At 61.8% G+C, this 57671-nt stretch carries 51 protein-coding genes and 4 pseudogenes (1 of these 55 only partly in view); 10 read left to right on the top strand and 45 right to left on the bottom strand.

Annotated features, from left to right (window positions below; all coding sequences use genetic code 11):
• Positions 1–387, top strand: partial view of a Bug family tripartite tricarboxylate transporter substrate binding protein gene (locus EPAKOI_RS26385; RefSeq protein ID WP_423194634.1) — the 3' portion only. The gene continues 615 nt to the left of window position 1, outside the view; 387 of the gene's 1002 nt are visible here — the last part of the coding sequence; its start codon lies off the left edge, out of view; the stop codon is at positions 385–387.
• 499 nt (positions 388–886) lie between these two features.
• On the opposite strand, the pseudogene EPAKOI_RS26390 reads toward EPAKOI_RS26385, so the two are convergent.
• Together EPAKOI_RS26390 and EPAKOI_RS26395 are read right to left on the bottom strand one after the other, a co-directional pair.
• Positions 887–1261: pseudogene (locus EPAKOI_RS26390) on the bottom strand (helix-turn-helix domain-containing protein); the annotation flags it as partial.
• A gap of 113 nt (positions 1262–1374) precedes the next feature.
• Positions 1375–2361 (bottom strand): GlxA family transcriptional regulator, encoded by a 987-nt coding sequence (locus tag EPAKOI_RS26395; RefSeq protein ID WP_423194635.1) that lies wholly within the window; start codon positions 2359–2361, stop codon positions 1375–1377.
• Between the two features lie 106 nt (positions 2362–2467).
• On the opposite strand from EPAKOI_RS26395, the gene EPAKOI_RS26400 reads away from it, so the two are divergent.
• Positions 2468–3109 carry an HD domain-containing protein gene (locus EPAKOI_RS26400; protein ID WP_124686946.1) on the top strand — a complete coding sequence of 214 codons (642 nt, stop codon included), beginning with the start codon at positions 2468–2470 and terminating at the stop codon, positions 3107–3109.
• A gap of 38 nt (positions 3110–3147) precedes the next feature.
• Here EPAKOI_RS26400 and EPAKOI_RS26405 read toward each other — a convergent pair whose 3' ends face one another.
• From EPAKOI_RS26405 to EPAKOI_RS26465, 13 genes and pseudogenes are all read right to left on the bottom strand, one after another.
• The gene (locus tag EPAKOI_RS26405; protein WP_423194636.1) at positions 3148–3375 is read right to left on the bottom strand and encodes a response regulator; all 228 of its coding nucleotides are present in this window, start codon (positions 3373–3375) and stop codon (positions 3148–3150) included.
• A 445-nt stretch (positions 3376–3820) separates the two neighbouring features.
• Positions 3821–4006 carry a hypothetical protein gene (locus EPAKOI_RS26410; RefSeq protein ID WP_423194637.1) on the bottom strand — a complete coding sequence of 62 codons (186 nt, stop codon included), beginning with the start codon at positions 4004–4006 and terminating at the stop codon, positions 3821–3823.
• 318 nt (positions 4007–4324) lie between these two features.
• On the bottom strand, positions 4325–4720 hold the full coding sequence (locus EPAKOI_RS26415) for a VOC family protein (RefSeq protein ID WP_124686947.1): 396 nt from the start codon (positions 4718–4720) through the stop codon (positions 4325–4327).
• Entirely contained in the window at positions 4717–5679 is a 963-nt protein-coding gene (locus EPAKOI_RS26420) for an isopenicillin N synthase family dioxygenase (RefSeq protein ID WP_423194638.1), read from the bottom strand. Before EPAKOI_RS26420 ends, EPAKOI_RS26415 begins: the two co-directional genes overlap by 4 nt.
• Before the next feature lie 14 nt (positions 5680–5693).
• On the bottom strand, positions 5694–6962 hold the full coding sequence (locus EPAKOI_RS26425) for an ABC transporter substrate-binding protein (RefSeq protein WP_423194639.1): 1269 nt from the start codon (positions 6960–6962) through the stop codon (positions 5694–5696).
• A complete protein-coding gene (locus EPAKOI_RS26430) occupies positions 6920–7348 on the bottom strand; it encodes a hypothetical protein (protein WP_423194640.1) in 429 nt (142 codons plus the stop codon). Before EPAKOI_RS26430 ends, EPAKOI_RS26425 begins: the two co-directional genes overlap by 43 nt.
• Before the next feature lie 750 nt (positions 7349–8098).
• The gene (locus tag EPAKOI_RS26435) at positions 8099–8464 is read right to left on the bottom strand and encodes an NUDIX hydrolase (protein ID WP_423194641.1); all 366 of its coding nucleotides are present in this window, start codon (positions 8462–8464) and stop codon (positions 8099–8101) included.
• Between the two features lie 457 nt (positions 8465–8921).
• Entirely contained in the window at positions 8922–9131 is a 210-nt protein-coding gene (locus EPAKOI_RS26440) for a hypothetical protein (protein WP_423194642.1), read from the bottom strand.
• A gap of 581 nt (positions 9132–9712) precedes the next feature.
• Entirely contained in the window at positions 9713–10024 is a 312-nt protein-coding gene (locus EPAKOI_RS26445) for an SIR2 family protein (protein WP_423194643.1), read from the bottom strand.
• 391 nt (positions 10025–10415) lie between these two features.
• Positions 10416–10790, bottom strand: coding sequence for a type II toxin-antitoxin system VapC family toxin (locus EPAKOI_RS26450; RefSeq protein WP_423194644.1), 375 nt, complete (start codon positions 10788–10790; stop codon positions 10416–10418).
• The gene (locus tag EPAKOI_RS26455) at positions 10787–10984 is read right to left on the bottom strand and encodes a type II toxin-antitoxin system VapB family antitoxin (RefSeq protein WP_124686989.1); all 198 of its coding nucleotides are present in this window, start codon (positions 10982–10984) and stop codon (positions 10787–10789) included. The genes EPAKOI_RS26450 and EPAKOI_RS26455 overlap by 4 nt, the downstream gene beginning before the upstream one ends.
• Positions 10985–11381: 397 nt before the next feature.
• A pseudogene (locus EPAKOI_RS26460) lies at positions 11382–11741 on the bottom strand (DesA/ISL3 alpha bundle tail domain-containing protein); the annotation flags it as partial.
• Between the two features lie 367 nt (positions 11742–12108).
• On the bottom strand, positions 12109–13434 hold the full coding sequence (locus EPAKOI_RS26465) for a tail fiber protein (protein ID WP_423194645.1): 1326 nt from the start codon (positions 13432–13434) through the stop codon (positions 12109–12111).
• A gap of 243 nt (positions 13435–13677) precedes the next feature.
• Here EPAKOI_RS26465 and EPAKOI_RS26470 point away from each other — a divergent pair, with 243 nt between their 5' ends.
• On the top strand, positions 13678–14739 hold the full coding sequence (locus tag EPAKOI_RS26470) for a tetratricopeptide repeat-containing glycosyltransferase (protein WP_253700435.1): 1062 nt from the start codon (positions 13678–13680) through the stop codon (positions 14737–14739).
• A 200-nt stretch (positions 14740–14939) separates the two neighbouring features.
• Here the strand turns inward: EPAKOI_RS26470 and EPAKOI_RS26475 are convergent, their stop codons facing one another.
• Together EPAKOI_RS26475 and EPAKOI_RS26480 are read right to left on the bottom strand one after the other, a co-directional pair.
• The gene (locus EPAKOI_RS26475; protein WP_423194646.1) at positions 14940–15791 is read right to left on the bottom strand and encodes a 3-keto-5-aminohexanoate cleavage protein; all 852 of its coding nucleotides are present in this window, start codon (positions 15789–15791) and stop codon (positions 14940–14942) included.
• 29 nt (positions 15792–15820) lie between these two features.
• Positions 15821–17146, bottom strand: coding sequence for an aspartate aminotransferase family protein (locus EPAKOI_RS26480; RefSeq protein ID WP_423194647.1), 1326 nt, complete (start codon positions 17144–17146; stop codon positions 15821–15823).
• Positions 17147–17394: 248 nt separating this feature from the next.
• Between EPAKOI_RS26480 and EPAKOI_RS26485 the strand changes: the two genes are divergently transcribed.
• Positions 17395–18291, top strand: coding sequence for a MurR/RpiR family transcriptional regulator (locus EPAKOI_RS26485; RefSeq protein WP_124686993.1), 897 nt, complete (start codon positions 17395–17397; stop codon positions 18289–18291).
• Between the two features lie 98 nt (positions 18292–18389).
• Here EPAKOI_RS26485 and EPAKOI_RS26490 read toward each other — a convergent pair whose 3' ends face one another.
• The 3 genes from EPAKOI_RS26490 to EPAKOI_RS26500 all read right to left on the bottom strand — a co-directional run bounded on the left by EPAKOI_RS26490 (position 18390) and on the right by EPAKOI_RS26500 (position 21417).
• Positions 18390–19295, bottom strand: a complete 906-nt coding sequence (locus EPAKOI_RS26490; protein WP_423194648.1) for a glutamate/aspartate ABC transporter substrate-binding protein — start codon at positions 19293–19295, stop codon at positions 18390–18392.
• 491 nt (positions 19296–19786) lie between these two features.
• A complete protein-coding gene (locus tag EPAKOI_RS26495; protein WP_423194649.1) occupies positions 19787–21076 on the bottom strand; it encodes a type II toxin-antitoxin system HipA family toxin in 1290 nt (429 codons plus the stop codon).
• Positions 21073–21417 carry a helix-turn-helix domain-containing protein gene (locus tag EPAKOI_RS26500; RefSeq protein ID WP_423194650.1) on the bottom strand — a complete coding sequence of 115 codons (345 nt, stop codon included), beginning with the start codon at positions 21415–21417 and terminating at the stop codon, positions 21073–21075. The genes EPAKOI_RS26495 and EPAKOI_RS26500 overlap by 4 nt, the downstream gene beginning before the upstream one ends.
• 310 nt (positions 21418–21727) lie before the next feature.
• On the opposite strand from EPAKOI_RS26500, the gene EPAKOI_RS26505 reads away from it, so the two are divergent.
• Entirely contained in the window at positions 21728–22042 is a 315-nt protein-coding gene (locus EPAKOI_RS26505; RefSeq protein ID WP_423194651.1) for a hypothetical protein, read from the top strand.
• Between the two features lie 174 nt (positions 22043–22216).
• On the opposite strand, the gene EPAKOI_RS26510 is transcribed toward EPAKOI_RS26505, so the two are convergent.
• Positions 22217–22654 (bottom strand): GFA family protein, encoded by a 438-nt coding sequence (locus EPAKOI_RS26510; RefSeq protein ID WP_423194652.1) that lies wholly within the window; start codon positions 22652–22654, stop codon positions 22217–22219.
• Between the two features lie 281 nt (positions 22655–22935).
• Positions 22936–23193, bottom strand: coding sequence for a hypothetical protein (locus EPAKOI_RS26515; protein WP_423194653.1), 258 nt, complete (start codon positions 23191–23193; stop codon positions 22936–22938).
• A gap of 1387 nt (positions 23194–24580) precedes the next feature.
• On the opposite strand from EPAKOI_RS26515, the gene EPAKOI_RS26520 reads away from it, so the two are divergent.
• Entirely contained in the window at positions 24581–24901 is a 321-nt protein-coding gene (locus tag EPAKOI_RS26520; RefSeq protein WP_423194654.1) for an H-NS histone family protein, read from the top strand.
• 197 nt (positions 24902–25098) lie between these two features.
• Positions 25099–25602, top strand: coding sequence for a fumarate hydratase (locus EPAKOI_RS26525; RefSeq protein ID WP_423194655.1), 504 nt, complete (start codon positions 25099–25101; stop codon positions 25600–25602).
• Between the two features lie 727 nt (positions 25603–26329).
• Here EPAKOI_RS26525 and EPAKOI_RS26530 read toward each other — a convergent pair.
• The 13 genes and pseudogenes from EPAKOI_RS26530 to EPAKOI_RS26590 all read right to left on the bottom strand — a co-directional run bounded on the left by EPAKOI_RS26530 (position 26330) and on the right by EPAKOI_RS26590 (position 36684).
• Positions 26330–27208 carry an NAD(P)-dependent oxidoreductase gene (locus tag EPAKOI_RS26530; protein ID WP_124687002.1) on the bottom strand — a complete coding sequence of 293 codons (879 nt, stop codon included), beginning with the start codon at positions 27206–27208 and terminating at the stop codon, positions 26330–26332.
• 53 nt (positions 27209–27261) lie between these two features.
• Positions 27262–27882, bottom strand: coding sequence for a TetR/AcrR family transcriptional regulator (locus tag EPAKOI_RS26535; protein ID WP_124687003.1), 621 nt, complete (start codon positions 27880–27882; stop codon positions 27262–27264).
• Positions 27883–28013: 131 nt separating this feature from the next.
• Positions 28014–28189: pseudogene (locus EPAKOI_RS26540) on the bottom strand (DUF3363 domain-containing protein); the annotation flags it as partial.
• Positions 28190–28674: 485 nt separating this feature from the next.
• A pseudogene (locus tag EPAKOI_RS26545) lies at positions 28675–29196 on the bottom strand (MFS transporter); the annotation flags it as partial.
• Positions 29197–29212: 16 nt separating this feature from the next.
• Entirely contained in the window at positions 29213–30172 is a 960-nt protein-coding gene (locus EPAKOI_RS26550) for an amidohydrolase family protein (protein ID WP_423194656.1), read from the bottom strand.
• Positions 30173–30175: 3 nt separating this feature from the next.
• Complete coding sequence (locus EPAKOI_RS26555; protein ID WP_423194787.1) at positions 30176–31135, bottom strand: Bug family tripartite tricarboxylate transporter substrate binding protein; 960 nt, start codon at positions 31133–31135, stop codon at positions 30176–30178.
• Positions 31136–31210: 75 nt separating this feature from the next.
• Positions 31211–32068, bottom strand: coding sequence for an amidohydrolase family protein (locus tag EPAKOI_RS26560; protein WP_423194657.1), 858 nt, complete (start codon positions 32066–32068; stop codon positions 31211–31213).
• A complete protein-coding gene (locus EPAKOI_RS26565) occupies positions 32065–32988 on the bottom strand; it encodes an SMP-30/gluconolactonase/LRE family protein (protein ID WP_423194658.1) in 924 nt (307 codons plus the stop codon). Before EPAKOI_RS26565 ends, EPAKOI_RS26560 begins: the two co-directional genes overlap by 4 nt.
• Before the next feature lie 13 nt (positions 32989–33001).
• Positions 33002–33982, bottom strand: a complete 981-nt coding sequence (locus EPAKOI_RS26570; RefSeq protein ID WP_423194659.1) for a Bug family tripartite tricarboxylate transporter substrate binding protein — start codon at positions 33980–33982, stop codon at positions 33002–33004.
• An 88-nt stretch (positions 33983–34070) separates the two neighbouring features.
• Complete coding sequence (locus tag EPAKOI_RS26575; protein WP_423194660.1) at positions 34071–35015, bottom strand: hydroxyacid dehydrogenase; 945 nt, start codon at positions 35013–35015, stop codon at positions 34071–34073.
• A complete protein-coding gene (locus EPAKOI_RS26580) occupies positions 35012–35710 on the bottom strand; it encodes an RraA family protein (RefSeq protein ID WP_423194661.1) in 699 nt (232 codons plus the stop codon). Before EPAKOI_RS26580 ends, EPAKOI_RS26575 begins: the two co-directional genes overlap by 4 nt.
• A 49-nt stretch (positions 35711–35759) precedes the next feature.
• Positions 35760–36146: a tripartite tricarboxylate transporter substrate-binding protein gene (locus EPAKOI_RS26585; protein ID WP_423194788.1), complete on the bottom strand. Its 387-nt coding sequence runs from the start codon at positions 36144–36146 to the stop codon at positions 35760–35762.
• Positions 36046–36684: a tripartite tricarboxylate transporter substrate binding protein gene (locus EPAKOI_RS26590; protein ID WP_423194662.1), complete on the bottom strand. Its 639-nt coding sequence runs from the start codon at positions 36682–36684 to the stop codon at positions 36046–36048. The genes EPAKOI_RS26585 and EPAKOI_RS26590 overlap by 101 nt, the downstream gene beginning before the upstream one ends.
• Positions 36685–36889: 205 nt before the next feature.
• On the opposite strand from EPAKOI_RS26590, the gene EPAKOI_RS26595 reads away from it, so the two are divergent.
• Together EPAKOI_RS26595 and EPAKOI_RS26600 are read left to right on the top strand one after the other, a co-directional pair.
• On the top strand, positions 36890–37618 hold the full coding sequence (locus EPAKOI_RS26595) for an IclR family transcriptional regulator (RefSeq protein ID WP_423194663.1): 729 nt from the start codon (positions 36890–36892) through the stop codon (positions 37616–37618).
• Positions 37619–38446: 828 nt separating this feature from the next.
• Positions 38447–38830: a VOC family protein gene (locus EPAKOI_RS26600; RefSeq protein ID WP_423194664.1), complete on the top strand. Its 384-nt coding sequence runs from the start codon at positions 38447–38449 to the stop codon at positions 38828–38830.
• 471 nt (positions 38831–39301) lie between these two features.
• Here the strand turns inward: EPAKOI_RS26600 and EPAKOI_RS26605 are convergent, their stop codons facing one another.
• Together EPAKOI_RS26605 and EPAKOI_RS26610 are read right to left on the bottom strand one after the other, a co-directional pair.
• Complete coding sequence (locus EPAKOI_RS26605; RefSeq protein ID WP_423194665.1) at positions 39302–39505, bottom strand: hypothetical protein; 204 nt, start codon at positions 39503–39505, stop codon at positions 39302–39304.
• A gap of 493 nt (positions 39506–39998) precedes the next feature.
• Positions 39999–40949, bottom strand: a complete 951-nt coding sequence (locus EPAKOI_RS26610) for a LysR family transcriptional regulator (protein WP_423194666.1) — start codon at positions 40947–40949, stop codon at positions 39999–40001.
• Between the two features lie 130 nt (positions 40950–41079).
• Here EPAKOI_RS26610 and EPAKOI_RS26615 point away from each other — a divergent pair, with 130 nt between their 5' ends.
• On the top strand, positions 41080–41832 hold the full coding sequence (locus EPAKOI_RS26615) for an SDR family NAD(P)-dependent oxidoreductase (protein WP_423194363.1): 753 nt from the start codon (positions 41080–41082) through the stop codon (positions 41830–41832).
• Between the two features lie 198 nt (positions 41833–42030).
• Here EPAKOI_RS26615 and EPAKOI_RS26620 read toward each other — a convergent pair whose 3' ends face one another.
• From EPAKOI_RS26620 to EPAKOI_RS26655, 8 genes are all read right to left on the bottom strand, one after another.
• Entirely contained in the window at positions 42031–42489 is a 459-nt protein-coding gene (locus EPAKOI_RS26620) for a hypothetical protein (RefSeq protein WP_423194667.1), read from the bottom strand.
• A complete protein-coding gene (locus EPAKOI_RS26625) occupies positions 42489–49934 on the bottom strand; it encodes a filamentous hemagglutinin N-terminal domain-containing protein (RefSeq protein ID WP_423194668.1) in 7446 nt (2481 codons plus the stop codon). The genes EPAKOI_RS26620 and EPAKOI_RS26625 overlap by 1 nt, the downstream gene beginning before the upstream one ends.
• An 87-nt stretch (positions 49935–50021) precedes the next feature.
• Positions 50022–50828 carry a peptidylprolyl isomerase gene (locus EPAKOI_RS26630; protein ID WP_423194669.1) on the bottom strand — a complete coding sequence of 269 codons (807 nt, stop codon included), beginning with the start codon at positions 50826–50828 and terminating at the stop codon, positions 50022–50024.
• 18 nt (positions 50829–50846) lie between these two features.
• Positions 50847–52607: a ShlB/FhaC/HecB family hemolysin secretion/activation protein gene (locus tag EPAKOI_RS26635; RefSeq protein ID WP_423194670.1), complete on the bottom strand. Its 1761-nt coding sequence runs from the start codon at positions 52605–52607 to the stop codon at positions 50847–50849.
• On the bottom strand, positions 52604–55072 hold the full coding sequence (locus EPAKOI_RS26640) for a filamentous hemagglutinin N-terminal domain-containing protein (protein WP_423194671.1): 2469 nt from the start codon (positions 55070–55072) through the stop codon (positions 52604–52606). The genes EPAKOI_RS26635 and EPAKOI_RS26640 overlap by 4 nt, the downstream gene beginning before the upstream one ends.
• Before the next feature lie 794 nt (positions 55073–55866).
• Positions 55867–56400 (bottom strand): hypothetical protein, encoded by a 534-nt coding sequence (locus tag EPAKOI_RS26645; protein ID WP_423194672.1) that lies wholly within the window; start codon positions 56398–56400, stop codon positions 55867–55869.
• A gap of 368 nt (positions 56401–56768) precedes the next feature.
• Entirely contained in the window at positions 56769–56972 is a 204-nt protein-coding gene (locus EPAKOI_RS26650; protein WP_423194673.1) for a 50S ribosome-binding protein YggL, read from the bottom strand.
• Between the two features lie 25 nt (positions 56973–56997).
• Complete coding sequence (locus EPAKOI_RS26655) at positions 56998–57579, bottom strand: DUF1294 domain-containing protein (protein WP_124687019.1); 582 nt, start codon at positions 57577–57579, stop codon at positions 56998–57000.
• Positions 57580–57671: the final 92 nt, after the last annotated feature.

The raw sequence follows: 57671 nt of genomic DNA on the forward strand, positions 1-57671 counted from the left end.
GGCGGCCAGGTGCCGATGACCTACGTCACCTACGGCGCCGTGGCCCAGTACGTGGGCAACGGCACCCTGGTGCCGCTGGCCGTGGCCGACCAGAAGCGCTCGCCGTTCGCGCCGAACGTGCCGACGCTGGCCGAACTGGGCTACAAGGATGTCGAGATCGGCGCCTGGCAGGCCCTGCTGGGCCCGAAGAACCTGCCGCCGGAAATCGTCCGCCTGCTGAATGGCCACGTGAACGAGATCCTGAAGCAACCCGACGTGGTGGCACGCATGGCCACGATTGCCGTGACCCCGGTGGGTGGTGAACCGGCCGTACTGCAGAAGCTGATAGCCGCCGACTACGCGCGCTATACCCGGCTGGTGAAGGAGTTCGCGATCCAGGCCGACTGAGCCCGCGAACGGCTTTGGCACATCCTGATGGAAGTAGCACTGATGGCCCCGCTTGATGCGGGGCTATTTTTCTCGTTTGACCAGCGTCAGAGAGATTGCGCCAAGCGTACTTCATCATGCTCGGGTTCCTCGCGGGCCGAACGACACCCCTCCGCTACGGTGGATTGATGCTCGAAGCCGCCGGATCGCCCGAACCATTCCGACGCCAGCAATCTATGCCATTCTCCAAGCTGCCTGCAGTTGCCGCCCTACCGCTGATTGGTGCTGCGGTTCTCTACTCGACATCCTATGACCAGCGCCCATCTGAGTGGGGCCAGCAGGTATAGCGATCCAACGCTCTTTTCGGCGATCTGCAGCCGAATCCGGTGTGCAAGAGTGGTCATTTTGGGTTTCCGTTCAGATTGCTTGAGTTACTGAGCCTTCAATCTAGTGCCGCGCAATTCGGATTTCGAGACGGCATTGGCTCAACAAGATGCGCGAAAAGATCAAAGGGCGCGCGTCACTGCCCATCGCGTGCCAGGCGGCGCCATTGCCCCGGCGTCATTCGCATTTTTTCGGTGAACACGCGCCGGAATGCCGCCACGGACCGGTAGCCGACCGAGTCCGCCACGGCTTCGGTGCTCGCGCCGGGCTTCCTCAGTTCGTTGGCCGCCAGGCTCAAGCGCATATCGGTCAGCAGGTCGCTTGCGGAGCGCCCGAGACTGGCTTGGAAATGACGCATGAAGGTGGCACGCGACATGCTGCACAAGTCCGCCAGTTCTGTCAGGTTCCAGGGCCGCGCCGGCTCGGCAAACATGGCAGAAATCGCCGGGGCCAGTCGTGGATGGCCGGCAAGCGCCAGCGATGGAAGTCCCGCTGGTGCTCCGACGGATTCGAGTTCCGGTGCGACGACGGCACGCCGCCGCGCGTAGCGTTGGGTGGGATTCTCAAATCAACGCTTCATCCAGTCGTCGCGCTGACGTCCGCTGGAGGTATTTCAGCAGCCTGCTAGTCCAGCGACGAGACAAAGCGCTTGCGGTACTCCGCCGGGGTGACCCCCACCACGCGCAGGAAGGCCCGGCGCAGCGTGTCGACGCTGGAGAACCCGCACGCGGCCGCCACCTGCTTGGGCACGATATTGCCTTCCTCCAGCAACTGGCGCGCCGCCGTGACCCGCGCGGCCTCCACCCAGCTTGCCGGCGTCACGCCCACTTCTTCCTGGAACAGCCGCGACAGGTGCCGGGCGCTGACGCCGATCCGCGCGGCCAGGCTTGGCACGTCGTGCGCGGCCGCCGGATGCGCGGCAATCCAGCGCTGCAGCTCCTGCAACGCGGCCCGGTTGGCGGCCGCGGGCGCCTCGCGGCGGCTGAACTGGCCCTGTCCGCCCGGCCGCTTGAAGAACATCACGAGCTGGCTGGCCACCTTCAGCGCGATGTCCCGCCCAAGGTCTTCCTCGATCAGCGCCAGCGCCAGATCCATGCCCGCCGTGACGCCGGCCGCCGTGCGCACCTTGCCGTCGCGCACGTGGATGGCATCGGCATCCACGGCCACGCGCGGAAAACGGGCCGCCAGCGCGTCGGCGGCGGCCCAGTGCGTGGTCACGCGGCGGCCATCGAGCAGCCCAGCCTCGGCCAGCAGGAACGCACCGCTGCACACCGAGCCGTAGCGCCGCGCCGTGGGCGCCACCCGGCGAAGCCAGTCCAGCGCCAGCGGGTCGGCCGGGGCGTCGGCCGCGTGCGGCGCGCCGGCCACCAGCAGCGTGTGGATGCGCGACGGGTGCCGGCCGTCCCGATCATCCGCGATCACGATGTCGGGCAGCAGCCGCGCGCCTGACGACGCCGTGAGGGGCCCCGCGCGCAGCGCCACCACGCGCATCTGGTAGACCGGCGTCCCGGCCTGGACGTTGGCTTCGGCAAAGACATCGAGCGGCCCCGATACGTCCAGCAACTGGACGCCTTCGATGGCCAGCAGGGCGATGGTGCGGGTAGCGGGCATGTCCGGATCTTCCAGCTATGTCTCATTACGTCGTATCACGACGATTGAAGACATGCTACGCCGACTCCTAGACTCAGGGCAACCCCCAACCGCACAGGAGTCCACCATGCGTTTCACCATCGGCGACATTGCCATCCCCGACAGCCAGCTTGCGCGCGAGATTACCGAACTGGTCCGCGATACCGAGTCGCCGCTGCTATTCCATCATTCGAGCCGCGTCTACTACTGGGCCGCGCTGGCCGGCCACCATCGCGGGCTGGGCTTCGACCCCGAACTGCTCTACGCGGGCGCGATGTTCCACGACATGGGCCTGACGCCCGCGCACGGCAGCCCGGACAAGCGGTTCGAGGTGGACGGCGCCAATGCCGCGGCCGATTTCCTGCGCAGCCGGGGCATCGGCGAGCGCGAGGTGGAGAAGGTCTGGACGGCCATCGCCCTGCACACGACCCCAGGCATCCCGGAGTTCATGGCGCCCGAGATCGCCCTGGTCACCGCCGGCGTGGAGATGGACGTGCTGGGCATCCGCTACGACACGTTCGCCGATGCCGACCGCGAGGCGGTGGTGCACGCCCACCCGCGCACGGCTCACTTCAAGGAAGACATCATTCAGGCGTTCTACGACGGCATCCGCCACAAGCCCGACACGACGTTCGGCAACGTCAAGGCCGACGTGCTGGCCGACAAGGACCCGCACTTCCATCGCGGCAACTTCTGCAGCGTGATCCGCAGCTCGGCCTGGCGCGGCTGACTAGCCCGGCCCGGCCGCGATGCGCTGCACCAGCGCGGTCATCGCGCGCAGGCCCACGGGCTTTTCGAGCAAGAGGTCCGCACCAGCGCCAGGCCATCCATGCCAGGCAGCCCGACGTCGGTCAGCAGCAGCGCCGCCCCGCCCTGCCGCCACGCGGCCCAGGCGTCGTCGCCGCGCGCGCAGGCCACCACCTCGCAGCCGCCGATACGCAGCAGTTGCTTCTGCATCATCAGCAGGTAGGCGGGATGGTCCTCGGCAATCACCACGCGCGGCAGCGGCGCCGTGAGGCTTTCCCCCGCAAGCCCGGAGGTTCGCCGTTTTGCACAATCTGGAAGCTGGGCGTCACTGCATCGACGTTTTCCGCGTTTTGTCGCCCATTTCCGGCCGCATTGCCGGGATTACTGCAACTGCGGACGGATTTGTCCCAGCGAGCGCATGCGCACGAGGTTGAAGGCGGCCATGCTCAGCACAAACATCTGATCGACTTTCTTCAGGCCGCGCACCATCCCATTGAAACGAACGAGACAACCAGCGATACGACGGATACAAGATGGCCTGCCGTCACCGACATTTCTCGAAGTCCTCGATTCCTAGGCGGATCGATATGACCGCATTTTCTTTGAGGTTAACGGGATCGAATGTCTGCATAGCTACTTCCTAGCCCCCAAAAGAAAGCCTCCCGAGGGAGGCTTCTGGCCAATTATTTTGAGTCTAGCTCGCGACGCGAAGACGTCGGCCTGCCAGCACAGAACCTCGCACCGTTGGCTCTTCAATTTTGCCGCGCCTGGTCGCCGTAGTACGCGTCGCCAGGGCGAACGCCGCCAATCGCGCACGAATGGCTTCCGGCGATTCAAATTCCACGTGCTTACGCACGCGACGCGTGGTATTGGCTTTCATGGTTCCGCTCCTTCAGCGGCTGCGGACAATTCGTCCCGCAGGTCCCGCTCAAGTCTCTCGATTTTACCTTTTTCCTTGACTTCGCGGTGACTCACAATCCACTTGTCGGAGAGGGGTGCCGTGAGTACGGAACGCAAGGAGATGGCAGCGCTGGCCGTGCTGACCGCGCGCCTTGGCGCCCGGCAGGCGCTACTGACCGTGGCGCGGGGAGCGATCCCTACAACGACGCCGGACAGATTTATGCAAGCCAACCACTTCGTCAGAGCTCAAGGTTGCAAAAAGGGGGGTGATCATAGATTTTTCTTGTTGCGCAGCGATTCACGCCATAACCGCCGCTACCCGAAACACATTCCTTTCCGGATCTGCGAGCACGGTCTGCCATTGCCCGTAGTACGTCTCGAACGGTGCCTTGACGATGGTGCCGCCGAGGCTCCCTATCAGGTCCGCTACCGCATCGACGCGTGACGGCGTTTCCACCATGAACGTGGCGTAGGCGATGGTCGGTGCGGTTACACCTTCGATCGGTTGCCGCGATGTGAGCCCCAGCAACTCATACGCGGGCTTTGCATTGAAACCGAACTGGAAGTCCGCGGTTTCGAGCGCGCAATAGATCGCAGAGCGACTCGACGCGGCTTCGGGCAAATCGAGTACGTGTTGATAGAACGCGAGTTGTGCGTCGATGTCCCGGCATAGCAGGTTGAACCAGAGCTTCATAAGACGGCCTCCGGCACGTAGGTCTTGCGGTACATCTCCGTCAGATGCTCACCCGCTGTGCACGGCGCAAAGCGCGGTGTCTCGCCATCGGCCACAGTGCCTGGCACCGGTTCGATCCGCGCGAGGTAGTCGGGCTCGTAGAAGAACGGAATCGAGTAGCGTGGCAAGCCGTTCGAATGCACATTGCGCACGCGATGCGGATTCGAGTGATAGTGGCCGTTGGTCCAGCGCGGCACCATGTCGCCGAGGTTCACTACGAAGCAATCCGTCATCGGCGTAGCGGCCACCCATTCGCCGTCCGGCATCCGTACTTCGAGTCCACCGTGCTGGTCTTGCGCGAGGATGGTCACGGCGCCCCAGTCGGTATGCGCACCAGCGCCGAACGTTCTCTCATCGGCATCGGCGGGATGCGCCGGATAGCGGATCATGCGCAGCGTCACCATCGGACTGTTGCTCGTGTGATCGAAGTAGTTTTCAGGCAGGTCCAGCGACAGAGCCATCAACTGCATGAGCCGGCGCGCGAGCGTCAGCATCGCGTCGATATACGTCTGACATTGCGCGGGCGCCTGCGGCAGTTCGGACGGCCACTGGTTGTGACCATAGGTCTGGTAGCCCGCCATCACATAGGGATGGTCATCGGGGTACGCCATGCCGCAATAGAAACTCTCCTTGAGATCGGGTCGCGCTGCGGCATCGAGTCGTTGATCACCGAGGTTCTCGAAACCGCGCATTGTGGGCGAGTTTCCCATGGCGAGCGCTTGGCGTGTGGCCTCCGGCAGATCCATCAGCGCCTTGGCCAGCGCGAACTGCTTCGCGATCAGTTCGCGTGGCACGCCGTGATGGCGAATGTAGAAGAAGCCCGATGACATCGCCGCTGCACGAAACGCCTGAGCCACTTCGGCGCTGCGCGGCGCACCAGGCGTCAAGGCATCGGCGAGATCGATCATGGGAATCGACATGATGCTGGCCCTCGTTACGCCTTGAGCTTCCGATCCGCTGCCGCAGGCAGGAACTGATCCGTCCAGATATCCGCAGCGGTCATCGGCTGCTTGATGCCAAACGCGCCTACGGTTTCATCGACGGTCGCCTGCAGACGCGCCTGCGTGGCCGCTCCCCAGCCATCGCGCTGCGTATCGGGCGTGCGCATCGATCCATCGACGATCAGTTTCAGTCGCTCGTATTCCAGCGCCTGGTCGGCCAATGGCTCGCGCGCTTTCACTGCCGCAGCGCCTGCCTTTGGGTCCGCCATCGCCTCGATCCATCCGCGCGTGGATGCCTTGACGAACGCCTTCATCGCGTCCGGCTGCTCGGCCATGCTCTTGCGATTGGCGACGAGTCCGTTGCCATACGATTTCATGCCGTAGTCCGAGAAACGGAACACGGTCAGCTTCTCCGGACCCAGTCCGCGCGCTTTCAGGTTCAGCAGTCCCGTAAAGTAGAAGTACGCAGCCGCATCGAAATCGCCTTTCACAAAGCGCGTATCGCCGATATCGGGCGTGGCGTTCTCCCACTTGACCGATGCCGGGTCGAACCCCTGCGCCTTGGCGAATACGGGAAACAGCTTGCGCGACGCGTTGAACGGCTGGCCGAGAATGGTCTTGCCCGCGAGGTCGCCGGGCTTGACGATGCCGCCGCCCTTGCGAACGATCACCGCATTGGGATTCAGGTCGTACTGGATCGCCACGGCCTTGAGTGCGGCAGTGGGATTGGCGGCGTTGAATTCGATCATCGCTGCCAGGTCTGCGGACGCGCAGTCATAGGCGCCACCCGCCACCAGACTGATGGCCGATGCCGAGCCGTTACCCGTATCGATCACCACATCGAGGCCGGCGTCCTTGTAGTAGCCGCGCTGCAGCGCCAGCAGAAAGCCGGCGCCAGACGCTTCCACCTTCCAGCCGAGGTTGAACTTGAATTTCTGCAGCGAGCCCGAGGCACGGACGAAAGCCGGTGCGGCCAGCAGGGAAGAAAACGCGGTGGCGGCAGTGGCGCGCAGGAAGGTACGGCGTCGCATGGAAAGCACTCCGGAAACAGGCGTGGATATACGTGGCGAGCAATTTCCGGGCGGCATGAACTGCCGCTGAACGCTTCTACTCTCCGCACTGTATCCACGCAGGTTCTGTGCCAACGATTCGCTGGCGCCGCGCACCAGCCCTGCACCGCAATGCGGCACGATGCGCCACGACGGCGCAATCCGAGCGATCAGGCGATGGCCGTGGCTGGCAACGCTGCCGAAGCCGTCCACTGCGGCAGTGCCATACCGTCCATCAATACATCGACATGCCGATGTGCCAGCGCAGGCCCGACGCTCATGCAGATACCACTATGCATCAGCGCCACCGTTGTACGGTCGTCTATATGGGTGATGGAGAACGCGCCGCTGCCCGGCGTGTGACGCTTGGCGCCATACACACCCTGCCAGCGCCCCACCACACGCAGCTTGCTGCGCAGCGTATCGCGCGCCAGATCCAGCATGATGCCGTCGACGGATTCCGCATTGAACGGACGCGCATCCTGGCTGTAGTCGTGCGAATCGCCAATGATCCAGTGGCCATAAGACGTCGGGCTGACCAGCAGGTGGATGCCATGACGTTGTAGGTCGGAACGCTGTTGGTCGATCTGCGTGGCCAAGGCCTGTGCCGGCAATCGAAATATCAATGTCTCGATCGGGCCGTCGCGAGATAGACGGGAATGGCGGAGCTTGACGACGTAACTTGCTGCGTCTGCCGCCATGCGTGGCTTACGGCCTATGCCCCCATCCGGCCACTTGCGGCCTCTCAGTGTGACAATTCGATCGGCAGTTATGCGATTCGTTGTCGCCGCTCCAAAGCGCATTTCAGGCGTCTCGTGACAAGCACTCTCCTCTCTCATGCGGACACAGACCCATTCTTGAGTGGGGGAGACACGCCGGCGGCGATGCAGGAAAGTATGAGGGTCGTGCTTGACCCCATGACACCGTCCCAGCCCGCGAGCAACTTGCCGCGGGCTTTTTTTAGTCCGCTCGCGGCCCGCCAATGGAACTCAATGCAATCGCTTCGCCGCGGCTTTGCGCGGAACGCACGCTGCCGCGTTCTCACCCTTAAGTCTCGCTGAGCAGCAAGCCTAGCCGTTTCATTCTTGTGACAGGTCGCCGCACCCCCGTTGCCGCGAACACGCCTACCCATGCTGCAGGCCCGATGGGGCCCCGATGAGAGGCAAATATGAGAACGTCATTCCAGTCCAGCCGCACGTACATGAATCTGGAGCAGCCATCGGGATTCTTTACCAGCGCCTACTCGGCTCGCCCGGAAGTGGTGGTGAATTCGTTGTCTCGGGCAAAATGCCATCTTGATCAAGCCGCGTCAAAGGCAGCTTCAGATACTACAGTGGCAAAGAGCACCGCTATACCGCGAGCGCTTCCGACACGATGCGTTTCGTCGTGAGACTAATATTCAGTTGATCAAGCTCGTCCAATGCAAACCAACGACACGCTTTAATTTCATTGCATGGGCGCGGCTCGATCGACTTGCTTACAGCTGCGAGAAACACATGATGCACGGTCGTCGCGCCTAAAAACTGGGACATGAACACCAGTTTCTTGACCTTTAGTGCAGTCTCTTCCAGCATTTCCCGAGCGGCAGTGTCAGCCAGGACCTCCTTGGGATTGGGACGTCCTCCCGGGAGTGCCCAGCGCGTGCCGTCCTTCGACACTAGCAGGACACGACCGCCCCGAACACAAACAATGGTCGCTCTGATCTTTGGGCGCATGAGAATCCGTCTCGGACATTGTGCGCAGGAAGCGGCGGATTTTACCCCCTCCAAACGTCCGCCAATATTTCGAACGCTCGTCCGAACACACTAGGCAGAAAACAGTTCCCACGCTACGTAAGCAAGAGCCGGTATGAGCAGCAGTGCGGCCATCAGCCAGTAGTAGTTCGCGCCATGATGCGGTTGCCCGGGCCGCCCCCTACTGTGAAAGAGGTAATGGTCCATTACCAGTCTTCTCCTGATGTATTCGTTTTACCCCTAAGGCAGCGAGAAGCAAGCTTTTCGCTCCAAACGAACCGTCAATTCAACACTGAGCCTAATACGCCGTTCCTCGAGCATACTGCTGCGACACGAAGTCACCAAGTGAAAGCGGGCAGAATTGTCTCGCCGAAGTATGTGCTTGTGCGAGGACCGGCTGCCACGACGCCCCCTCCCTGTTAGGGGTCGGGCTCGCTTGCTACTGTACGGTACTCAGCCGGATGTTCGGAAACAACGCCGCCGTCTGGGCGAGATCGGCCATCAAATCAGCGTCCACGTCGATTAGCCAGGCGCCGTCGGCCAAGCACTGACGCGACTGTAGAAATCCAAGCCGCTGCAGGCTGCGCATGACCAGATCCTGCTCCATAGCATCCTCGGCAGATGACATCGATTCGAGCACAATTTGCATGAAAGTTGCATTGTCATTGTGTAGTGCGCTGTCTAAGCTCTCTGCCATTTAGGAGGTGTGAAGCCTTGGATGATAACCGGCTATCGCGCGCCCGACCGTGGCGCGATCAACTCGTCAGTGAGCGGACGACCACCTCTTTGACTCGCGGAATTCAGGAGTAGTCTAGGACCATATACCTCCTTCTACAGACATCGTTGTACGGTTTCCCTTCAGATGTAGGCACGGCGTGCGGTTTGTGGCGGAGCCATGTTTTTGAAGGGTCTCCGGTAAGGCGTTGGTGACTTGGCGGGGGAGGCCGAGTGGGCGCAAAGCGGCCGTTGAATTGTCTCCGTACTCGTCGGCTTCGTAGCCGACGTACGACATTTGAGTAAAAGCGTGGACATTAGATCACGTATTCTGGTTCGCTCTGTTTAAGGCGTAGGACGGTGCCGGTTACCGCGCAACGAGGTCTCTGATGCCAAAATGCGCCTCCCTTCGGCCCCGGGGAACCTGTTGGACTTGCTGACGCAGAAACGTCTTCTCGTCATCTGTGAAGGCGGGATATGCGTCTACTCGCCTTTGAAGCGAGGACGCCATCCTTCTCAATGCGCCTTCACCGAGGTGTCCTTGCTGCACTCACCCGACCAGCCGCATACGATGAACCCGTATTCATCCATGACACGATCGGGCAGCCGATCGTACTCGGGAGGGTAGGCTGCCAGTTCGGCATCGGTATTGAGAATGCGAGCGTCTTTGTAGTCGCCGCGCAGCTTGACGAGGTAGCAGCTAGCATGCGGAAGCGGCACCGCTCCGGCCAGCGCATCCACCGAGGCAACGACAACCGGCTCGACGCCTTCCTCGCGCAGCGCATTCTCCATGAGCCGGTCGAAGTTCGTGGTCAGGATAACCTTCATGTAGCCGTCGCGAATGTAGCGGGTCGCCGCTACCAGGCGAGCTGGCTCTGCTCGCGTCGCTACCAGCCAGTCAGAAGAAAAAAACCGCGTCAGTGACGCGGTTTAAGGGATCAGATCGAAGCGGTCTTCCAGCAACGAATGCTGACGAAGTGGCGGCGTATGCGCAACCCCTCCATGGTGCGGAGTAGCAAAAAAACCGCACACGTTAGGGACGCGTGCGGCGGCGAAGGTAGGGTGCCCCAACAGGAGCACGGCTTCCAGCATAGGTGATCGGCACATGTTGTCAAACCACCGCCGGGGCGATTTCTCTTTAGCCCGCACCCATTGTGATAAGAAGGCTTATCGCAATAGAGACACTTTCGGAAGGCCGAAAGCCGCCCTGTGAGGCGGCCTACTTTGACCGGTATTCCACGCCAAACCGCTCGCACAGTCCGGCCAACCGCTTGTCGAGCGTCCAAAGCCGCGCCTGCGGCGTCAGCAGGGCCGAAGCGAGCAGCATCACGTCCACCAGACCGCATCCGGCGCCATATAGCCGTTCTTGCTCCACAAACGCCATCGCCTCCGGAAGCGTGGCCTGGTTCGCCTGCTGGAGCAGGCCGACGCTAGCCAGCGTGCGGCTTCTCGGCTCCGGAGGCGTGCCGCAAGCGAGTTCGAGCAGCACCATCGGGTGCGACAGGACACGATCCGACTCCAGCAAGGCGACGAGCGCCGTGTTGCTGCGCTTGAAGTGGGAGACCCACACCGATGTGTCAACCAGCACCATCATAGCGACGGCGCCCGGCGAGGAATCTCCTGCATGTCGGGCTGCGCGCCACCCAGTGCGGCCAGCCGTTTAGCGGCTTGGACACGCACGAACGTTTTGATGGCCTCCCGAAACAGGTCCGTCCGGTCCATGGACGTGTCGGCCAACTCAAGGGCTTGCTCGTAGAGCGAATCTTCTATTGTGACGGTAGTGCGCATATCACTGCTCCAAAAATGATGCGATTTCGCATTAATTTTAGCATCAACCGTGCGATTACGGAAGCTGATCCGTGCCGGGCGCCGCCATGTTGTAGTCGCGTTGAATCAGCGCCAGCCAAGGTCGGAGAGAGCTACGTAGCCGCGTTGAAATCTAAGTGGCACGTACGTACGTAAGCGACGGCCTGCTGATTACAGGCCAAAACCCTGCATCGTCGGCTTCTGCAGCCGAGCGACTCCTCAAGAAACTAAGCGCAGAGAAGTTAAATCTGAGCGCCTTTTTGTGAAGCTGCGCGAGCAAATGAGCGGCGGGGCAGCGATTGTCCGTCCCGCCCGGCGGCAGTTCTAGGCATGCGCCATACGTCATCTAAATTCACCTTCATGGGCCCCTTGTGGGATCTGGCTGAAGACAAACACTGATGATGCCGTGCCAATAGGCTTTCAGGCGCTGGGCGAACAGTTCGAGAGCAGGAATCCGGCTCTGGCTTGCCTGTTCACACCGCTGCTCCCAAGCGTTCTGCGCCCATCCCGGGCGGCGGTAGAACCACAGTCGCTTGAGCTCGTCTCTCAGGATGTAGACCGTCAGCAACGGCTGATTGGCCTGCAGCACCTCGTTCAGATGCACGGCTTGAGGGTCACTCATGGTGTGGTGGCGCCCGCTGGCTGCCGCGTGGAGGCGGTGATCGACGACCTGGTGGCGCGCACGCCCGGGGCCGTGGCGGCGGTTCGCGCGCGACTTCCGGCGGAGTTTCCAATGCATGTGGCCGATTCCATCCTCAACGGCCTGCAAGAAGCCGCCGACAAGCTGGCCGGTTAGCACAAGAGGATCAGCAAATTGGCGGAGGCCAACATCCTTAGGCTCAGGTGCCGCATCGCCTTGCCATTAGCACGCAGAAGCATCCGAACGTACAGGGCCAACCCCGCTCAATCGATGGCCCGCTCCTCCCTCCGCGCAGCTAACTCCCAGTCGGTGGGCCCAGCGTTGCCGCGCCCCTCGCCGGGATGGTGCCCTTGCGCCGACGCCCGGTAGGAAGGTCTCATTTGGGGTGACGCTCGAACCTGATCTGCATGGCATTGGGACACCTGGATTTCATGCTCGTCAGGTGTCCCATCGGGAAAGAACTCTTTTACGGGCGACCCGGGAAGATTCCCTGTGTGCAGATCACGTAGTACAGGCCGGTCGGCTCTAGCGCCCGGAGATCCGGCAGCCGGAAATTGGTGACGCCATCGCCGCCGAATTTGACCCCCAGCAGCGCAAACAGTGCCTGGTTGTTCTGAATGCTCAGGACGCGCCCGTCGGCACGCACCCCACCAGCCGCGAAGCTTGCGGCGGAGAGCCATACCGTGGCCATCGTGCAGTCGCCGCTGACGCCATCGCCCACGGAGGGTTCGTTATTGCCCAACCCGGGAACCGTGCCGGCCGGCCCTGTGGCGCCGGTTGCGCCTGTGGAGCCCGTCGCGCCCGTCGCACCCGTTGCACCCGTTGCACCCGTTGCACCCGTTGCACCCGTTGCACCCGTTGCACCCGTTGCACCCGTTGCACCCGTTGCACCCGTTGCACCGGTCGCGCCCGTTGCGCCTGTCGCGCCATTTAAACCGGTGGCGCCCGTGGCGCCGGTCGGCCCAGTCGCACCGGTTGCGCCGTTGGAACCCGTATTGCCCTGAGCCCCCGTTGCGCCGGTCGGACCCTGCGGACCCGTCGCTCCGGTCGAACCGTCCACACCGTTCGCGCCCGCAGCACCAGTTGCGCCCGTTGCACCCGTCACGCCAGTAGCGCCAGTAGCACCCGTTGCGCCAGTGGGGCCAACCGGCCCCACCCTGCCCTGCGCTACATCGCTCGATAGCGCTGCCAATGTCAAATTGGTCAGCTTGAGCTTTGATGCGATCTCTTCCAGGCGATCGTCGTAGTTATCGCCGTTGCGGGGATTGAACTTCTGGTTCAACAGGTTCAGAGAATCGGCGTCGACACCCAGCGACGACAGGCGCTGCTTAACCTGCGTGATGGCCAGAGCAAGCTTGTCGCTGGCGGCTGCGGCGGAGACCGTCGAGAAGCTCGCGAAGAATGCTGCGGTATCGGCATTGCCGGTCGCGGCCGCGACCACCAGCTCGGTGATCGGCGTGACATTGGTGGTGCCGGCGCTTTCGATGTACGAATGCAACACTTCGCCTGCGGCTGTAGTTACGCGCAACACACACGGCAGAGCCAGATTTGCAGTGGAAGTGCTCCAACTGCCGTCCGTCCCAGTGGTGACCGTTGTCTGACCGCTGACGCATTTGACCGTCAGCGCCGCGTTGGTGATGGGCGCACCCGTGGCTGCAGTGCCCGAAATAGTGGCTGCCGGCAGTGCCGTCGGAGTGCTGGCGTTTGTTCCTGAGTCGTCGCCACCACCGCAGCTGGCAAGAAGTACCGACGTGGCGATCGAAAGGGCGGCAGCCCATTGCTGTTTTTTCATTTTTCCCGTTCCCGTGAGAGTGGAGGATTTCTGAGGATTTGGCCTCCGGAGCGGTATGCGCGGCCGCTGCTCGTGGCGGCCAGCATGTTAGCGATGACTGGATCAAACGGGGCATTGCATTTTCACCCCCCCTCGGAGGGGCAGACAGGCCGCGCACATGATTCGCGAACGACCAGCAAAGCGGGTATGCTTTGCCCGGATTTTTGCCACTCGGAGTCTCACGTGCCCCGCATTTGCCTAAACATGATCGTCAAGGACGAAGCTCCAGTGATCGAGCGCTGTCTGGCGAGCGTGAAACCGTGGATCGACCATTGGGTCATCGTGGACACGGGGTCAAGCGACGGCACGCAGGACACGATCCGCCAGTTCATGGCAGACCTGCCGGGCACCCTGCATGAGCGGCCGTGGTGCGACTTCGCGCACAACCGCAACGAGGCCATGGCGCTCGCCCGCACGGCCATGGAAGGTGCGGACGACTACCTGTTGTGTATCGACGCCGACGAGACGCTGCGCATGGACGTCGATTTCGCATGGCCCGATCTGCAGGCCGACGGCTACCAGTTCCGCTGCGAGCTTGACGGCTGGCACTACTTGCGCAACGCATTGGTACGCGCGCGCCAGCCATGGCGTTGGGAGGGCGTGCTGCACGAATTCCTAACGCAGGACAGAGCGCACCGTTGGGATGTGCTACCTCATGCCACCATTGTCGTATCGCGCGACGGCGCACGCGCGCGTGATCCGCACACGTATCTGCGCGACATCGAGGTGTTGGAGAAGGCCGTCCGCGAGGCGCCCCGCAATACACGCTACCGATTCTATCTGGCGCAAAGTTGTCGCGATGCGGGTATGTTTGACGAGGCCATCCGCCATTATGAGGCACGCACCGCGATGGGCGGCTGGGAAGAGGAAGTCTGGTTCGCCCGCTATCAGATCGGCGCGCTGCGCGAACGCCGCGGCGACGCCCCGGCCGTAGTGCAGGCGACCTATCTCGATGCCTACCAGCTGCGACCCACGCGCGCGGAGCCGCTCTGCGCGCTGGCCCGTTACCACCGGCTGCGGGGCGAATTCGCGCTTGCGCACCTGTTCGCGCAGCAGGCCGCCGCCATGCCGCGTCCAGCCGACACGCTGTTTATCGACGATTCCGTCTACACCTGGCGGGCAATCGATGAACTCGTCGTTAGCGCCTATTACGTTAGCGCCATCGAGCAAGGCCGCCTGGCGTTGCAGCGGCTGCTCGAAGAGCGGCAGTTTCCCGAAAGCGAACGAGCCCGCATTGAGGCCAACTGCCAGTACTTTGGCATCTAGCGCAATGCGCGTGTTAGGGCGAAATACTGGATCGAACGCTCCTCTAGAAGCCGCAGCACACGCGTAGCGGTATCCACATCCTTTTGAGAATATCGCCAAGCAGCCTCACTCTTAGCGCTGACGTAGCCTTCTCAAGGCGCTCCGCAACCTGCTTACCCTCGCGAGTTAGCTTTATAAGCTTGACCCGCCGGTCGTCGATATTACTGGAAGGTCAAGTTTCTAAGGGTGTAGGCGTCCATAGGGCTGTACGCCCATGCATCCACAGTCTTTCTCACTGCCTGCAACAGAGCCGCATTGTTAGGTGCAACCTGCCCCGTCGGCAAGAGCATATTGTTCTCAAAGCCGATTCGTGCGTGCCCGCCTAAAAGCACGGATGCTGCTGCGCAATCGGCTTCCAGGTTCCCGAATGCACACACCGCCCACTGCGTCGCAGTCTTGTCCATTCCCGTTGCCTTCCAAGCAGCCAGAAACGGCAGCAGATCAGAAGGGGATGAGGTTTGGCCCACAGAATAGCGGCCAAGCACGAAGAGCACCCAGTGCCCATCCTTCGGAATATGACCATCTTTGCGAAGCTCGGCGTATCGGTTGACGTCATCCGCATCGTACAAGATGTACTGAGCAACTACCCCTTCACTACGCATCCATTGGAAGAATTCGCCAGCCGTATTTCTGCCGCTCTCGTCGACCTGCACGAGTTCCCTGATTGCAACGGACGCCGCTTCCGGCCTCAACGTCTTGATCGTCGCAATTTGCTGCGACGGTTTATAAACCCCAACGGCCTCCGTTGTGAGCTGAATCACAAGCCGATCGCCCACCGCCTTCCGGATCGCAGCAACCGCGGCTTCGTAGTGTGATACTTCCAGACTATGCGTGAAATCCGCCTTCCTCACGTGCAGATGGATCATTGCTGCGCCAATGTCCAGGCACTCCTGGGCACACCGCGCAAGCTCCGACGGAGTGATGGGCAACTGCGGATGGTCCAGGTGCGTCTTTCGCGCGCCATTCGGCGCTACCGCCAAGGCATACTGACAACGTTTCGTCGAGTTAGTCATGGGTGTTCATCTCACCTCAAAGGACGCATTCAAAGTGGCAGTACAGCATTGACAGACATCACAAATCGTTCGACGATTTGCTCGATATTGTCCTCGGTACTGATGAAGGGCGGAGCAAAGAGAACGTGGTCGCCACGAATCCCGTCGACCGTCCCGCCCATGGGGTAGATGAGCAGACCATTCTGCATCGCTGTCGACTTCAGCTTGGCGTGAAGCTTGAGCGCGGGGTCGAGGGTTTCTTTCGTCGCGCGATCAGCCACAAACTCGACGCCGACAAACAGACCCCGACCGCGGACATCTCCGATATTCGGGTGAGCACCCAACACTTCACGCAATCGAGCACGCAGTTGCTTGCCACGGGCCTGTACATTCTGCAAGAGCCGCTCTTCAACAATCGTTCTTTGCACAGCGAGTGCTGCAGCGCAGGCTGTGGCGTGCCCGATATATGTGTGGCCGTGCTGAAAGAATCCGCTCCCTTGAACAATTGCGTTGTAGATCCGGCCAGAGGACAGCATAGCCCCAATCGGCTGGTAGCCTGCACCCAAACCCTTGGCAATTGTCACGATATCGGGGACGGCGCCATCCTCTTCGCAAGCGAACATATAGCCAGTACGCCCCATGCCCGACATCACTTCGTCCAGGATCAGGAGTACACCGTATTTATCGCATACCGCGCGAATCTTCTGGAAGTAGCCCCCGACAGGCGCAACCGCGCCGGCGGTCGCTCCAACCACGGTCTCCGCAACGAAAGCCGCGACGGTCTCCGATCCCAACTCCAGGATCTTAGCTTCCAGCTCGTCGGCTAGACGCTGCGCATACTGTTCGGCGGATTCATCTGCTCGCTGATCCCGATAGGCATAGCATGGCGCCACGTGATGCGACGGTACCAACAACGGCAGAAACGGCTCACGGCGCCATGCGTTACCGCCGATAGCAAGGGCTCCCAGAGTATTCCCATGGTAGCTCTGCCGACGAGCGATGAAATGCCGGCGCTCGGGCTGTCCGATCTCTACAAAGTACTGTCGCGCCAGTTTCAAAGCAGCTTCGACCGCTTCCGATCCGCCCGAGACGAAATAGACGTGATTTAGATCGCCTGGCGCTGCTTCAGCGAGGGTCTCGGCCAGAGTCTCCGACACCTCGGTAGTAAAGAAGGACGTGTGCGCGTAGGCGATGTTATCCACCTGCTGCTTGATCGCGCCGATCACGCGCGGATGCCCGTGTCCCAAGCACGAAACCGCTGCGCCACCCGAGGCGTCGATGTAACGCTTGCCCTTATTGTCGATAAGCTCAACGCCTTGTCCGGCTACCGCAATGGGGAGAGACTGCCGCGGATTGCGATGGAATACCTTGGTCATAGTTTTATATTTGGGATCGGACGAAAAACCTGCTCCGCACCAGGGAGAGATCGAAGGGCTCTGAGAGGGAACACCTTCGATGTGCAAAGTATAAGTAAGCAACTGGCAATTTGCAACGTTTGTTGCTCGCAGGCAGTTTGTTGATACGCGCAGATCATTTACAAGGGCGGCTTGTGGATCAAGAAAGCCTGCAAACTGACTTTGCTTGTGCAACAATCGTTACATGCCAAGGCAAGATGAGCTAGAACATGAAAGAAGCGACCACCATCGAACCGCCGAACAACCTAGAGGAGTTGCTGAGCCAGATGAGGGAGCAGTTCCCCAGTCTCAGCACTCAGTTTCAAAGCGGCGCGAGGTATTTACTCGATCACCCCCAGGAAATCCCTCTGCTGTCGATGCGCAAGATCGCAGCCGATGCCGGCGTTCAACCTGCCACTTTGGTGCGACTTGCCCAGCATCTTGGTTTTGAGGGCTGGCAGGCACTCCGCCAACTATTCGTGGATTCCGTACGTGGGGGCCCACAACCTTATGCAAAGCGCGCTCGGAAGGTTGTGCAAGGTAGCAGCGCAAGCCGCATGCTGGCGGAAATGCTCGATACCCAACATCGAAACCTAGATGTCACGCGAGATACCAACTCCGCGGCAATGTCGAAAGCGGTCGAACTCCTGAGCACTGCTGCCAACGTGCATGTTGCCGGCTTCAGATCATGCTTTCCCATCGCCTTCACGTTGCACTATGTTTACCGGCTTTTTAGGCCGACCGTGCATCTGATACGCGGCGACGCCGGGACTTTGGAGATGGAATTGCGGGCGTTGACCGGAAAAGATACGGTAGTCGTCACGAGCTTCGCGCCATATAGTGCAGAAATCGTGCGCGTCGCGGACGCTGCGCGCGATGCAGGCTGCAGCGTCGTCGCGCTCACTGACAGCACAGTAGCGCCCATCGCGCTGCGAGCTGACTGCACGCTACTCTTCTCGAATGACAGCCCATCCTTCTTCCCATCAATAGCCGCAGGCGTTGCTTTGGCGGAGGCGCTCGTGGAGCAATTGCTGGCCAAGAAAGGAAAGGGCGCCATCAAGGCGCTTGAGCATACGGAAGGCCAGCTAAATCAGACAGGCGCGTATGTCCAAAACGGGCGCCGTTAGCTGTTCTGAGTTGGCCGTTGTCGGCCTCGGGCAGCCGACAACGGCAAATGTATCCGAGAAAGACCAGACTTTTTTTTGGCCTGGTCTGTCCAGACGCTTTATTCGAAGGCCTCGTCGTTGGGTTGTTCGTAAGCCTTCTTGACCGCCCCGCTCATCGGGAAATCGAAACTAATGTTTTTCGGCGGAACTGGTTTGTTGAACCACTTATCGTACATAGCGTTGATCTCACCGCTTTTCATCAGCGCGGTGATCGTTGAGTCGACGACCTTTTTGAACTCCGGGTCTTCCTTCCGCATCATGAATCCGTAGGCTTCGTACGACTGGGGAGTGCCGACGACGGTCCAGTCCGAAGGATTCGGAGCGAGCGTCTTGGCTCCTGACAGCAGGACGTCATCCATCATGAAGGCCGCTACTCGGCCGGACTGGAGAATCAAGAACGATTCGCCATAGTCCTTCGCGCTCTGAACTGTGATATTCGACTTCTTCTCGTCATTGAGCCTGCGAAGGATGCGCTCCGACGTCGTCCCCGCGTTGGTGACGACCGTCTTTCCCGCCAAATCCGAGAAGTCTCGGACCGGGCTATCTTTCTTGACCAAAAGTCGCGTCCCAGCGACGAAAAATGTCGTCGAAAATGCCACTTGCTGCTGACGCGACTTGAGGTTTGTAGTAACGCCGCACTCCAAATCAACGGTTCCATTCTGCACCAGCGAAATCCGATTCTGCGACGTCACTGGAATCATTCGCACCTGCAACGTGGAAACACCCGCTTCTTTCTTGACCGCCGCAATCACTCTGTCGCAGATGTCTTGAGAGAATCCGACGACCTTCTGATTGGCATCGTAGTAAGAAAAAGGGATCGACGAAGTCCTATGCCCAATGGAGATCGCTCCGGACTCCTTGATGCGAGATAGTGTAGGACTCTTCGACACGTCCGCTGCGGACACAGCAGGCGAGCACACAGCCACCACGACGATGGCGACTGCGGCGAGAGCTTGAGTTCTCATGGTTGACTCCTAGGTAGCACTGTAGATAGACCGCATTGCACTCATGCTAAGGCATGTGCAACATATGTTCTATCATGGATAACCATGAAACATATAAATCGCACCGAAACGGGTTGGCGACCGTGACGAGGTGGAGAGCACCACCTATCTCTTCACGCTTCTGGTGCAGGGTGGCTACTACTCGATGCTACCGGCGCTGGCACACCAGCGCAAAGCGTTTCCAGGCTTGATCGTTCGAACGAACTGCATAGCCTTGGGCTAGCGCGGGAGTTGTGCTTGATCACGCGACCGTTGCGGTCGCTTTTACCCAGCGCGCAGCGGCTGCTGGAGATTCAGAGTGACACCCTCGCGGGGCAGGAAATGCGAGAGGGGTCCCATTGCGGGCGGCTCTCCGGCCGCCCTATGTGGCAGCGCGATTAACTTGCGTCTCGGAGAACACCTGATCGACCACGTGGCCAAGGGGGAGAGACCGGATGGCCCCTAGCGCGACACTACAGTCGGCCATTTGACGCTGATGACAAGCGCTCGCTATAGGCGAACGCAGAATGTGCGTCCGCAATCAGGGAATCCAGGTTGGGTCCTGTCCCGAGGATTGGCTTGGCTGCTTGGCGCAACATGGTTTCCCAGTGTTCGGCCACAAGTCGCGCCGTTAGCGAAATCCAAGACATAGCTGCCTCCCGATCTATACCGAAATGGCTGGCTGCGCTCGAAAGCCGTTCCACGCTGGCTCGTGCGAGTCCATCCGCACCAGTCGCCATAGAGAGCACAGGAGCGTCAGCACCGCCGGGCTGCCGGGCCGACATTACTGGCGTGATATCGAATGCCGGTGCAAGGCGCCAGCTGCGTTTGACACCGCCTTCGTGGATGAGGCCATGATTCAAAGGGTGATCATCCGTATTGCCCACCAGCGCGTTGAAAACCATCCGTCGCCATAGTTCTTCCAACTGTCTGGCCAGGTCGTCACGGCCCTTCGCCCAAACCCGCAAGGCATCACCAAAATTGCGATAAGACCGCCGCGGATCGCCACGCACCGCATCCAAAGGCAGCCGGAGGACCGTATGAGCGCTCGCGAACAACCGGCGCTGAGGCCGATACGGGTCGCCCCGGCGATCGAATCGCTCTACGAGCAAGACTTGATGGGAACCAAAGGTGGGCAATACCACTGGGGCGACATCAAGGCCCGCCATTTGCGCCAGTCGCATCGCGACGAATTCCCGAGCCGGCATAGCCGAGCGGTCACCACGATCCTGCATTTTGGCAAGCCAGAGCCGTCCATCGTGCACCAGTGTCGCCTTTGGCCGCTCTCCACCCGCGCTCGTATCTAGGTCAGCGTTAAGTCGCCGTAGCGCGCGACTTGCAGGATCTGCCGCATCCAACTCTTCCGCCAGGTATTGAAGCTCTTCCAAACCTTTCGGCTTCCACGCAAGCTTGCGTTCGATCTCTGTGCATACCTCAATCGCACCGACACCATCAGGCACCCCCCGCTCGAGCAATTCGAAAGGTGTGAGCTCCTTTCCAGCATGAGCCATCAGACGGTCCGCACCGTAGCCGGCCGGCTTTGCGTCGCGAATTACCCCCGGAAGGCCGTCCGCAGCGGCTATTGCAATCCCGCGAGCATTGCGCACAAGCCGAAGTTCAACCGGGTCAAGCGGAAGCGCGTCGTCCCGAGAAAGATAATCGAGGGAATAAACAAAGCGCGGCGTGCCTTCCAGAGTGAGGTCTGCCGCATGAGTCGGGCTGTCCTCTCCGGGGAGCCATGCCCAAACCGGAACGCCGTTCATCTCCGACGGCCCAGTTGCCGTTCGGCAAAGGCAACCGCTTCAGGATCGTCTTTTGGATCGAGCAAGTGCTCCAGTTGGTCCAGCAGTTGAAGCCCCTGCATCACCTTCAGAAAGTTGCCCATCGACACACCATCCGCACCATCTTCCAACGACCGGAGCGTCGACGGAGACACGTCGGCGAAGGCGGCCAATTGTTCTTGAGTCATTTCGCGGAGCCTGCGCGCGACGATCAGCCGCTGCCCCAACCGCTCAAGGGCTGCCTTGACTAGGACAGGGGTGTGTTTGGGCGTGCGACGTGGAGGAATCGAAGGCATGACGGGAAGATAGGCAAAAATCGCCATAATGTCAACGAAAAATGGCGAACAAACAATGCCGCTATGTCGGAACTGCGCTGTGGGAGCTGGGGCGGCGAAGTGGAGGCGACAGTGTTCGAGAGGCTATGAGTGCAGAATTCAGCACCTAGCGCTACTACCTCCGTCGGGCATTGGATCCGGCCGCCAGGTGCTATCACTGCTGCCCACCTCTGGCGCTGCCGGCGATGATCTCTTCGGTTGGCGCCTTACTGTTTGCTAGCCAGCATCGCCCGCAGTGAGGTCATACGCCGCATCCAGGTAACCTTGCTTGCCGGGTTTCTGAGGCCGACCACCTAGCATGGACGAAATCCTTCAGATCCTCGACCTGTTTGTCCTTGATGGCTTTCGCATGGATGTTGATGTGCCATGCATCCCTGTCGGCCTGTGTCGCAGTGAAATGATCCTCGATGTAGGGCTAAGCCTCCGGTTGCCGGGGCGCCACGGTCGGAACGCCTTCCTAGTCCAAGCGTTTCCCGAGGACGTGGGCCTGCTTAGCGTCGTGCAACGCAAGCAATCGCTCCTCGTATGCAACCTGCTGGGTCGTATCATGCAGCGCGGCATCATGCGATATCGAGACAGTACCGGTTCCCGATTCCGAATCGCCGATTGGTAAGCCCACACGATTTCCCAGGAGAGCGTGTTCTTTGCTCCTGGACTTGCGTCGATGGCGCCTCGCACACCCTGCCTCGTGAAAGGGCCAGTCTTGTAGTGGTGTGGACGTTCGCCGTTGGCACCCGGGCAAGATCGATTAGCATGGCTTGCCGCTGTCCCTCGAACTCCCGGCGTATCAACCAGAATGGCCCGTGGCCGCCACAAAGCGCAGAATTCCCGCCTGCCGTGCCCGCCCTCCTGTGTCATTTGGATTATTGATGCCATCCATGACCGGCACCTCGTCGAAGTCGAACGGACTGACGCCGTCCAAGCAGGCTACGTTCACCCCAAGCAAGTTTGGGTCTGATCGCCGTTGCAGGTGCGTGTGAATGCCGCAGCAAGAACAGAAGAAATGCTGGGCCGCTCCCGTGTTGAAGCGGTAGCTGCTTAACGCCTCATGGCCACGAAGTACCTTAAGGTCACTAGACTTCGCCGCGACGACCACAGCCCCTCGCATCCGGCAGTATGAACAGTTGCAGCGGCGAACCGAATCGAATCCTTCTGTGAGTGTTACCTCGAAACGCACTGCCCCACAATGGCATTGCCCGCTTCGCTTGCCTGTATCGGTCGTCATACTGAAGATCCTCCACCTCTAGATGTCTACCAGCCACCGCGGCGACATAGTTACCGACGGGTGAACGGTCCGCCGCAAAGAAAACGGAAAGCAGGATATCCAATCCTATGCGCGATCGACAAACCAGAAAAAGTGGGGCTTGGGATCAGAAACTCTCTCCCGACCGGGAACCGAGCGCCGCAGGTGCCCACGCGCGTCCAGCGCTTGTTGCCCCAACTGCTCGGCATGAACTGACAAGGACAACGGAGCAGACGGCAATTCGACCTGCCCCGCCGGACACATCAGTTCACCAGCTCGACTCTAGCAGCAAGGCGAAGACGCTCCGCCGCTTGGACTGCGCTATCGCCAATCTGAGTCCATTCCCAATCGGAATGCCACCACGCAATGAACGAAGCGGCCTCGGCGACACTGTCAGCCTTCACAACCGCGGTGACATTGGCAGAGACGGATTCCCACCACTCTTTACCTTCCGTATCTCTGGCGAGCGGGTCAATCGCCTCCCGATATATCGCCTTGATCTGCTCAAGCGTCAGTTCCATGGCTCACCTATTTGCGTTATCGACCGAAAAATGATGACAGGTAGTTTACTGCGCCATCCTCCACAGCAACGCCGTTGAGGCGCCGCATGTGTGAAAGATATCCCTGCAGGGAAGCATTCGTGGTTTCCGACCGGTAAAGCTTCGCCCTGGCCACCATGTCCTCGCAGTTCGCACACAGCGAGTCGCCGTTTGGCATGACCCACCCTTCAGCGATCTTGCGATTACAGCAGGCACAAGTACGCCGGGCACTGACAGGCGGCAGGACAGGTTTCCCGGTGCGGGGACTGGGTATGCGCAGGTCAAAGCGAGTTAGTGGGGCCATGTGCTAGTCGAAGCGTTCTTGTCGGTCCCATTGTACTTGCCGCGCCACGAGGTCAAGGTTTCATGCACGCTTGATACTCCCGCTGCCCTTTGCACCTGCGGCGGCCATTTTTCATGGATGCAGCGTTGTATATTCACACGGTCGCCGCTGTGCCCGTGCCGGCTCCGTCGGATCGCGTACGCTTGGCCAACCCGGACGGCGCGATGGCGGCCAGCCAGTCGGACATCTGGCTCGCACAACCCGCTATCATGATGTTGTGAACATGCTGAGCGGTGACTCCCGGCTCCCACCGAAATGAATCGCGGTCTTACAAGGAAAACAGTCGAGGTGTATGAGTAGGAAACAAGTTGCAGCCCTGGCCCCAGGGCGATACTGGGCCGTTCCTCACGCGCCCTTTCCGCTGGACGGTCCAAACGGACATGACGAAGTATTTCCGGGCGCTGAATGCATCAGCGACGGACTTTGGGTGACTTTCGTTCGCAACGGTGAAGAAGTATGGGCATGCAACGCGACGTATGCTTCGGCCCATTTCGATTGCGAACCGATGCCGTCGGCTACGCCCGCCGACGGCAGCTAGGCCCGAAACGCCCTGCCTCACTAGTACGGAACTTTTTTATTTCGCCAATTACATACTCCGTATGCCTCAAGCAAACCCGTCCGCCGCCAAGCAAAACTCGGTCGGCAACCCATTTCCGGCTTCGGGGGATGAAGCCTCGCAGCGCGACAAGAGCGATGCAATCCTTTGGATTCGCACAGCCATGGCACGCCATGGCATTACGCTGGCTCAGCTTGAAGCCATAGGTTGTTTTGAGTCGAGCACAGCTCGCCATGCAATGCATGGACCAGCGAAATACAAAGACGCTCAGGGCCATTGCTGGGACGGAATAGGCGAACTTCCAGAGTGGCTGCAACGAGCCGTATGCGCAGGGCAATCCATCGATCATTTTAAGATTGCCTAGCCATAGGAAGACAGTTTCAACCAGCCGTGTTCGCGTCCATGATTCGCTGCGGGAAGGTTTTTGTTATAGGATGGTTCTCATCCACATTATTTTTCGGAGTTCTTTCATGGCAACCTACAAGCAGCTGATGGCGGAAAAAGCCGCTTTGGAGGCAAAGCTCAGCGAAGCCCGAGCGGAAGAAGTGGCTGGTGTCATCGCGAAAATCCAAGAGCTTATGGCCGACTACGGCCTAAGTGTCGAGGATATTGCTGGTAAGCGCCGACGTGGCCGTCCGGCAAAGAACGGCTCCAGTACTGCGCCGAAGACTCCGCTGCCGCCGAAGTACATGGATCCGAAGACCGGCAACACGTGGTCCGGTCGGGGACGCGCGCCTGCTTGGCTTGGCAAGAATCCCAAGCGTTTTCTGATTGCCGAGGAAGCTGCCTGACAAGCGTGTAGTGCTGATGTTGATGCCCTGAAGGCATTTTCCTGGGCATGAGTTGTTAGGATTGCAAGCTGTTACGATGAGCTGCGGCTTGCGAAATCGCTTTTTCGAGATTGCGGATGTGCAGTGAATGGCATCTGCAACCGTTCGCTGCTACACTCCGCCTCCGTCGAAAATCCCTTTCCACGGAGAAACTCTAAATGGCCGTAACGAAGACCGCAGCAACCACACAAGCACGCACGCCCAAGAAAGCAGCTATCCCGGCAAAGAAGGCCAGCGTCCTGGCTCGCGAAGTGAAGGCTGCACAAAAGCAATTGGACAAGCTGCGCGCAGATCTGGCAAAGCAAGCCGCTGCTGGTAAGAAGGCCGTCGTTAAGGCACGCGCCGAACTGCAAAAGCTAAAGGAATCGGCTCGCGCGGCAGTGGCAGCCGAAAAGGCTGCCGCCAAGGCAACGGCGTCGGGCAGGTCCAAGCCCGCGAAGAAGCCCGCAGCGAAGAAGGCAACCGCCACGGCGACGTCCAAGACGGTAAAAGCCCCGAGCGCTGCCAAGACCCCGAAGGCAACGCCCGAGAAAACCCCTCGGTCCACTGCCGTCGCCAAGCCGGCACAGCCCGCCCAGCCTAAGACGGCCAAGAAGTCGGCACCGACCACTCGTCGTACAAAGGCGTCCCTCGCAGCAGCGTCGGACGCCGTAGCGGTCTAATTTGCGCCCTGGTTAGTCGCCCCGCGACGCCTTGCTGCTAAGAGGCGATTGCGGGGAATTCAGGTCTCTCTCCCGACGCAGATCGCCGGGGCGTGTTTCTAGCGATTCAATATGCGCAGGGCATAAAGGCCACCTGCCTCCACGCTTGCTGGACGATTCTCCGCAGACTCTCCGCATTCCTCCCAACGCATCACCCGCAACCCTTGAAAAGTACGCCGCACGCTGTCGCGCAACCTTGGTTACCTCATCCGAATTGGTACTTTGACGACCATTTCGACGATGTCCAGGTGGCATTAGCTTGTGTCGAACCTAACCGGCGATTCTTGCGGGGCGGCACAGTATTTTCCTTCCCGCAGCGTTGGCAAAGCACTCTATCGACGAGTCGGTAATGGGCGATCCGCCACGTTGGGTTGTGGCTGCACATTGAGGCCTCTGTGTCCATGCCTCCGCGTTTCAGCTTCGCAAGACACGAACGACACGCTGTCTCCCGGCCAAAAATGGGGATTTGTGATGGGGGTTGGACAGAGCAAGCGCCCCACGATAGATATGCACTACAGTTCTGGTCGAGTGGAAGGCTTGGCGGTCAGACCGGTGGCCTCGGGCGACCGCCCCAGACCCGCACCGATCGGGTAGGCCAGCGGCTGCGCATAGTAGAGTGGCGGCCGTCAGGCCGCAGGCGCAGCCGGCAGCCTCGACAGGCTGGCCGGAACGGCTTGGGCATCGGCGTTCATGCCTGCCCGGCGCGGCGCGCCGACGAGCGCGACAAGGCGGCCCAATCCAGATGGCCTTCGCCGTGCGCGAGGCTTTCGATATGGGTGTCGCGCAGCGCGCTGGCCAGCGGCAGCGGCACGTGGACCTGCTCTGCGGCTTCCAGCGCCAGACGCACGTCCTTGAGTCCGAGCGACAGCTTGAATCCGGCCGGCTCGAAGCGTTCGTCGGCGATGGCCTGCCCGTAGCCCTTATAGACCGGCGCGGCGAACACCGTAGACGTGACCAGTTGCAGAAATCCGGCCTTGTCCACGCCATGCCCCTGCGCCAGCGCCACGGCTTCGCCCATCGTGCCGATGGCGCTCGCGATCATGAAGTTCACTGTCAGCTTGGCGGCATTGGCTTGTTCGGGCCGCTCGCCCATGTGCCATGTCTTCTGGCCGAGCACGTCGAACAGCGGCTGCACGGCGGCCAGCGCCCGCGCCTCGCCGGCGGCCAGGATGTTGAGTTGTCCTGCCTCGGCCACGTTGACCCGGCCGAGCACCGGCGCGGCGACGTAGCCCACGCCTTGCACCCGGTGCCGCGCCGCCAGTTCTTCGGCCAGTGCAACCGATACCGTTGCCATGTTGACGTGGATCGCACCGGGCTTGAGCACGGCCAGCGCCCCCGCGTCCAGCACGGCGGCGCGCGTGGCAGCATCGTCGGCGAGCATCGAAATCAGCACGTCGGCATCATCGGCTGCCTCGTCGGGCGTTGCCGCGATCTGCGCGCCGAGCGTGGCCAGCTTTGCTGCCGGTGCCGGAGAGCGGTTCCAGCCGCGCACCGCATAGCCGGCGTTGACCAGGTTGGCGGCCATCGGCAGCCCCATCGTGCCAAGACCGAGGAAAGCGATCTTCATGCATCTGCTCCTTGATCAAATGGAATCGTTCGTTTCCTAAATTGGTAAAAAAGTCAGGTCAGTACCTTGAGTGCCGTATCGACGACGGCCTGCATCTGAGCGCGGCTGCTCCCGGTCTTGCCGACCACACGCATGCCTTGCGTCAGGCACAACAACATCCGTGCGCAGACTTCGGCATCGACGTGTGTCGCGATCGAGCCATCTGCCTGCCCCTGGCGGATCAGGTCGGCCAGCATGGACTCGTTGCGAGCCAGCGCGGCAGCGATGTGGTCGGCCACGGGCTTGTCGAACGTCGAAAGCGCCACCGTGCTGCTGACGACGAGGCAGCCTTGGCGGCCTGTCGCTCCTTGGGCTGATTCCGCATAGAAGGTCAACGCAGCGCGCAGCCGTTGCCGGCCTGTGCCGCCATCGCCGATGGCCTGTCGCAGTTTCTCCGTCCGCAGGGCGCGGTAACGGTCGAAAGACGCTAGGAACAGCGACCGCTTGTCCTTGAACGCCTTGTAGAGACTGCCTTGTGCCAGCCGCATGGCGCGGGTAAGGTCGGTGATCGACGCGCCGGCGTAGCCGCGTTCGCTGAACACGCGCACGGCCTGGTCGAGCGCTTTGTCGGCATCGAACTCGCGTGGACGGCCCCTGCTGCGGGGGAATGATGCGGCTGAGGGTTGTGTGGGCATGCCGGATACAACATATATTGGAAATGCTTGATTCCAAATATAGCACCTCCCCGCCTGTTTGGTCGAGCGGCAACCACCAGCCAAGGTGGATGCCACACTGGAACGCTCTCGCTGGATAGCTGGGTGAAGACGCCTCGTTGCCTACCGGTTTCCCAAAACACGCCGCCGCCGCGCGCTGTTGCCGCAAGATGCTGCCCCAGCCGCTGTTCGATCACCGGCCGCCACGGCACCGCCTGAGGCCCATGCCGTCATCGAGCATGGCGTAGCGCCCGCTGGCAAGCATGACGAAGGGCCGGTAGATGCCGGCCGCCGACCGTGACACACCTCCGCGAGGTTAAGCACGCCGCAGTTCGATCTTCGATCGGCACTTCAAGCGGCTGTAATTTGTACAGCCCCAGAAGGGTCGACGTTGGTGACCGGCTTCATCAGCCCTCCACATCGCGCGCAACTGGGTCGCCAATACTCACCCTCAGTAGCAATTTTCAATACGGCCTTGCGGTAGACGTCGAGCATCCGAAGACGATTGACCATATCCTGGCCGTCGATGGTTATGATGCGTGCGGCGGCGGCTTCCGCGATCGCAGATCGAGCGAACGAACATCGCGCCGAGAAGCGAACGAACGGGCTCCACGTCCACCTGGAAGGCCGGCCAAGGCATTAGGTTCACGGCAATGCGCCTGGGCGACATGCAACTATTCTGCACGGTCGCTTAGGGGTGGGCGACGCCTTTCGGCTGTGAATTCAACCGGTCAACGCAACGGTCTGATGGAATCGTTCTGCAGGTGTGTCGAAGACGTGCAGCAACGCCGCCGACAGCGGCGACCCGAGGAAGCTCGCCAGCGGAATCGACACCATGAACGTAGCAACAATCCGCGCACGATAGGTCGACGGAAACCAGTAGGTCAGGTACAGGATAACGCCCGGGAAGAATCCTGCTTCCGCTGCGCCCAGCAGGAAGCGCACTGTATAGAACGACGTCTCGCCCGACACGAAAGCCATGGCACCCGACAGCATACCCCACGAGATCATGATTCGAGCGATCCAGCGACGCGCCCCCACCTTCTGCAGCGCCAGGTTGCTCGGCACCTCGCACAGGAAATAGGACACGAAGAAGATGCTGCCACCGAGTCCATAGACGGCGGCATTGAATCCCAGGTCCTTGTTCATCTCCAGCGCCGCGAAGCCTAGATTGACCCGGTCCAACAGATTGAAGAAGTAGCAGACCATCAGGAAGGGAACGATGCGCCAGGCAACCTTCCTGATCGTATCGGCTTCCAGATTGGGCTCTTGGCGTTCGGCTACTGCGGTGTACAACGTATTGCTCCGGTTGTTATGCAAACTGATACAAGCGGGCCGGGGTGTCGACCAGGATCTGCCTGCGCACGCCGTCGTCTGGCGCCCACTGCTTCAACAGGTCAAAGAGTACGGCGTCATCTGGCTTGTGCTTCTCGGTGGGGTGCGGCCAGTCACTGCCCCAGATCACCTGAGATGGGGCGGTTTCGACAAATGCGCGAGCAACGGTGGACACATCGGCATAGGCTGGCGCGCCCGTTGCGGTGTCCATGTACGCGCCCGACAGCTTCACGTACGCCTTGCCTGTGCGCATCAGACCCGCCACAACGCCGAATGCCGGGTGGCTGATGCCAGCCGGCTGAGGAATGCGGGCCAGGTGATCGAAGACGATGGGCGTAGGCAACCGTTGCAGCATCGCACTATGGGTCGCAATCTGCTCGGCGCTCATCAGGATCTGGATATGCCAGCCAAGCGGGCTCACGCGCCGGGCCAGCGCTTCCAGCATCTCGGGGGTGGTCATGCCCCACGATTGCGCCGAGACGAAGTTGACCCTCAGCCCCGTCACCCCGCCATCGCGGAGCCGGTACAGCTCCGCGTCAGCCACATCGGCGTCAACCACGGCAATACCTCTGGCGCCATCGCCAAGCTGACGCAGTGCGTCGAGCGTGCAACGGTTGTCAACGCCATACGTGGAGGGCGTCACCACCACAGTGCGTGATGTGCCGATGCGCTTCTGGAACTGGCGGTAGGCGCTCACCGGTGCCACGGGCGGCGGATTCTTCCAGTGCGGCGACGGCGCGAAGCGCGGATCATAGATATGCATATGACAGTCGCACGCGCCTTCGGGTGCCGCCAGCGCGGGCGGCTCGTCTCCCTGTGAGTGCAGCACCGCCTGCCGGTCTGCCGCCCGCGAGAACGGTACGGCACCGGCCATGGCCAGCGATGCGGCAACAAACCGGCGGCGCGACCATCCCTGCGGTCGCATGCTGTCAACCATGGCTTACTCCAGCGTGATGTTGGCCGCCTTGCCAACGCGGCTCCATTTGGCGATATCCGCCTTCTGGATCTCGGCGAGCCGGTCGGGCGCTCCACCAACCACGTTGATGCCCAGCTTGCCCAGTTGCGCCTTGATCTCGGGATCCTTCAAAGCCTTGTTGATCTCGGCATTGAGCCGCTGGACGATGGCAGCAGGCGTGCCAGCCGGTGCAAAGACACCCTGCCATTGTTCCGCCTCGAAGTTCACAACGCCCGCTTCGGCCATCGTCGGCACGTTCGGCAGGCTTGGCACCCGCGCTGCGATGGCCACGGCCAGCGCGCGCAGCTTGCCGGCCTGCACGTGCGGCAGAATCGGTGCGGTGGGCGCGAACATGAAATCTACATGGCCAGCCATGACATCCTGGATCGCCGGGACGTCGCCCTTGTAAGGGACATGGTTCATGCGTACGTTTTCCTGCTGCTGCAGCAACTCGGCCGACATCTGCAGGATCGTACCGTTGCCGCCCGACGCGTAGCTCACGGTGCCCGGGTTGACCTTGGCGGCGGCCACCAGTTCCTTGACGCTCTTGTAACGGCTGTTCGGCCCGACGATCAGCACGCTTGGGATGGTCCCCAGCAGCGCCACCGGCGTGAACGACTTCACCGCGTCATATGGCAGCTTCGGATTCAGCGCAGGATTGATGGCGTGGGAGGCGGTCGATGCCCCCAGCAACGTGTAGCCGTCCGGCGCGGCGCGGGCCACGAAGGCCGAGCCGATGGCGCCGGTGGCGCCGGGGCGGTTCTCGACCACGATGGTGGTATGCAGCGCCCGCCCAACGTTCTGCGCGATCAGCCGCGCCAGGATATCGGTCGTGCCACCCGCCGGGTACGGCACGATGTAGTTGATGACCTTGCCGGCAGGCCAGTCCGACTGTGCGTGGGCCGCGCCCACGGCAAACGATGCGGCGGCCAGGCACACCGACATGCCCAGCTTGCGCACGCGGTCCGACAGGTGAAGCGATTCGAACATGATGTCTCCAATTTTTCTTTGCGGGACAACTCAGGCCGGGACAAGGTCCTCGAACCCGTAAAGCGATTGCGGATTGCGAACCAGCACCTGCTGCGCCGTGTCGGACGATCCACACCAATTCAGGAACGTGCGCAGGACGGCGGCATCGTCGACCGGCTGGCTGCCCCTGGCCTGCGCCGAGGGGTGCGGCCAGTCCGATCCCCACAGCATCCGCTCCGGCGCCAGAGTCAGGTACCGCGCCGCCAGCGGTTGCATGTCGCCGTAGTGCGGCGCCCCTTCGAGCGATTCGATATAAGGACCCGACAGCTTTACCCATGCCTTGCCGGCTGACACCAGATCTGCAATGACGCGGAAGCCTGACTCCGCCTGCGGCTTGCCGAGGGGTAGATGGCCGTAGTGGTCGAACACCATCGGCACTGACAGAGCAGCCAGCATGCCGGCCGCGTCGGGCAGCCATTCGGAGGGCAGATTGAGTTCGACGTGCCAGCCGTACGCGGCAATCCGCGCGGCCAGCGTGGGCAACTCGTTAAGCGATACCGGCGCGGGCAGCGTCAGGTTCAACCGGATGCCGCGAATTCCGGCCCGATGCAGCCGCGTCAGTTCATCGTCGGTGACGTCGGCGACCACCACGGCCACGCCGCGTGCACACCGGCCCAGCGCCGCGACGGCATCGGTGGTGCTGGCGTTATCGTTGCCGTAGGTCGAAGGAGTTACCACGATCACGCGCTGCGTGCCCAGTACAGGCTGGACCCTGCGGTAGTCGTCGACCGATGCATTGGCGGGCCGTAGCGTCGCGCCCGGTGCTACCGGATAGCGGCTGTCATAGATATGCATATGGCAGTCGCACGCCCCGGTGAATTCGACGACGGGGATCGGCCCGGTGTTCATGCCAAAGGTCCCCCATGCACTGGGGCGCCACCTTCCTGCATTTCCGCGCACAGGATCGATCCGGTCGTGGACTCGGTCATCAGCAGCGTCTTGCCATCGGCCCCGCCGAAGCACAGATTGGTCAGCGATGCCCCCACCGGTGTGCGAATCACCTCGACCGGCTCCGCACGATGGTTAAGCACCCATACGTAGCCAAGCCCGGGATTGGCCACCAGCAGGAAGCCGTCGGCGCGCATGGCCAACCCGTCAGGGCCGCTTGGCCCATACGATGTAAAGAACTGGCCGACCTTGCTGACCGAGCCATCGGACTGTAGCGGCACGCGCCACACGCAGTTGCCGCGTGTCATTGCCACGTACAGCACCTTCTCGTCCTGCGACAGGACCAGCCCGTTCGGGCTGGGCGCATTGGCCAGCAGCACGTCGAGCTTGCCATCGGGCGCCAGGCGATACACGCGGCCGGTAGAGTCGTGCATGCCGGTCTGGCCCTGGTCCGTGAAGTAAAGGTTGCCGTTCGAATCGAAGGTCAGATCATTCACGCCCCGGAAGCGCTCGGAGTTGCGGCGCTCCAGGAAAGGCGTGAGGGTGCCGGTGCCGGGATCCAGCCGCATCAGGCCGTTGCGGTAGTCGGTAATCAGGAAATCGCCGCCCGCCAGCCGCTTCATGCCGTTGGGCTCGCCGTCGAACTCGGCCACCAGATCCCAGTCGCCCTGCAACGACACGCGGAAAATCCGTCCATAGGGAATGTCGGTCACCCAGAGGTGGTCATCCGACCAGACCGGCCCTTCCAGGAACGAATCGGTGGGCGCCCCGCCGCGATTGGCGAGCGACCAGGCGTTATCCCGATCCCTCCGACGAAACGATTCTGGCAGTCGTGTGAGCACGGTCGCATCCCTAACGACAGGTCGCGCAAGCAGCAGCATCGTGGGTCTCCGGTTATTGTTTTTCGATATTGGCCTTCTGTGCAACGGTAGCCCATTGCGCAGTTTCCTTCTGGATCAGTTGTGCAAAGGCGCTGCTATCCAGATTCCCAGGCTGGGAACCCATCTGCGTCAGGAATTGCTTCATGTCGGGCGATTGGAGCGCCTTCTGCACCTCCGACTGCAGGCGGGCGATGACTTCCTTGGGCGTGCCCTTCGGTGCAGCCAGGCCAGACCAGTTGAACAGGTTGAAGCTGGGCACACCGGCTTCCGCAAATGTCGGAACGTTCGGGAACACATCGACGCGTTGCTTGCCGCTGATACCCAGCAGCCGCATCTGGTTGCCCTTGACCGGCGCCAGCGCGGTCGGCGTGGATACCACCAGCAAATCGACGCTGCCGCCCAGCATTCCAACCATGGCTTCGCCAGCACCCTTGTATGGCACGTGCATCAGCTTGATGCCGGCCGCCTGCTGGAAGGCTTCGGCGGCAAAGTGCGGCGAGCTGCCGGGGCCGCCCGTTCCAAACGTCACCTCACCTGGGTGCGCCTTCGCATAGGTGATCAGTGACGCGAGATCCTTGAACCGCGAATCGGCCTTCACGCCGACCACCACCGGCGAGAACGCGAACGGTGCGATGGGCACCAGTGCAGTCTGGTGGTCCCAGTTCAGTTTCTTGAAAACGTAAGGCAGTGTCGTATACGAATTATCGTTGGCCAGCAGCGTGTAGCCATCCGCCGGTGCGTTGACGACCTGCGTGGTGCCGATCGTGCCCGACGCACCAGGCTTGTTTTCGACCACAAAGCTCTGGCCCATCTGCACGGTCAACTTCTGCGCCATCTTGCGCGTCACCACATCGACAGCGCCGCCAGGCGGATTCGGCACGACGATCCGGACGGGCTTGTCCGGGTAGGCGGCCAGTGCCGGTGTGGCCACGCCGGCGGCGGGCGAGATGACGGTGACCAGGTAGGCCAAACGGAAAAATGCGCGATGGAACATCGTTGTCTCCTGGCACCTCTGGCGGGTCTGGCCTGCTGCCCGACCCGCCGGGGTGCCTGTTTCTATCTGATGAAACCTGAGGGTCTGCTTACACCGAAGCGACACTGTCTTGCAGTACAGCCAGCACGTTGTTTGCCGCGCCAACGCCCATGTTCACGTAAGCCGCATCGCTGACACCGCCGATGTGCGGCGACAGGATAAGGTTTGGGATTTGCTGGAACGGATGGGGAACGGTCATCGGCTCGACGGCGAAGCTGTCCAGCCCGGCCGCGTAGAGCTTGCCGTTGGTCAACGCCTCGGCCAGGGCCGGCTCATCGATCAAGCCGCCGCGCGCCGTATTGACCAGGATCGCACCGTCCTTGAACTGGGCCAGCGTCTCGCGGTCCAGCATCCCGCGGTTCTCTTCGGTCAGCGGGCAATGCAGCGACACCACATCGGACTCGCGATAGAGCTGCGGCAGGTTGTCCACCGGCGTCACACCGGCGGGCACGGCCTTGGCATAGGGGTCGAACGCGATCACGTTCATTCCTAACGCCAAACCGGTCGCGGCGGCGCGACGACCAATCTCGCCCAGGCCCACGATGCCCAGCGTACGACCGTTCAGCTCGATGGACTTGTGGGTCGACTTGTCCCAGTGGCCAGCGCGCATACGGTCATTCAGGTGGGGCACCGCCTTGGCGCAGGCCAGGATCAGCGCCCACGCATGCTCGGCCACAGCCGCAGCATTCGCCCCGACTGCCGCCTTCACTGCAATGCCGCGCTCGGCGGCCGCCTTCTGGTCAATCACGTCGATGCCGCTGCCGTGCTTGGAAATCACCTTAAGCGAAGGGGCGGCATCCATGATCGTCGCGCCTACCTTGCCGTAGCGCACGATGATCGCTACCGGGTCCTTTTCCCTGGCCAGTGCCAGCACGGTGCCCTCGCTGCACTGCTTGCCCGCGAAGGTCACCTCGAAGTCCTTCAGCAGTTCAAGCGCCTGCGGCGCTAGGTCATTGCCTGTGACCAGCAGAGCGGGCTTCTTCACGCCGCTCACAGCGATTCCCCCTCGGCCAGCACGCCGGCGGCGCGCAGTTCCTTGTCCAGCCAGCCCGGACGCAGCTCGCCGGCCTTGATGGCGGCGATACGCTTTGCTTCGGCGTCCACTTTCTTCTGCGCCAGTTCCAAAATCGCGGCAACGTCTTCGCGCGGGATAACCACCACGCCGTCAGCATCGCCTACGATGAGGTCGCCCGGATTGACTGCCACGCCCGCCACCGATGCCGGCCAGTTCACCAGGCCGCCAATGGCCTTGGTGGGACCGCAGGGATTGGTCCCGGCCGAAAACACCGGGAACTGGCCATTGGCCAGTTCATGCGAATCGCGCACGGCGGCGTCGATCACGAAGCCGGCCACGCCGGAAGCCTGGGCCTGCGTCGCCATGATTTCGCCGCACAGGGCGGCGGTCTGGTCGCCCTTGCCATCGACCACGATCACGTCGCCCGGCTTCGCGATAGCCAGCGCCACGTGGAACATGAGGTTGTCACCGGGACGCACCTCGACGGTCAGTGCCGGACCGCACACCTTCATCGCCGGCGACAGGCCCTGCACCCGGGCGTTCAGCGTGCCGCGACGGCCGACCACATCCGCCAGGATGGCGGCCTGGAACTTCGAAGCACGCTCTACCAGTTGAGGGGAAACACGCTCAAGATCCCGACGGATCGCGGGGGATGCTTTGGCTTGGGTGCTCATATACAACTCCAGATGTGACGGACAAACAAAGAGGATCTGCTGGTTGCAGTTACTTTGTGGAACCGGTATTCCACAAGCTTTCGAACTTGCCGCGCTGCGTGGTCATGTGCTGCGTCCACGCCGCGCCGGACAGATAGGAGATACCTCGCGCCTCGTTCACGGCGCGGGCCAGGAATTCGGGGTCTTTGGTCGTTACCTCAATGGCGTCCTGCAGGCGCTTCGCAATGGCTGGTGCCAGTCCGCGCGGCGCCGCGAAGCCTCGTTCGGACGAGATCGTGATGTCGAGCTTCTGTTCCCGGGCTGTTGGCACGTCCGCCACGACGCCCGTTCGACGTTCAGTGCCAAGTTGCGCGAGCACCTTCACGTCCTTCGACGCGCGGTCGGCTTCGGTGAATTCGGTGGTGCTCATCGCCATGACGTCGATGTGATGGCCCAGGAGGCTGGTCTTGGTCTGCGACGTTCCGGCAAAGGGGATGTGGTTGACCCTTGGCGCCGGTGGCCTGCTGGAGGGCCAATGCAGCCATATGGCCGTTCGTGCCGATGCCGTTGCTGCCCATCGACAGGCCTTCCGGATTGCCCTTGAGCTGCTTGACCAGATCGGCCATCGACGCCAGCTTGCTGTCGCCAGCGACCACAAACATGGTTGGGTCATCGATGACGCGTGCCAGGGGCACGATGGCGGCCGGATCGTATTTGGGCTTGCGCTGGATGGGAATCGTTAGGAAAGAAGGCGTCGAAATGATGCCAATTGTGTAACCGTCAGGTGTGGCCCTTGATAGCGACAGGTAAGCAATTTCGCCGGAGGCGCCCGGCTTGTTGACCACAACGATGCGTGCCTTCCCGCCCAAGTGCTTTTGCAGGAACGGGGCCATCGCACGCGCAAGCAAGTCGGTACCACCGCCTGCGGCGAATCCGACATAAACCTCGATGGGCCGGTCCTCTGGCCACGCTGCCTGGGCCGACACTGCAATCATGGCCATTGCAGCGAAGAGAAGAGCACGGGATCGAACTGCTCGCATGGGGTCTCCGTTTTTGCGTTGTACCATATACAACTGCGTTTCATAAATTTGAAAGAACTATAGTCGCTCCAAGTTGGCGTTCCACTAGGCGTTTACCCGTGTACGATACAAAATTACGTTGTACACAGTACAATCATCAAAACTGCGTCGAGAATGGAAAATGAGTAATCACGGGGTAGCTGCCGTTGAAAAGGCCCTCAGCCTGCTGGATTGCTTCCGACTTGGTTCGGAAGTTCTGTCTCTCGCACACCTGTCGACGGCGTCGGGAATGCACAAAACGACCGTCTTTCGGCTGCTGAACTCGCTGGAAAGGATGAGCTACGTGGTGCGCACGGCCGACGGCCGTTACGCGCTGGGCCCGCGCCTGCTCTATCTGGGCAAGCTGTACGAGCAATCGTTTCAGCTCGGCACTGTCATCGTGCCTGTTTTGCAGGAGCTAGCCCTAGCTACGCGGGAGAGCGCGTCGTACTACGTGCTGCACGGCGACGAGCAACGCATGTGTCTCTATCGCGCCGAGCCCAGTGAGGGCCTGCGAGAAACGCGTCTGCCCGGCACGATCCTGCCGCTCGATGACACTGCGATTGGTTCGGTACTCAAGTACTGGGGTAAGGGGGAAGCCTCGTCATATCGTGATGAGCAGTTGCCGTGGTTCACTTCGGGGGTGCGCGACGTGTACACTGCGGCGTTTGCAACGCCGCTCTTCGGCTCAGGTGACAAGTTCCTGGCTGCCCTCACGCTCTCCGGGCCGGCGTCGCGGCTGCAGGCAGCAGAGCGCTCCGAAATCGCGCGCGTTCAGCTGGTCGTCGCCGCAAAGCTCTCGCGGCTCCTGGGCGCAAGTTCGGCTTGGTGCGAGCAGATCTACAACACATCGGCGCTCACACACGACTGACGAGCTGCCGTTACGCATTGCCGCGCCGGATGGCACTCTGCCGCCGATGGCGGCCTGCCGCATCCCTCATGGTCAGATTGCTGATAGAGCCGGTACAGGTTCCACTGCCGCCGGTTCGAACATGAGTGGCCGAGGTGGTCGGTCAGAGACAGCCATGGCCTGGTGGTCGGCAGCCGGCCGAACCGGCGATTTCCGGTCAGTCGTGCTAGAGCTCGCCAACGCTGGAGCTGGCCATGGCTGCAACACCGTCCACAGGCATCGGCCTTGCCAGTGTCTATCTCTGCCCTGCGTCGGGCCCGAGAATTGCGGCCGCGCGTATCGTTACATCGTCGCCTGGAAATTGGTGGCTACACGCTGGTGCAGATAGTCCTCCGCACTAAGATAACGCTGTCATGCCCTTCCTCCCAGATTGTCCCCTGATAGTAGGAATCGGCTTTACCGATCTTGGCACACGTGACTTGGCCCCCAGGCTACGGGCCGTTCCTTTCGACATTACGCTGGAACAATGGATTACAAAAGGTCTCCAAGACGGCTCTTCAGCACCTTCTGCTGTAGTCTCCGCAATGGCGGCCTACTGAAGCGCTAATTGCATGGCGATTAATTGCATTTAATGCGAACAGTCCACTAGAGGCCCGCACTACCCCCGGGAGCGCCAAATGGCGCTATAGATACGACCTAAATAGCCCTGGCCCAATAATTGTGCGCAGCCGGATCAATAATCACATTCACTTGTACTGCAATGGGCATCGACTATGTTGGAGCCACAGCGAGACAGACGGGCGTCTTGCGCGAAGGGCATATTGCGATAATCGGAGAGGGGGACGCATCATGGGTGTACAACTCAACCATACGATCGTCTGGTGCAGCGATAAAGAAAGATCGGCAAGGTTCCTCGTGGCCATTTTAGGGCTGCCAAGCCCCGTCCCCTTTGGGCAGATGCTGGTCGTCCAACTCGACAACGGTGTCTCGCTCGACTTCTTCGAGCGCGATGGCGCGATTTCCATGCAGCACTACGCATTCCTGCTCAGCGAGGAAGAGTTCGACCGCGTCTTCGCACGCGTTTGTGACAGAGGAATTCAGTACTGGGGGGACCCCAGCAAACAGCGGGCCGGCGAAACCTACCTGCACAATGGCGGCCGGGGAATGTATTTCGACGATCCTGACGGTCATTTTCTTGAGGTGATGACCCGCCCTTACGCGATTGGCGGCTAACGCGCGATCCGATCCGAGTCCTCCATGCTAATGAGTAGATTTCTGCGCAGATCGAACCGGTGGCGGCGGAAGCGTAGATCATCACACGCCCGGGCAGCCGCTGTCCGACGTCCAGCGGAGAGCTTCAGCGAGGACCGGGTTCGGCTGTGGATTCAACTGGCCGACGCAACGGTCTGACGAACGTCTGCTCTACGAGCATGAACAGACGCTGGTTCGGCTTCGTGATCGATCCCGATCACGACAAGGTCTGTTTCGGCCCGTTTCGCAGCCTCTACCGGCATTCACAACAAGCCACTTAGCTCGCACTAAAGCCTGTGACGGAGCTTGATACCGCTTCATTGGCATGCGCTCCTCATGAGCTCCAGTTTGCCAAGCGAGACGCTGCAGGAAGTCAATATGTCAATGAGTCGGTGCGCGCACGCATCGCAACTGTACCCTCGCCACGTCTCCGATTGACTCGTTACGTAGACCTCAGCGCTCGGCAAGAAATTGGTGAATCTGCGCGACCACCGCCGCACCTTCTCCTACAGCGGACGCGACCCGCTTATTGGAACCGCAGCGCACGTCGCCAACGGCGAACACGCCTTCTACGTTGGTTTGCAATTGGCAAACCGCCTTATTGTCATGAGGAACATCGCCTCCCGTCAAAACGAAACCGTTGTTGTGCAACTTCACGTCACAGCTCTTGAGCCACGAAGTATTTGGGTTGACCCCAATGAACAAAAAAATTGTTGCACGGTCATTGTCCCTTCAATGCACCAATACCTCGATAGCGTACGGATTCCAGATGGTGATTTCCTTCGAGGGCGACGAGTGCCGTGCCCGTGTGCAAAGTGAGGTTAGACAACGCTCGGACACGCTCGATCGGGTACCGCGACATGCTGTAATCCAGGCTGTCCACCCTGATAAACATGTGGACGTGGGCAGCTTGCGACGAGAGGAAACACTGCAGCCTGGCCGGCGAGCAGATTAAACTGCCGGTCCTCGGCACCGTTCCCACGGCCCGGATACCCTCGCACTCCTGGTCGGTTGTGTCAGCTCATAAGCTTCCGCGTTGGGCTCAAGAATTCTCGGAAGCACGCGTACGCGAAGTCCGGTGGTTGGCGAACAGGGGATATCGAAACTTTCGTTGAGTGACACAGAAGGGTCGGCAAGAGTCTTTTTAACGCTATTTCCTTAGCTCTGGAGTGTCAGACCCATCAGCCGGCGGCCGCAACCATGGAGGCGAAGACAAGTGTTCTGCAAGGTAATCGGCTAGCGCGGTGACCTTTGCAGGCCGAGTTCGTGCCGATGGTGTGACGAAGTACAGTCCGCCCCGTGTCAGGCTCCAGCCAGGCAGGATCGCCTCCAGCCGCCCATCGGCCAGATATTCGCTCGCCATGAATTCCGGCAACTCTGCAATGCCCTGCCCCGCTAGCAGCATCGGTAGAAACGCTTCCGAGTTGGTCACGCGCAGCGGCCCCACCGGCGTCACCGGGTGCTCCTCACCCGCGCCATTGGCGAAGCGCCAGACGTCGCCACGCGCCCGGTAGGCATACGAAAAGCATGGTCTGCCAACGAGATCGCGGGGATGGGCCGGGCGACCGAAAACGTCCAGGTACGCTGACGACGCCACCAAGATCTGTGAGACCCGGCACAACCGCCGGGCGATCAGCGAGGAATCCGGTAGTGCGGCAATGCGCAATGCCGCGTCAAATCCCTGGGCGACGATGTCGGTGGTGGCATCGGACAAGTGGAGATCGATGGAGACCTCGGGATAGGCCTGGAAGAACGCCGGGAGCAGAGGCGCTACCCAGCGCACGCCAAAGGACATCGGCACAGCAAGGCGGATGAGGCCACGTGGCTGCGTCGACATTTCCCTAGCGGCACTCTCTGCCTCTTCGGCCTGCCGGTAGATGTCGCCCGCTTTTTCGGCAATCGTCGCGCCGAACTCCGTCAACGCCAGTTGCCGTGAGGTGCGATTGAATAGCCGTGCGCCTAGCCGCTCCTCCAGCCTGGCAACGCCGCGCGACACGGTGGCCACGGACACGCCCATGACGCGCGCCGCCGCGGCAAACGACCCCTCTTCCGCCACCTTCGCAAACATCGCCAGCCCTTCGAAATCAGGAAACTTGATCATTTCATTTTTGCAACGATGATTTGCGATCAATTCTATTTCGAAATGATACGTCCGTCGATATGCTTCCTACATCGCCTCCCGCGACTAAACATCAACGACATCAACCGATATCAGGCAAGGAGAATCACCCATGACCCGCAGACTCGAAAACAAGATTGCACTCGTTACCGGTGGCACGAGCGGCATCGGCCTGGCCACTGCCAAGCGGTTCGCCGCCGAAGGTGCGCACGTGTATGTCACCGGCCGCAGGCAGGCCGAACTCGATGCAGCGGTCGTAGCCATTGGCAACGCCACCGGCGTGCGTGTGGACTCGTCGAAGCCTGAAGAACTGGATCTGCTCTACAAGCAGATCCGCACCGAGAAGGGCCGGCTCGATGTGCTGTTTGCCAACGCCGGCGGCGGCACGATGGTGCCGCTTGGCGACATCACCGAGGCCCACTATCACGACACCTTCGACCGCAACGTCAAGGGCACGCTGTTCACCGTGCAGAAGGCATTGCCGCTGCTCTCCAGCGGCGCGTCAGTGATTCTGGCCGGTTCCACCACGACCATTGAAGGCACCGCCGCTTTCAGCGTCTATTCCGCCTCGAAGGCTGCGATTCGGGCGTTCGCCCGTAGCTGGATTCTGGACCTGAAGGACCGCGGCATTCGCGTCAATACGATCAGCCCGGGTGCCACGCGTACGCCCGGCTTGGTCGACCTGGCGGGTCCCGATGCCTCGCAGCAGCAGGGGCTGCTCGACTATCTTGCATCGCGCATCCCGATGGGGCGTGTAGGCGAGCCTGACGAGATTGCCGGTGCTGCCCTATTCCTCGCCTCCGACGACTCGAGCTTCGTCAACGGCGCAGAATTGTTCGTTGACGGTGGGCAGGCACAAGTCTGAGGATGTGAGGCAATGTTGGCCCGCGACGCCATGCTTGGAGATCAAGCGTGGCGTCGTGGCCGCAAGGGGAGATGGCGCGCCAGCGGTCGGTTGCCGGCCAGAAACGGTCGGACGCCAGGCGCTTTGAAATGACCTTAGTGCCGCGAACTCCAGTCATTCCGGCAGACGGGATACTAGGCGGGTCCGTCGTTTGCATTTCTAACGCTCATCCTTCTCAGGTAGCCAGTCACTTTCGATTCGCTCAACGAGGAGCGTATCGTTCCACGCTCCGCGTATTGGCAACTTCCGCTGCTCCTCGCTAATCGATCCGACCTTCCACTCCTTTTCGCCATCCCAGAGCCACCAAGTCTTCACTTTTCCGATTACCGGGTCAACTACCCCCGCCCGAAACAGGGGCGTCTTCTGAGCATGGTCTGGAATCTCGCAGTGTGCCGCTAACCGTATGACCCCGTGCCTCAATGCGGCGGTGACGGGAAAGAAAATCCAGAAATTCGTTTCTTGCTCGACAAGCAATTCCAAATTCTGGTGGCCATCCGGATAAATTCCAGGTAATACGCGAATCAGAGTACCCATGGGAGCGATCTTCTTCACATATTGAAAGTAAGCCTCTCCCTTGGAGGTACTTATGCCGAAGACACTACCAGCTTTCAGTGCCATTAGAACCCCGGATATCCAACTTTCTTCAGCAGTGCCGCTCCTCGAATCAGAGCCCCCGCATATGCTGGATTGCTTTCCGCAATACTATTGATCTTGTTCATCAAAGATCCTCCGTTCTTCCCCAATCCGTTTGACTCGATCAACACTTGTTCGACAGCCCGAGCATCGGCGCGAGATATACCTTGTAGCCCCGGAATCGCATCGATCTCAATCCCCTTTTGTGAGATATGCGCAGCCGCACGCGCCGTAAGATTATCTGTGATTCCGACATATTGGGTCTTGCCATCAGGCGCCGTCGACGTATAGACCGTTGTTTTCCCAGTTGTCGATCCTGCGTCGTTCGCATTGGCGCCATTCTTCTGCGTTTGAGTAACACCAGAGGCTACATCCCCTTCCGCGCCAGCCGCCGAACCAAACCGAATTTGCCCGCCGCCACCGCCAAGGCTACCGCCCTCCAGCGGAGGAGTGTAACGACCATTGAGCTTGTCCGAAAGCGAGTTATTCAGCGACTCGTTCTGCGCAGCCAGCGACGCAGCCGTCGCATTTGTTCCAAGAAATGCACCGGCAGAACCGCCAATGAGTGTTGCCAGAGCGACCGTCGCAGCGTTGTAGCCCGTGTTCTCGTACTTGATCGTCTGCGTGCCGTCGCCGTTGTCCACAACGGTCTCGCTACCGTCATATAACGCATCCCGGATCAGGGGTGCCGCAATCGCACTGGCCGCGCCACCAATGGCACCACTAGCGCAGTCAGCTCCCATCGCACTTTGTGCAGCACAACCCAGCGCAGCGTGGGCGGCAACATTCTGCAGCGTTAGCGGATCTGTGGAGTTACCAATCGCGTTAGCGCCCAGAGCGGCTGTTTGCGCCACAAGGTTATTCAGGAACGCCTGCCCAAAGCTGCCGCCGTTGAAGGCGGTATTGACTCCGGCGCTGATCAGGCCGGTACCGACCATACCGATGGCCTGTTGGTAAATGGTGCCTGTGGCGCCGTCCTTCGCGGCCTGTAGCACGCCTCCGGCCGTATTGCTGCCTGCGAGGTTCGCCAGAGTCTTAGTTCCCTCCAGCGATTTCCCCCATTCGCTCAAGCCGAAGCTGTTGCCGTCAAAAGTAATGCCGTTGGTCAGCCCGGCGGTCACCGCACCGATCAGGCCTGCCTGCGCAATTCTCCCGAAATTGAGCCCTTGCCCGGAGACAATCTGGCTCGCGAGGCTGCCGGCCATGCTGGACAATGCCGCCACGACCATTGCCTGACCGAGGGTCATACTGGCCAAGGCAACACCCATCGCGGCTGCAGCAGCGCCGGCCGTCACGATGGACGCCGCCACCGCCGCCACCATCGCCACAATCTGGCCGATGATGCCGAAGCCCTTCTTCTCCTTGATAAACCGCGTGTGGATGTCGTCGGCGACCGTGCCTTCCGTGTAGTTCAGCCCCAGGCTTTCCTTGAGCTGCGCGACCAGCGCGGCGCTGGCGTCCGCGTCGACCGAGCCGTCGGGGCGGGTCACACGGAACGCGTCGTTGATGGCCCGGATGCTATCGACTTCGATGTCCATGTGCATTGCCGACAGGAAGCCGCCGGGCTGCACCACGGTGCCGGTCACCACGTTCCAGCCGCCCTGCGCCTTGTACGCGTTGGTGCCGATGGACACCACGTTAGCGCTCAGGTCGATGCTCTCGGCCTTGACCGTCAGCGTGTCGCGCGCGATGACCTGACCGGTATTGCGAAGCTGGCCGTCGACGGTCAGCTTGATGTTCTCGCCACTGATGGTGCCGCCCGTAGGCACCGCCAGCGCCTGTGCATAGCCCTCAGGCAGATAGACCTGCGGCACGAGCGCATTGACGCTCGGGCAGATCGTGCTTGCCAGCGTGCATCGGGGGTCGGGCACCGCCTGTTCGACGTACCACAGCATCGGCGCGTCCAGCGCCTTCACCTGGTCCACGCTCAGGGCCTGGCCCAGCGCCAGATTGTGTTCCTTCGCGTAGTCAGCCGCGTTCTTGTAGAGGGCCAGCTTCTCCTGATCGGTCACCGACAGGTTGTTCTGGCTGTCCCACGACAGGCCGCTGATGAAGCTTTCCTGCCCGGTTTGCGCCAGCGCAGCCTGCTGCAGTTTTTGCGCTTCGGTATACGGGTCGTAATAGAACGTCACGTCGCCCGGGCGCAGTTCCGGCGGCAATTGCGCCAGCAGGCTGTCGGGCGTCACGCCAGCCAGCACGCCGGTAGCCGGGTTCGGGTTGACGTATTGCGCGCGGTCGTTCGAGGTCGTCGGCGTGGTCACCGGCGTACCGTCCGGCTTCGCATTGAAATGCCAGTCGACGGCAGGCGGTGTCGTTGCGGTCGGTGCGGTAGGCGTGGCCACCACCACGGGCGTGAACTGCCACGGCTCTGTGGGATCCGGAGTAACAGTCGCCGTAGGCGGCAGCGATCCGGCCGGCACCGGAGACGGGCCGAGCGGGATAACCTGTTGCGGCGGGGCGATCGGCGGCGTCGGCTGGTTCGGAGTGGTAATGCCGTTGACCATGGACGTACCGGTCAGGTCGACGGCTGCGCCCAGCAGATTGCCGGTGTTGACGATCTGCCCGCCGGAATTGACGGTCAACGAGTTACCTGCCTGGATGCCGGACGCAATGCTGCCCAGCACCGAACGGCCGCCGGTATCGTGCCAGCGGTCACCGCCGCTGCGGTCTTCCTGCCAGCGACCGATCCAGTCGGCATTGAGCGCGATGGCGGTGTTGTCCACCCCGCCGCTGGCCTGCACGTTGACATTGCGGCCACCGCTGATCAGCGCGCCATTGTTATTGAGGGATCCGGTCTGGATCGTGACATCACGCGCCCCGGAAATCACTGCGGCCGGACCGGCGGCGGCGTCCTCGGTGGCGCGGCACTGGCTGTTGCCATAGGTGCCGCCCGGATTGCAGCCACCGGCATATGCAGGATTCTGGCCGCCATAGTTCTTGTTCAGCTTGACCGGATCGACGGACTGGTTGACCAGCGCGGCCGCCGTGATCGAGACATCGCCAGAAATCGACTGGATCGCACCGGCCCGGTTGGTGACCGTGCCGCCGGTCGTGAGGTCCACATTGCCCTGCGCGGCCAGCGTGGCATTCAGGTTCTGCACGCCGCCTGCGTTGATGGTCAGCGAATTGCCGGCGGCAATCGTGGCAGGCGTCTGTTGCCAAGCCACCGACTGCACGGTGGGATTGCTATCGTCCGGACAGTCGCCACCTGGCACACAGCCGGCCTTCGTCGAAACAGTGACGTCGTACACCCCCTTGTTGGTGAAGGTACCCGGGGTCGTGATTTTGACGTTTCCAGCGGCGGCGATATCGCCCGCGTTGGTCAGGTCGCCGGTGCCGTTCAGGGCCAGGTTGCGTCCCGACGAGATCTGGCCCGCCTTGCCCAGCTCATAAGACACTGACGATTGGCTGGGCGTGACGACCTGCGCACCGTTGGCATCGATGCCGATCGCCATCGGCACCGCCGTGTACCGGGGGGCACCACAACTATCACCCGAGCAGGATGGCGGCAATTTGCCATACATGAGTTGATCGAAGCCGGACATGGAACTGCTGCCAGGCTGCGCCATAGCCTTCAGTTGCGCCATGAAGGCATTCAGGTCGGCCTGATTCACGGTATCCGTGACGCTGTTCAGCAGGGTGGCGGAGCGGCCGTTATCGAGACTCCCAACGTTGAGCGTGACGTCCTTCGCGCCCGAAATAATGCCACCCTTGTTCGACAGCGCGCCAGCCGTGATGCTCAGATCGCCGCCACTGACGATCTGGCCCGCAGTCCCATCCTTCTGACTGACGATGGTGCGGTCGACGGTCGGCAGCGCCAGGACCGGCACAGGGATATTACTGACGGCGTCACCCGAGCCCGGATCGGCACCCAGGTGCCATTGCGGCAAGTAGTAGGTCGAGCCGCTTTCTCCATCGCCATAGTGCGGGATGTAGCCAAGAACCGGCGAGATGGTCTTGCCGTCAGCGTTGCGCGCCAGGTCGCCCAACGTGACGTTGGTCGGCGGTCCTGTCGTCGTGTTCGCCGAACAGGACTCGCCGCTGCAGTCAGGGATGATCAGTGGCGCATAGCTGCCAATCACCGTCGAATTCACCAGCGCCTCGTTGGTGACCTTGCCGGTCGTGCTGCCTCCATCCACCGGCCCCGCACGGTCGTTGACCACGGCCCCTGCCGCGATATGCATGTCGCCGTTGGCGCCGATCACGCCGGCCACGTTGGTGACGGTACCGCCAATGTCGATCTTCAGGTTCCCGTTGGCCTGGGTCTTAGCGCCGGTATTGTCGAAGTTGCCACCCGTGATGGCGATATTGCCCAGCGCCTCTGCCACGCCTCGGTTGGTGTTGTTGCCATCCAGCGCCAGGTCGCCATTGGCGTGCAGCGTCCCCGTATTGGTCAGGTTGCCTGACGACAGCGAAACATTGGCGCCGCCGATGATCTGCCCGGTGTTGGTCAGGGCACCGCCAGTGGCCAGCGACAGGTCGCCCGCCTTTTGGATCGTGCCGCTGTTGCTGATGCCCTGGCTGGCGTTGAGTACGACACTGCCGCCGGGCACCGTCCACGTGCCGGTGTTGTTGATCGCCGGTGCGCCCAGCGTCAACGTGCCATTGGCGTCCAGCTTGCCCGTGGCCATGGCCGATGGGTCGAATACCTGGTTCGGCGCATTGAGCGTCAGGTTGTTGCCCGCCAGCACCTGACCACCGACGTTGTTGAAGCTGCCGTTGCCACCGAGCACCGTGAACGCGAGATTTCCGCTCAGCGGATTCTGGCCGCTGAGGTCGCCGGCAAACAGCGTGCCGCCCGAGTTGTTCACCAGTGCACCGGCCGACACCGTGAGTGTCTGGGCACCCGACAGCAGGCCGGCCGCATTGTCGAACGCGTTGCCAATCGTCGCATTGACGCTCTGCCCGCCCAGTACGCCCCGGTTGGTCAGGTTCGCCACGTTTAGCGTAACGGCATTGCCAGCCAGCGTCCCGGTGTTGGTCACCGTGCCGCCCGACACCTGCATCTGTTGCACTGCCGCCGTTCCGCCCGCGTTGCTGATGGTCGCGCCTCTCAGCGTCACGTTGGTCGCCGTGGTATCGCCGGTCAGCGTCAGGCCGCCCGTGGCGGCAACATCCAGCGTGCCGCTGACAGCGTTCTGCTGGCCCGGCGGCGCGCCTATCGAGACGTCGCCACCGCGCAGCGTGGCATCCTTGCCGATCCAGGTGAGGTCGCCCACCTTCAGCGTCCGGCCTGCCGACGCACCGAGATTCCCGCCCACCAGCGTGCTGCCAGATAGCGTCGCATCCTGCGCGGCCGTGACATTGGCATTTCCAAGACTCGTCAGCGACCCACTGATCGTGGCCGACCCCGCCGCAGCCGACACGCTGGCGTTTCCGCCGCTCGACAACTTTCCTGAAACGTTCGCGCTGCCGCCGGCAGTGATAGCGGTATTGCCGTCGCTGGTCAGAGCCCCATTGACGACAACGTTGCCAAGTGTCGCGGTGATAGCCGTATCGCCCGCGCTTTGCGCCTGGCCGCCCACCGTTACATTTTGCGCCGCCTTCAGCACGATGCCGGCGTTGCTTCCAATCTGCCCGCTGGTGGTAATGCTGCCAGTCTGCGCCGTGACCTCGAGTTGCCCCGTGGCCACGACCTGACCACCAAGGCTCACATCGGTACCCGCCTTCACGGTAAGCGTGCCAGGGGACACAACATTGCCCGCCGTGGTGACGCTACCGTCTACGCCGGTCAGCGACACATTGCCCGTGGTACTACCCGCAGCGCCGCGAATCGTCAGATTGCGCTGTGTAGCCAGGTTCAGGTCGCCGGCCGACACGACGCTACCGTCGATGACGGTATCCCGCGCTGCCTGAAGCGCGATAGTGCCCGGCGACGTTACATCGCCGCCCAGGCGGATATCGCCCTGCCCGTCCTGCCCCGCCGCCTTGACCACAATGCTGGCGCCGTTGATGGCTCCGCCCACATCCACATTGGTCGCTGCATCGAGCGCAACGGCGTCCTGTGCCTTGACACCACCCGCGCCACGGATGGCCCCGCCCGACGTCACGGTGACGCCGCGACCCGCTTCCAGCGTGCCACCCAGGGTCACATCGCCAGCCGCGTTGACCGAATAACCCGCCTCGGCGCTGCCGTTGCCGGACGCCTCCAGCGTACCGGCAGCGTTCAGCGCCGCCGCCTGCTTTGCGTAGGTGCTGCCCACCTTCACGTTGCCCGACGCATCGATGGTGAGATTGCCCGCCGACGCCGCGAGGTTGCCATCGGCGCGCACCCCCACACCAACGGCCGTGCTGACGATGCGGATCTGCCCGGCATTCATCGCCCCGAACGCCGTCGCATCGATGGCCAGGCCGTTCGTGGCCGAGGTATTCGTGGCCGCATTGTTGACGCCGGTAGGCGTCGTCGTGAACCCGTCGCCATCGGGCTTTACCAGTTGGCGACCCGCCACCAGGTTGATCTGGCGGCCGGCGTTCAGCGCCGCATCGACGCCGATTGACTCGCCGATCAGATTGATATTGCCGACCGTGCCTTCGATGCCGGTGCTGGCCGACCCCGGCGTCGGGTTGCCGATGTGGATGCGGCCGCCTTCCACCAGAAATCCCGCCGACGCGGCAGCATCGAAGCTCGTGGCGGCGCCCGTGGCCGAAAGCCACTGCGGCGTGCCGGTCGTCAGGGTGACCTGCGACGTGTTGGTGAAGCCTGCGCCGTTGGTAAAGATACCGCCCGGTGCGGCCACTACCAACCCGGCTTGTGCGCCGAACACCTCGACCATGCCGTTGATCTGCGCCGGCGCATTGCTGGTCACCTGGTTGACGATCAGACGCGCCGGCCCCGACGTTGCGAGATTGGCATTGGCCGCCACCTGGCCGCCCAGGAATGCGCCACCGCCGGTGGCGCTGTTGTTGAGGATCAGCCCGATCGGATCCACAACGAACGAGCGGTACTGGTTCAGCGAGATGCCCTGGGCATTCGGCGTGGTGATGCCCACGACAGGCACGCCGCCCTGCGGTGCGCCAGGGCCCGTCGTTACCGAGATCGTCGGCGTAAATCGGATCGGTGCAGCCGGATCCGTCACTGGCGCGGCCATGGCCTCTGCGGGGCCGAAGCGCAATACCACCGGCAACTGATCCATGGCCCAGCGCAGCAGCCCCTGCCGCACAGCGCCGACATGCGTGGCGAAGGCATCCACAGGCGTTGCACCGGCGCCGAGCACCCCTGCTGCCTGCCTGGACTGCTGCAGCGTGATCGACATCGGCCCGATCCACAGCGTCGTGGCCAGGCATGCCGCCACTGCACGCGCCGCCAGGCTGCGGCGGCCTCGGTCGGCCAGAGAGAGGTCAGCCAGGGACAGGTCGGCCGGCACGTCCGTAGGAACGTCAGCGGAGGTCGAGGAAACGGGGTACAGCGTGGCCGAGCGGTCGCGTTGCATGGTAGGGCTGAACAGCGTCAGACAAAAAACTTGGAACGGCAGCGTGAAACGCCGCCGGCGAATCGGGCGTAGCGAATGCGGCGCGAATTACTGGGTGATCTTTGCCTTGGTCAGCAAGCTCGTGACCAAGGCAAGCGTGGCGCGCTCCAGCGCCTGCGCCTGCAACGCCTGCCGAATGCCTGGCGCTGCCGTCTCGAACGACGGAATCTGCGTCGGACGGACGGCATCGACCTTGACCAGATAGCGGCGCTCGCCCAGCGCCACCGGCGCGGGCGTAATGGCACCCGGCGGCAGCGATGCAATCGCCTGCGCAATCGGCAGCGGCAGGTTCTGGGTCTTGCCCTCCTGGACCGGCACCTTGAAGCTGATCCATTCCATCGCACCGCCAGCGGTTTTTGACGGGGCGAGGCTGATGTCCTGCGCCACCTTCGCGAAGTCCTCGCCGGCCTTGATACGTGCCAGCGCAGCGCTGGCCGCAGCATCGTCGGCCACTTCGATGACGCGCGCCTTGTACTCCTGGTTGCCCAGTGTCGCCACGATGGCGTCGTAGCGCGCCCGGACTTCTGCTTCGGTCACTGGCGCAGGCTTGATATGGTCCTTGAGCCAGGCCTGCATCAGCACCTGGTTACGCGCGTCGCGCAGCGATGCCTGCACTTCAGGGCGCTGCTCCAGCGCCTTGTCCTTGGCGGCCTCCTGGCGGAACAGTTCGCGCGCGACCAGTTGCTGCTTGATCGCCTCCCGCGCCTGCGGAGAATCGGGCAGGCCTGCCGCCCGCAGGGTGTCGGTGATCGCCGTATCGGCGATTGCCACGCCATTGACCGTGGCAGCGTGCGCGCAATGAAGCCCCAGTGCGATGACGACACCCAGAGCGAGACGAGTAAAGTTGCCTTGCATGGCTTGTGCTCCCAATTTCTAGTAGATCCAGTTCAAGGTGGCCAGCACGACGCCACGCTTCGGCCCGAGATTCGCGGGCTGCGCCAGCGGCGCGCCCACCAGCAGTTCGCTCGTGAAAGTTTGTTTGGCCCACTGGGCTGACAGGCGGATGCCTGCACCCGCCCCCACCACCGCTTGCCATTGGTGGGTGGCCACGTACTGCGTTTCGCCGCCATCGAGAAAGACATATGGCTCCATGCGGATGCCCGCAATCGCCGGCGCGTTGGCCCATGCGACCTCATTGCGCAGGTACGCACCCCGGTCTCCCGCAATCACCCCTTCCCGAAAGCCGCGGACGGTGCTCATCCCCCCCGCGTAGATCTGCTCGGAGCCAAACAGCGCAACGTCGGTCCACTGCCCCACCAGTTGCGCGCGCCAGGCCAGTTGCAGGCGCTCCGCAATGACAGGGAGCGGCAACTGCAACGTGGTATTGGCGTCGAGCTTGTTGAACTGGGCGTGGGCCTCGTCATGGCGGATGTCGGACGGGTCCGGCGTGGCGTGGAATGCCGACAATCCACGTGAATAGCCGGCTTCTGCCGTGACATAGCCTTGCTGACCGTTGGCAGCAAAGCGCCAGAGCCCGTTCCACGCCGCCCGCAGCACGGTCAGCCGTTGCGGATCCAGTTCAAGGTTGTTGATCTCGCGCTCTGTCTTGCGCCAGGTCAGCGTCAGGTCCAACGCCTGGCGCCGGTGCTGGTTGCGCGTCATGACGCGGTTCCAGCCAAACGTATGACCCAACGTGCGGCCATAGAGCAGCGCCGTATCGCCAATGGTGTTCTGGTACTCGGACATCGACGCCGTATAGCTGAACGTGTTGTAGCCAAACGGCACGGCCACCGACGCCACGGCCGCATTGGTATCGGTCGTGCCAACGTAGCTGACGCCCAGCGATTCCTGCAGACCGAGCGCATTGTCGGCATCGATACCGAATCGCGTGCGGGAGATGCCGGTCACGCGACTGCCATAGTTGTCGACGCCCGCATTGAAGCGGAAGCGGTCGCCGGGCTGGTTCGCCAGTGCCACGACCGATCCGCCTGGCGTCTGGCCCGGCAGGATCTGCATCTCGGCCCGATTGCGGCGCAGACGGTTGAGTTGATCGACGCCCTGCTCTAGATCCGCCAGCCGCAAGGTGTCGCCCGTCGCCGGAAACTGCCATACCGTCCCGGCGTCGGTGATCCATCCACCGGCTGCGGTATCGAAGAGCGGCAGCGGGCCTGGGCGCAGGGTCTTGCCGTTGAGCTGGAACGACTCCACCCGCCCCGGCACCGCGGTCACGCGCAGGACACCACTGGCCAGGTTCTGCTCGCCCAGGTAGGCCCGCGTGGTGATATAGCCGCGCGTAACAAACGCCTCGGTGAACCGGCGCAGCAGCAGGTTGATGCGATTGGCACCAAGCCGGCGGCCAGCAAACGGGGCCGTAATGGCTTCGACGTCTGCGTCAGACAGTACGGTGTTGCCCACCACCTCGATACGGTCGATGGCAAACGTGGTGGCCGTCTCTTCAACGTCCTCGACGCGCACGTCCGGCGCCGTGGGCACGCGGTTTTCGATCTGCGCGGGCGGTTGCGTCGCCTCGCGCTGCAGTTCGCGCTGGCGCTGCTCGCGCAGCAGTCGCTGGGCCGGGTCTTCGGGCGGCACGAGTCCAACCGGCGGCACCTGCGCCATCGTCGATCCGGAAGCGGCCACGAGCCAGCACGCGGCGGCAACGCGCATCTGTCTTTGCTGCGTCGAGGATTTCATCGCCACATCCACGACGTCAGGCCAAGATGGCTTTCCACGGAAACCGGTGTCTGCTGACGAGGACGCGAGATAGTGGTCGTACCCGCAATCGATACATCGCCATCGAAGCTGCCTCCCGACACGACAGCATCGCCGCCAATGCGCGTGCGGCCCGTTGCCATCCAGCTACCGCCAACATCCATCGCGTAGAGCCGCGCCCAGGTATCGCCGAAGAACACCTTGAAGCCCCGGTCGCGCGCAATAGCCGTGTAACCGGTCACACCCGAGGCATAGGTCGCTGGCGCATTCACCGTCAGGTCGCCAATGGCCAGCACGCGGCCGCCGATGTTCTCGGCCAGCTTGCCTGCGGTGATGTCTATGCTGCCCCCAGCGGACAGCAGGCCGCCCGTCACCGCAGTATCGGACGATGCCGAAGTACGACACACGATCATGCAGGTCCGCGAATAGTGTGCCGAGCCCGTGGTCACCCCTTGCGTGCGGAACGTATCGGCGGCATGGATCGTGATCGCGCCGTTGTTGGCGTAGATCTCGCCCCCTGTGTTGATCACGTTGCGGCCGCTGAGCGAGGTGCCGGTGTCGGACAGCAGAAAGGCAATCTGCCCGGGACGGTCGGCCGCGCCGTAGTCGATATCAAACGTGCTGCGGCGTTTGGTCAGCACCAACCATCGACGGGCGGATTCGGCATCAACAACGGCCTGCTCGCCATTCGCGCCTGGCTGTTTGGTGATTTCGTTGATCAGGTCGCCTGCTGCTGCGACGTCGAGCCGGGCGTTGGACAGCATCCGCGCATGCCGATTGACGATGTCGCCGCCGGCACGCACGACAACGTCATCGGCTGTGCCGAACAGGATGCCCAGGTATTGGGGTGTCGAATCGTTCCAGAGCAAGCCGCCCGTACGCACGGTGACCGCCCCTTCGGCACCCGGCAATGTACCCCGGCGCTGGCCCTGGACCAGAGCACCGGTATTGACGAGGTCACTGTCGACATTGACCACGACACCGCCGCCATTGGCGACGATGGTGGACTGGCGGCCGGCCGATGCCAGCACCATGGATCCGCTGTGCAGCGTCACATCAGTGGCCGCCAGTACGTCGCTGTCCTGCTGGCGCCACGCCCCGGCAACGTCTGCGGTCACCGCGCCGCCCGAGGAAGCGAAGACAGCGTCTTGCAGCGCAATGTTGCTGGCTTTGACCGAGGCACCGCCGACGCCGTCGATATCGGCCCCGTTGAGTTGCAGGTCCGTAGCGGCGATCGACACTGTGCCTTGCAGCGACGTCAGCGATGAGCGCGTGCGCCCGGCACCAACGGTGAGCCCGCCTACGCCCTTGCCTTCCATCACCACATTGCCGTTGGCGCCGAGCTGCACTCCCGAAAACGCCACGCCCGCGCCGGCGTCGAACACGCCCACGCCGCCACTGGCGTTCAGCGCCGTGTTAGCCAGGGACACCGGTCGGCTATGCGCCTGGCCCGATGCGCCGATCACGATGTCACCCGTAGCCGCCGTGCCAGCCGTCAGGGCGCTGTCGACCATGCTGATGCGGTCGGACAAGACTTGTATGTGACGTCCCGCCGCGATCGTGCCTGTTCCTTGCAGCCCGCCGCTGCCGATCAGCACGTCACGGTTGGCGGTGATCTTGCCCGACGCCAGCTTCAGGTCCCCGCTCCCGGATATGACGAAGTCTCCCGCCGTGGCATATGCCGCGCCAGCATTGCGCACGCCCGCGCCCTGGTCGGTCACGATCAACTCCACGCGACCGCCAATCAGGCTGCCGGCTGCGGTGATATCGAGGGCAATTTGTTTTGACGTCGCGCCAGTACCGCGCGTATAGGAAATCCACGGTGTCAAGTTATCGCCGGGCGACACGCTTGCATCGATCTCCGCGTGGCTGTCGCCCACCACGGCGCGTGCACGCGAGTTGGCGTCGGTGTAGTAGTTCTCGACCTTGCCGCCGACCCGCAACTGCTTGGCGATCAGTTCGAGGTTCAGCAGCGTGCCGGACAGGCCGCCAGGCCCGATGTCGATCAACCCCTGGTTTGTGGTCAGAACCAGGTTGCGCTGCAACTGTCCATTGACCGTGAAATCGTTGAACAATACCTGCCCGGTCGTCAGTGCCAGGTTGCCGATGTTCTGCACCACCATGCCGTTGACGCTGATGCCATTGGGATTGGCGATCACGACATTGGCGCGCGGACCCAATACGCTGAGCGAACCCTCGAGAAGCGACGGATTGGTGCCCGTCACCTGGTTCAGGATCGTGCGGGCACGGGCCGTCGCGTTATCCAGGTCCACACCCGCGCGTGGGACGTTGAACTCGCGATAGCTGTTGGCAGAGACACCACCTACGGCGCCCGCCACGCCAACCGTGATGCGGCCGCTCGCCCCCACATTGACAGTGGTGGCCGTGCTGCCATCTGCCACAACACCTGCCCCCTGGACACGCATTGCCAGCGCGGCGAGCGCCAATGCCGTAACTGTGCGCCACGCGCGCGGACACTGCGCCTGCGGCGCAGGCGCACCCCGTAGAACCCGAAATCGAAACAACGAACCGCTCCCTTCTTTTTTTGATGCGTAGGGAGCGTGGTCGCTTGCAGCGCCGCCCCCTACTTCTTCATAGGGCGCGAAATTATCAAATTTGGACTTACTGGCAAATACCTCTTGCGGGCGTAAGGATCTTGGATGTAGGTGGGACGCAACGCCTGTGCACTGCATTCATCGGCCTACCCAGATCAAGGCCCGTGAGCCCTACCAACCCGCGAGTGGGTATAGATCCGGGAATGTAGGAGGGCCAATCCCTTTGGATGTGGGTGTTTGAGAGCAATCGGCAAGGCTCAAGGAATCCCCGGGAATGCCGTTAAGCAGGATGCGGTGGCATTCGCGCACAGAATTTGTTGGCCGGTTGGGTCCCCTCGGTTGGGGGAGGCTCACCCTACTGCAGTGGGATTTTCAAGCGCGTGCGTAGTAGGCCATTGCTCCTCCGTTACGGAGAGCCTGGAGTGGTGTCCCATGGCGATCAGCGAAAGCCTGATACGGATCGACAACGGATATGGAAGCCGAACTTGGGCTAGGTATGTGCAAGCGAGGGCTCGACCCGTCGCAAAGATGGGCCATCAACTCTAGTTTCAACGATGAATTTGGAGCAATTTCCCAGTTCTCGATGACTCTGCACTACCTCCTGCTCCGGCCAGGCCTCGGTCCGGACAACCGGGAGGCCGAGTACGGCCACAACCGGTCGGCCGCCACGTTCACGGAAACCAGTACTATTCGTCGAGCAACTGCAAGATCCTGTTGAGCAAATGAAGCTGCTGCTCATACAAGACTGAAGCCGTCCCGCCGTGAACATGGCCAGATGACTTCAATTCGATTCGTCGTATCGACTCCGCTGTTAGGCTGCGTACCGCATTGATGCGTTTATGGGCATTTGCGAGGCCGCGATCGGCACCGAGATACCATTCGTAGACGACGTCCACCTCCTTACGCAACTCATTCTGGTTCAGTCGGTCATAGCTCACCGTGAGAGCCGTCGCGTTCATGGAAAGCAAAAGGCCCGCGCCAGCCGTAGCTGTAAGCGTATTCTCGTTCCGCTCAAGATAAATCGGCTTGGTATACAGAAGCTCGCGAAAGAAGTCCATACAGGTCGAGACATTGCCTAACCCTTCCAGGGAAATCTGTAGCACTTGCTCGTTGCGCGGAGCCCCGGGATGAAAGTCACATACAAAGCGGAGTCGCAATGCCGAGCCAACCTGCTCGCATTGAGTGACGTACAAGTCTTCAGGCGGTATTGCAATAACCATGATTTCCCTCGCAGATGTAACTGACAAGCGAATGGTATCAACTGCGCCGCGATGGCACGGTCAACGGCCGCTATCGGGAAAGCTGGCTGTCCCTTGTGGGTCGCAAGGCGCCGTTTACCCGCCGAGCAGGCCTCCTACGGGCTCGTGGTCAGACGATACACAACGACAGGCAATAGGAGGATCCGCTAGACCGCCGCAGAATCGCCATACCAAGCGTCAATCAAAGGGCCGACGGTCACTGCCCAAAAATTTAGCGCGGCTCTTCACCCCGTCGATGACAGTCCGTCGGTGCTCCTCGGTGGAGGAGCTACGATTGCCCTCTGGCGAAACGAATCCATCCAGACGATCGCCGATGGCGCCGCCATAGGTCAGCCGGTTCGCTTCGTGCCATCGCGAATGAAGGCATCACAAGCCGCAACTCGCGCCTCGGCATCAAGGCCTTCAGCAAGCTGCGCGGTGACATGAAAGCCGGGTTCTTGAAATTCGGTCACGCGCAGCTTTTTCCGCTGGCGCAGGTTCCGTCCTTTGCTCGTGATCCAATCCTCTGAAAAATAGGACACACGGTCGGACAAGCAGTACCGGGCCCCTATTCGCACCTCAAGGGACGACGACTGCCTGGCAAAGCACAAGTGCGCCAATGTTCAGGACCACTGTCGCCCAGAAGACCACCTGAAACGCGTGCTTCCGATTCTTGTGCCGAAGCAGGTGTTGCGCAGCCAGCGCGCCCGGCCATCCTCCGCACAGTGCAACGAGATGCAGATTGGCCTCCGGGATGCGCAAGGCCTTCCGATTCGCGCGAGCCTTATCGTCGGCGTACGCGATGAATGCGACGACACTGGCCATCACGCTGGCAATGCCAACGAGTCGAGGAAGATAGCCTCCCAGCGCACCCAGGACGATTGCCGCCAGCGCCATCACTCCTACCAACGCCGGCAGCCAATTGGGCGCGGCGCCAGCGCCTGGTTTTGGGGCACCCGCTATGGCGACGTTGAGCGCCTGCATTCGACCATCCTTGCCTTTGGCAAGCTCGAAACTCACGCGGTCGCCCACCTTCGGCTGAACAGCGCGCGTGCGCAGCGCACTCACATGAAAGAACACCTCCTTGAGATCCGCATGGATGTCGATGAAGCCAAAGCCCTTGTCGGCATGCCAGGATTTGATCCGCCCCGCTTTCTTCATGTTCTTTTGGGTTGGTGTTGCCGGTTGATATTGCGGGAGGCACGCAGTGTACGCTTTTGGACTATTCTGCTCCAGGGACCAAGGCAAGGAGC

This window comes from Cupriavidus sp. H18C2 (genome assembly GCF_049393795.1).
In the GTDB taxonomy this organism is placed as follows: Bacteria; Pseudomonadota; Gammaproteobacteria; order Burkholderiales; family Burkholderiaceae; genus Cupriavidus; species Cupriavidus pauculus_C.

Bases quoted from the DNA above. Each gene is read 5' to 3' on its own strand.
- EPAKOI_RS26395 (WP_423194635.1), bottom strand. From the start codon at position 2,361: ATGCCCGCTACCCGCACCATCGCCCTGCTGGCCATCGAAGGCGTCCAG.
- EPAKOI_RS26400 (WP_124686946.1), top strand. From the start codon at position 2,468: ATGCGTTTCACCATCGGCGACATTGCCATCCCCGACAGCCAGCTTGCG.
- EPAKOI_RS26410 (WP_423194637.1), bottom strand. From the start codon at position 4,006: ATGAAAGCCAATACCACGCGTCGCGTGCGTAAGCACGTGGAATTTGAA.
- EPAKOI_RS26415 (WP_124686947.1), bottom strand. From the start codon at position 4,720: ATGAAGCTCTGGTTCAACCTGCTATGCCGGGACATCGACGCACAACTC.
- EPAKOI_RS26420 (WP_423194638.1), bottom strand. From the start codon at position 5,679: ATGTCGATTCCCATGATCGATCTCGCCGATGCCTTGACGCCTGGTGCG.
- EPAKOI_RS26435 (WP_423194641.1), bottom strand. From the start codon at position 8,464: ATGCGCCCAAAGATCAGAGCGACCATTGTTTGTGTTCGGGGCGGTCGT.
- EPAKOI_RS26440 (WP_423194642.1), bottom strand. From the start codon at position 9,131: ATGCAAATTGTGCTCGAATCGATGTCATCTGCCGAGGATGCTATGGAG.
- EPAKOI_RS26445 (WP_423194643.1), bottom strand. From the start codon at position 10,024: ATGAAGGTTATCCTGACCACGAACTTCGACCGGCTCATGGAGAATGCG.
- EPAKOI_RS26450 (WP_423194644.1), bottom strand. From the start codon at position 10,790: ATGATGGTGCTGGTTGACACATCGGTGTGGGTCTCCCACTTCAAGCGC.
- EPAKOI_RS26455 (WP_124686989.1), bottom strand. From the start codon at position 10,984: ATGCGCACTACCGTCACAATAGAAGATTCGCTCTACGAGCAAGCCCTT.
- EPAKOI_RS26465 (WP_423194645.1), bottom strand. From the start codon at position 13,434: ATGAAAAAACAGCAATGGGCTGCCGCCCTTTCGATCGCCACGTCGGTA.
- EPAKOI_RS26470 (WP_253700435.1), top strand. From the start codon at position 13,678: ATGATCGTCAAGGACGAAGCTCCAGTGATCGAGCGCTGTCTGGCGAGC.
- EPAKOI_RS26475 (WP_423194646.1), bottom strand. From the start codon at position 15,791: ATGACTAACTCGACGAAACGTTGTCAGTATGCCTTGGCGGTAGCGCCG.
- EPAKOI_RS26480 (WP_423194647.1), bottom strand. From the start codon at position 17,146: ATGACCAAGGTATTCCATCGCAATCCGCGGCAGTCTCTCCCCATTGCG.
- EPAKOI_RS26485 (WP_124686993.1), top strand. From the start codon at position 17,395: ATGAAAGAAGCGACCACCATCGAACCGCCGAACAACCTAGAGGAGTTG.
- EPAKOI_RS26490 (WP_423194648.1), bottom strand. From the start codon at position 19,295: ATGAGAACTCAAGCTCTCGCCGCAGTCGCCATCGTCGTGGTGGCTGTG.
- EPAKOI_RS26495 (WP_423194649.1), bottom strand. From the start codon at position 21,076: ATGAACGGCGTTCCGGTTTGGGCATGGCTCCCCGGAGAGGACAGCCCG.
- EPAKOI_RS26500 (WP_423194650.1), bottom strand. From the start codon at position 21,417: ATGGCGATTTTTGCCTATCTTCCCGTCATGCCTTCGATTCCTCCACGT.
- EPAKOI_RS26505 (WP_423194651.1), top strand. From the start codon at position 21,728: ATGGACGAAATCCTTCAGATCCTCGACCTGTTTGTCCTTGATGGCTTT.
- EPAKOI_RS26510 (WP_423194652.1), bottom strand. From the start codon at position 22,654: ATGACGACCGATACAGGCAAGCGAAGCGGGCAATGCCATTGTGGGGCA.
- EPAKOI_RS26515 (WP_423194653.1), bottom strand. From the start codon at position 23,193: ATGGAACTGACGCTTGAGCAGATCAAGGCGATATATCGGGAGGCGATT.
- EPAKOI_RS26520 (WP_423194654.1), top strand. From the start codon at position 24,581: ATGGCAACCTACAAGCAGCTGATGGCGGAAAAAGCCGCTTTGGAGGCA.
- EPAKOI_RS26525 (WP_423194655.1), top strand. From the start codon at position 25,099: ATGGCCGTAACGAAGACCGCAGCAACCACACAAGCACGCACGCCCAAG.
- EPAKOI_RS26530 (WP_124687002.1), bottom strand. From the start codon at position 27,208: ATGAAGATCGCTTTCCTCGGTCTTGGCACGATGGGGCTGCCGATGGCC.
- EPAKOI_RS26535 (WP_124687003.1), bottom strand. From the start codon at position 27,882: ATGCCCACACAACCCTCAGCCGCATCATTCCCCCGCAGCAGGGGCCGT.
- EPAKOI_RS26550 (WP_423194656.1), bottom strand. From the start codon at position 30,172: ATGGTTGACAGCATGCGACCGCAGGGATGGTCGCGCCGCCGGTTTGTT.
- EPAKOI_RS26555 (WP_423194787.1), bottom strand. From the start codon at position 31,135: ATGTCGGTGTGCCTGGCCGCCGCATCGTTTGCCGTGGGCGCGGCCCAC.
- EPAKOI_RS26560 (WP_423194657.1), bottom strand. From the start codon at position 32,068: ATGAACACCGGGCCGATCCCCGTCGTCGAATTCACCGGGGCGTGCGAC.
- EPAKOI_RS26565 (WP_423194658.1), bottom strand. From the start codon at position 32,988: ATGCTGCTGCTTGCGCGACCTGTCGTTAGGGATGCGACCGTGCTCACA.
- EPAKOI_RS26570 (WP_423194659.1), bottom strand. From the start codon at position 33,982: ATGTTCCATCGCGCATTTTTCCGTTTGGCCTACCTGGTCACCGTCATC.
- EPAKOI_RS26580 (WP_423194661.1), bottom strand. From the start codon at position 35,710: ATGAGCACCCAAGCCAAAGCATCCCCCGCGATCCGTCGGGATCTTGAG.
- EPAKOI_RS26590 (WP_423194662.1), bottom strand. From the start codon at position 36,684: ATGATTGCAGTGTCGGCCCAGGCAGCGTGGCCAGAGGACCGGCCCATC.
- EPAKOI_RS26595 (WP_423194663.1), top strand. From the start codon at position 36,890: ATGAGTAATCACGGGGTAGCTGCCGTTGAAAAGGCCCTCAGCCTGCTG.
- EPAKOI_RS26600 (WP_423194664.1), top strand. From the start codon at position 38,447: ATGGGTGTACAACTCAACCATACGATCGTCTGGTGCAGCGATAAAGAA.
- EPAKOI_RS26610 (WP_423194666.1), bottom strand. From the start codon at position 40,949: ATGATCAAGTTTCCTGATTTCGAAGGGCTGGCGATGTTTGCGAAGGTG.
- EPAKOI_RS26615 (WP_423194363.1), top strand. From the start codon at position 41,080: ATGACCCGCAGACTCGAAAACAAGATTGCACTCGTTACCGGTGGCACG.
- EPAKOI_RS26620 (WP_423194667.1), bottom strand. From the start codon at position 42,489: ATGGCACTGAAAGCTGGTAGTGTCTTCGGCATAAGTACCTCCAAGGGA.
- EPAKOI_RS26625 (WP_423194668.1), bottom strand. From the start codon at position 49,934: ATGCAACGCGACCGCTCGGCCACGCTGTACCCCGTTTCCTCGACCTCC.
- EPAKOI_RS26630 (WP_423194669.1), bottom strand. From the start codon at position 50,828: ATGCAAGGCAACTTTACTCGTCTCGCTCTGGGTGTCGTCATCGCACTG.
- EPAKOI_RS26635 (WP_423194670.1), bottom strand. From the start codon at position 52,607: ATGAAATCCTCGACGCAGCAAAGACAGATGCGCGTTGCCGCCGCGTGC.
- EPAKOI_RS26645 (WP_423194672.1), bottom strand. From the start codon at position 56,400: ATGGTTATTGCAATACCGCCTGAAGACTTGTACGTCACTCAATGCGAG.
- EPAKOI_RS26655 (WP_124687019.1), bottom strand. From the start codon at position 57,579: ATGAAGAAAGCGGGGCGGATCAAATCCTGGCATGCCGACAAGGGCTTT.